At 68.2% G+C, this 56,641-nt stretch carries 51 protein-coding genes (2 of these 51 cut by a window edge); 36 read left to right on the plus strand and 15 right to left on the minus strand.

Annotation, left to right across the window (positions count from 1 at the left end):
• Both mgtA and HWX00_RS20905 read left to right on the plus strand, forming a co-directional pair.
• Positions 1-2,307, plus strand: partial view of a magnesium-translocating P-type ATPase gene (gene mgtA, locus HWX00_RS20900; protein WP_082744629.1) — the 3' portion only. The gene continues 459 nt to the left of window position 1, outside the view; the window shows 2,307 of its 2,766 coding nt (coding positions 460-2,766); its start codon lies off the left edge, out of view; its stop codon occupies positions 2,305-2,307.
• A gap of 97 nt (positions 2,308-2,404) precedes the next feature.
• Positions 2,405-3,148 carry a transporter gene (locus tag HWX00_RS20905; protein WP_034187910.1) on the plus strand — a complete coding sequence of 248 codons (744 nt, stop codon included), beginning with the start codon at positions 2,405-2,407 and terminating at the stop codon, positions 3,146-3,148.
• A 68-nt stretch (positions 3,149-3,216) separates the two neighbouring features.
• On the opposite strand, the gene HWX00_RS20910 is transcribed toward HWX00_RS20905, so the two are convergent.
• Complete coding sequence (locus HWX00_RS20910; RefSeq protein WP_124669898.1) at positions 3,217-3,501, minus strand: transcriptional regulator; 285 nt, start codon at positions 3,499-3,501, stop codon at positions 3,217-3,219.
• Positions 3,502-3,574: 73 nt separating this feature from the next.
• Complete coding sequence (locus HWX00_RS20915; RefSeq protein ID WP_049031348.1) at positions 3,575-4,450, minus strand: LysR family transcriptional regulator; 876 nt, start codon at positions 4,448-4,450, stop codon at positions 3,575-3,577.
• A 51-nt stretch (positions 4,451-4,501) separates the two neighbouring features.
• Here HWX00_RS20915 and HWX00_RS20920 point away from each other — a divergent pair, with 51 nt between their 5' ends.
• The 6 genes from HWX00_RS20920 to HWX00_RS20945 all read left to right on the plus strand — a co-directional run bounded on the left by HWX00_RS20920 (position 4,502) and on the right by HWX00_RS20945 (position 8,934).
• A complete protein-coding gene (locus HWX00_RS20920; RefSeq protein WP_226193970.1) occupies positions 4,502-4,780 on the plus strand; it encodes a hypothetical protein in 279 nt (92 codons plus the stop codon).
• Positions 4,781-4,963: 183 nt separating this feature from the next.
• Positions 4,964-6,046, plus strand: a complete 1,083-nt coding sequence (locus tag HWX00_RS20925; RefSeq protein ID WP_059556646.1) for a serine hydrolase — start codon at positions 4,964-4,966, stop codon at positions 6,044-6,046.
• A gap of 42 nt (positions 6,047-6,088) precedes the next feature.
• Positions 6,089-6,322: a DUF7661 family protein gene (locus HWX00_RS20930; protein WP_034187913.1), complete on the plus strand. Its 234-nt coding sequence runs from the start codon at positions 6,089-6,091 to the stop codon at positions 6,320-6,322.
• A gap of 85 nt (positions 6,323-6,407) precedes the next feature.
• Complete coding sequence (locus tag HWX00_RS20935) at positions 6,408-6,851, plus strand: MarR family winged helix-turn-helix transcriptional regulator (protein ID WP_034187914.1); 444 nt, start codon at positions 6,408-6,410, stop codon at positions 6,849-6,851.
• A 68-nt stretch (positions 6,852-6,919) separates the two neighbouring features.
• On the plus strand, positions 6,920-7,483 hold the full coding sequence (locus tag HWX00_RS20940) for an isochorismatase family protein (protein WP_069704652.1): 564 nt from the start codon (positions 6,920-6,922) through the stop codon (positions 7,481-7,483).
• Positions 7,480-8,934, plus strand: coding sequence for a DHA2 family efflux MFS transporter permease subunit (locus HWX00_RS20945; RefSeq protein WP_034187916.1), 1,455 nt, complete (start codon positions 7,480-7,482; stop codon positions 8,932-8,934). Before HWX00_RS20940 ends, HWX00_RS20945 begins: the two co-directional genes overlap by 4 nt.
• Positions 8,935-8,970: 36 nt before the next feature.
• On the opposite strand, the gene HWX00_RS20950 is transcribed toward HWX00_RS20945, so the two are convergent.
• Positions 8,971-9,624, minus strand: a complete 654-nt coding sequence (locus HWX00_RS20950; RefSeq protein WP_175028131.1) for a LysE family translocator — start codon at positions 9,622-9,624, stop codon at positions 8,971-8,973.
• A gap of 42 nt (positions 9,625-9,666) precedes the next feature.
• Here HWX00_RS20950 and HWX00_RS20955 point away from each other — a divergent pair, with 42 nt between their 5' ends.
• On the plus strand, positions 9,667-10,542 hold the full coding sequence (locus HWX00_RS20955) for a LysR family transcriptional regulator (protein ID WP_124669895.1): 876 nt from the start codon (positions 9,667-9,669) through the stop codon (positions 10,540-10,542).
• Positions 10,543-10,554: 12 nt separating this feature from the next.
• Here the strand turns inward: HWX00_RS20955 and HWX00_RS20960 are convergent, their stop codons facing one another.
• On the minus strand, positions 10,555-12,276 hold the full coding sequence (locus HWX00_RS20960; RefSeq protein WP_175028132.1) for a SulP family inorganic anion transporter: 1,722 nt from the start codon (positions 12,274-12,276) through the stop codon (positions 10,555-10,557).
• Here HWX00_RS20960 and HWX00_RS20965 point away from each other — a divergent pair.
• Positions 12,275-12,571: a hypothetical protein gene (locus HWX00_RS20965; RefSeq protein ID WP_154233741.1), complete on the plus strand. Its 297-nt coding sequence runs from the start codon at positions 12,275-12,277 to the stop codon at positions 12,569-12,571. The genes HWX00_RS20960 and HWX00_RS20965 overlap by 2 nt on opposite strands.
• Positions 12,572-12,772: 201 nt before the next feature.
• A complete protein-coding gene (locus HWX00_RS20970) occupies positions 12,773-13,984 on the plus strand; it encodes a mechanosensitive ion channel family protein (RefSeq protein WP_175028133.1) in 1,212 nt (403 codons plus the stop codon).
• Between the two features lie 48 nt (positions 13,985-14,032).
• On the opposite strand, the gene HWX00_RS20975 is transcribed toward HWX00_RS20970, so the two are convergent.
• Positions 14,033-15,454 carry an aminotransferase-like domain-containing protein gene (locus HWX00_RS20975; protein ID WP_034187921.1) on the minus strand — a complete coding sequence of 474 codons (1,422 nt, stop codon included), beginning with the start codon at positions 15,452-15,454 and terminating at the stop codon, positions 14,033-14,035.
• A gap of 155 nt (positions 15,455-15,609) precedes the next feature.
• Here HWX00_RS20975 and HWX00_RS20980 point away from each other — a divergent pair, with 155 nt between their 5' ends.
• Both HWX00_RS20980 and HWX00_RS20985 read left to right on the plus strand, forming a co-directional pair.
• Positions 15,610-17,934, plus strand: coding sequence for an FdhF/YdeP family oxidoreductase (locus tag HWX00_RS20980; RefSeq protein ID WP_175028134.1), 2,325 nt, complete (start codon positions 15,610-15,612; stop codon positions 17,932-17,934).
• Between the two features lie 12 nt (positions 17,935-17,946).
• A complete protein-coding gene (locus HWX00_RS20985) occupies positions 17,947-18,867 on the plus strand; it encodes a bestrophin family protein (RefSeq protein WP_059556653.1) in 921 nt (306 codons plus the stop codon).
• 5 nt (positions 18,868-18,872) lie between these two features.
• Here the strand turns inward: HWX00_RS20985 and HWX00_RS20990 are convergent, their stop codons facing one another.
• Positions 18,873-20,903 carry an FUSC family protein gene (locus HWX00_RS20990; protein WP_175868134.1) on the minus strand — a complete coding sequence of 677 codons (2,031 nt, stop codon included), beginning with the start codon at positions 20,901-20,903 and terminating at the stop codon, positions 18,873-18,875.
• Between the two features lie 146 nt (positions 20,904-21,049).
• Between HWX00_RS20990 and HWX00_RS20995 the strand changes: the two genes are divergently transcribed.
• From HWX00_RS20995 to HWX00_RS21020, 6 genes are all read left to right on the plus strand, one after another.
• Positions 21,050-21,952, plus strand: a complete 903-nt coding sequence (locus tag HWX00_RS20995; protein WP_175029413.1) for a LysR family transcriptional regulator — start codon at positions 21,050-21,052, stop codon at positions 21,950-21,952.
• Positions 21,953-22,351: 399 nt separating this feature from the next.
• Positions 22,352-23,911 (plus strand): DHA2 family efflux MFS transporter permease subunit, encoded by a 1,560-nt coding sequence (locus HWX00_RS21000; RefSeq protein WP_034187926.1) that lies wholly within the window; start codon positions 22,352-22,354, stop codon positions 23,909-23,911.
• Between the two features lie 180 nt (positions 23,912-24,091).
• Positions 24,092-24,421, plus strand: coding sequence for a hypothetical protein (locus tag HWX00_RS21005; protein ID WP_124670994.1), 330 nt, complete (start codon positions 24,092-24,094; stop codon positions 24,419-24,421).
• Positions 24,422-24,689: 268 nt separating this feature from the next.
• A complete protein-coding gene (locus HWX00_RS21010; RefSeq protein WP_034187928.1) occupies positions 24,690-25,022 on the plus strand; it encodes a sugar ABC transporter ATPase in 333 nt (110 codons plus the stop codon).
• A 124-nt stretch (positions 25,023-25,146) separates the two neighbouring features.
• On the plus strand, positions 25,147-26,736 hold the full coding sequence (locus HWX00_RS21015) for an ABC transporter substrate-binding protein (RefSeq protein WP_069704644.1): 1,590 nt from the start codon (positions 25,147-25,149) through the stop codon (positions 26,734-26,736).
• A gap of 197 nt (positions 26,737-26,933) precedes the next feature.
• Positions 26,934-28,187 (plus strand): hypothetical protein, encoded by a 1,254-nt coding sequence (locus tag HWX00_RS21020; protein WP_175027743.1) that lies wholly within the window; start codon positions 26,934-26,936, stop codon positions 28,185-28,187.
• A 15-nt stretch (positions 28,188-28,202) separates the two neighbouring features.
• Here the strand turns inward: HWX00_RS21020 and HWX00_RS21025 are convergent, their stop codons facing one another.
• Positions 28,203-29,510, minus strand: a complete 1,308-nt coding sequence (locus tag HWX00_RS21025; protein WP_059556658.1) for an Nramp family divalent metal transporter — start codon at positions 29,508-29,510, stop codon at positions 28,203-28,205.
• A gap of 111 nt (positions 29,511-29,621) precedes the next feature.
• Positions 29,622-30,878, minus strand: coding sequence for an oxalate decarboxylase family bicupin (locus HWX00_RS21030; protein WP_069704643.1), 1,257 nt, complete (start codon positions 30,876-30,878; stop codon positions 29,622-29,624).
• Positions 30,879-31,277: 399 nt separating this feature from the next.
• Here HWX00_RS21030 and sapR point away from each other — a divergent pair, with 399 nt between their 5' ends.
• The 9 genes from sapR to HWX00_RS21075 all read left to right on the plus strand — a co-directional run bounded on the left by sapR (position 31,278) and on the right by HWX00_RS21075 (position 39,234).
• Positions 31,278-32,177: a sap1 transcriptional regulator SapR gene (gene sapR, locus HWX00_RS21035; protein WP_069704642.1), complete on the plus strand. Its 900-nt coding sequence runs from the start codon at positions 31,278-31,280 to the stop codon at positions 32,175-32,177.
• A 17-nt stretch (positions 32,178-32,194) separates the two neighbouring features.
• Complete coding sequence (ddpX, locus tag HWX00_RS21040; protein WP_175027744.1) at positions 32,195-32,758, plus strand: D-alanyl-D-alanine dipeptidase; 564 nt, start codon at positions 32,195-32,197, stop codon at positions 32,756-32,758.
• Between the two features lie 61 nt (positions 32,759-32,819).
• Entirely contained in the window at positions 32,820-34,421 is a 1,602-nt protein-coding gene (locus HWX00_RS21045) for an ABC transporter substrate-binding protein (RefSeq protein WP_034187934.1), read from the plus strand.
• 10 nt (positions 34,422-34,431) lie between these two features.
• A complete protein-coding gene (locus tag HWX00_RS21050) occupies positions 34,432-35,502 on the plus strand; it encodes an ABC transporter permease (protein ID WP_034187935.1) in 1,071 nt (356 codons plus the stop codon).
• A gap of 66 nt (positions 35,503-35,568) precedes the next feature.
• Positions 35,569-36,483 (plus strand): nickel transporter permease, encoded by a 915-nt coding sequence (nikC, locus tag HWX00_RS21055; RefSeq protein ID WP_034187936.1) that lies wholly within the window; start codon positions 35,569-35,571, stop codon positions 36,481-36,483.
• A gap of 1 nt (position 36,484) precedes the next feature.
• Entirely contained in the window at positions 36,485-37,378 is an 894-nt protein-coding gene (locus HWX00_RS21060; RefSeq protein ID WP_069704638.1) for an ABC transporter ATP-binding protein, read from the plus strand.
• Positions 37,375-38,151, plus strand: a complete 777-nt coding sequence (locus HWX00_RS21065) for an ABC transporter ATP-binding protein (protein WP_034187938.1) — start codon at positions 37,375-37,377, stop codon at positions 38,149-38,151. The genes HWX00_RS21060 and HWX00_RS21065 overlap by 4 nt, the downstream gene beginning before the upstream one ends.
• A 129-nt stretch (positions 38,152-38,280) precedes the next feature.
• Positions 38,281-38,535, plus strand: a complete 255-nt coding sequence (locus HWX00_RS21070; RefSeq protein ID WP_034187939.1) for a GlsB/YeaQ/YmgE family stress response membrane protein — start codon at positions 38,281-38,283, stop codon at positions 38,533-38,535.
• Positions 38,536-38,898: 363 nt separating this feature from the next.
• A complete protein-coding gene (locus tag HWX00_RS21075; protein ID WP_034187940.1) occupies positions 38,899-39,234 on the plus strand; it encodes a type 1 fimbrial protein in 336 nt (111 codons plus the stop codon).
• A 22-nt stretch (positions 39,235-39,256) separates the two neighbouring features.
• Here HWX00_RS21075 and HWX00_RS21080 read toward each other — a convergent pair whose 3' ends face one another.
• The 3 genes from HWX00_RS21080 to HWX00_RS21090 form a co-directional block, all read right to left on the minus strand.
• A complete protein-coding gene (locus tag HWX00_RS21080) occupies positions 39,257-40,129 on the minus strand; it encodes a LysR substrate-binding domain-containing protein (RefSeq protein ID WP_034187999.1) in 873 nt (290 codons plus the stop codon).
• Between the two features lie 107 nt (positions 40,130-40,236).
• Positions 40,237-41,136 carry a class A beta-lactamase gene (gene bla, locus HWX00_RS21085; RefSeq protein WP_175027745.1) on the minus strand — a complete coding sequence of 300 codons (900 nt, stop codon included), beginning with the start codon at positions 41,134-41,136 and terminating at the stop codon, positions 40,237-40,239.
• A 210-nt stretch (positions 41,137-41,346) separates the two neighbouring features.
• Entirely contained in the window at positions 41,347-42,198 is an 852-nt protein-coding gene (locus HWX00_RS21090) for a peptidoglycan DD-metalloendopeptidase family protein (RefSeq protein ID WP_069704637.1), read from the minus strand.
• Between the two features lie 496 nt (positions 42,199-42,694).
• Here HWX00_RS21090 and HWX00_RS21095 point away from each other — a divergent pair, with 496 nt between their 5' ends.
• From HWX00_RS21095 to HWX00_RS21105, 3 genes are all read left to right on the plus strand, one after another.
• A complete protein-coding gene (locus HWX00_RS21095) occupies positions 42,695-43,591 on the plus strand; it encodes a LysR substrate-binding domain-containing protein (RefSeq protein WP_034187943.1) in 897 nt (298 codons plus the stop codon).
• Between the two features lie 35 nt (positions 43,592-43,626).
• Positions 43,627-44,013 carry an ester cyclase gene (locus HWX00_RS21100; protein ID WP_034188000.1) on the plus strand — a complete coding sequence of 129 codons (387 nt, stop codon included), beginning with the start codon at positions 43,627-43,629 and terminating at the stop codon, positions 44,011-44,013.
• A 498-nt stretch (positions 44,014-44,511) separates the two neighbouring features.
• On the plus strand, positions 44,512-46,683 hold the full coding sequence (locus HWX00_RS21105) for a hypothetical protein (RefSeq protein WP_175027746.1): 2,172 nt from the start codon (positions 44,512-44,514) through the stop codon (positions 46,681-46,683).
• A gap of 104 nt (positions 46,684-46,787) precedes the next feature.
• On the opposite strand, the gene HWX00_RS21110 is transcribed toward HWX00_RS21105, so the two are convergent.
• Both HWX00_RS21110 and HWX00_RS21115 read right to left on the minus strand, forming a co-directional pair.
• Positions 46,788-47,528, minus strand: coding sequence for a sulfite exporter TauE/SafE family protein (locus HWX00_RS21110; RefSeq protein WP_124608790.1), 741 nt, complete (start codon positions 47,526-47,528; stop codon positions 46,788-46,790).
• A 114-nt stretch (positions 47,529-47,642) separates the two neighbouring features.
• Complete coding sequence (locus tag HWX00_RS21115; RefSeq protein ID WP_059556668.1) at positions 47,643-48,644, minus strand: aldo/keto reductase; 1,002 nt, start codon at positions 48,642-48,644, stop codon at positions 47,643-47,645.
• A gap of 142 nt (positions 48,645-48,786) precedes the next feature.
• Between HWX00_RS21115 and HWX00_RS21120 the strand changes: the two genes are divergently transcribed.
• The gene (locus HWX00_RS21120; protein WP_034187947.1) at positions 48,787-49,698 is read left to right on the plus strand and encodes a LysR family transcriptional regulator; all 912 of its coding nucleotides are present in this window, start codon (positions 48,787-48,789) and stop codon (positions 49,696-49,698) included.
• Between the two features lie 37 nt (positions 49,699-49,735).
• On the opposite strand, the gene HWX00_RS21125 is transcribed toward HWX00_RS21120, so the two are convergent.
• Positions 49,736-50,890, minus strand: coding sequence for a porin (locus HWX00_RS21125; protein ID WP_034187948.1), 1,155 nt, complete (start codon positions 50,888-50,890; stop codon positions 49,736-49,738).
• A gap of 381 nt (positions 50,891-51,271) precedes the next feature.
• Here HWX00_RS21125 and HWX00_RS21130 point away from each other — a divergent pair, with 381 nt between their 5' ends.
• Positions 51,272-52,369, plus strand: a complete 1,098-nt coding sequence (locus HWX00_RS21130) for an OpgC domain-containing protein (protein WP_034188001.1) — start codon at positions 51,272-51,274, stop codon at positions 52,367-52,369.
• 61 nt (positions 52,370-52,430) lie between these two features.
• Positions 52,431-53,366, plus strand: a complete 936-nt coding sequence (locus tag HWX00_RS21135) for an alpha/beta hydrolase (protein WP_175027747.1) — start codon at positions 52,431-52,433, stop codon at positions 53,364-53,366.
• Positions 53,367-53,417: 51 nt separating this feature from the next.
• On the opposite strand, the gene HWX00_RS21140 is transcribed toward HWX00_RS21135, so the two are convergent.
• Positions 53,418-54,632, minus strand: a complete 1,215-nt coding sequence (locus tag HWX00_RS21140) for an FAD-dependent monooxygenase (RefSeq protein ID WP_175027748.1) — start codon at positions 54,630-54,632, stop codon at positions 53,418-53,420.
• 166 nt (positions 54,633-54,798) lie between these two features.
• Here HWX00_RS21140 and HWX00_RS21145 point away from each other — a divergent pair, with 166 nt between their 5' ends.
• Both HWX00_RS21145 and HWX00_RS21150 read left to right on the plus strand, forming a co-directional pair.
• Complete coding sequence (locus tag HWX00_RS21145; RefSeq protein WP_175027749.1) at positions 54,799-55,743, plus strand: LysR family transcriptional regulator; 945 nt, start codon at positions 54,799-54,801, stop codon at positions 55,741-55,743.
• Positions 55,744-55,883: 140 nt separating this feature from the next.
• A protein-coding gene (locus HWX00_RS21150; protein WP_175027750.1) for an SDR family oxidoreductase crosses the window boundary here: on the plus strand, positions 55,884-56,641 show its 5' portion. 1 nt of this gene lie beyond the right edge of the window; only the first 758 of its 759 coding nucleotides appear in the window; its start codon is at positions 55,884-55,886; only part of the stop codon is in view: it crosses the right edge, with 2 bases visible at positions 56,640-56,641.

Genomic DNA, 56,641 nt, shown 5'->3' on the forward strand with positions numbered 1-56,641 from the left:
ACGGCCACCGTGCAGCGCGCGATGACCGACACGTCCGAGCCGACCCGGCGCGAGGTGCCGATGCGCGAGGTCGTGACCGGCGACATCGTGCACCTGTCGGCCGGCGACATGATCCCCGCCGACGTCCGCCTGCTCGCATCGCGCGACCTGTTCATCAGCCAGGCCGTACTGACCGGCGAAGCGCTGCCCGTCGAGAAGTACGACACGCTCGGCGCGGTGGCCGGCAAGTCCGCGGGTACACCGGCCGCCGGCTCGGCGCCCGACGCGTCGGCGTCGCTGCTCGATCTCGAGAACGTCTGCTTCATGGGCACCAACGTCGTCAGCGGCACGGCGACGGCCGTCGTCGTCGCGACCGGAGAAGACACGTACTTCGGCTCGCTCGCGCGCAACGTCGTGAGCCACAAGCGCATCGAGACGAGCTTCGACCGCGGCGTCGCGAGCGTGAGCTGGCTGCTGATCAAGTTCATGTTCGTGATGGTGCCGATCGTGTTCATGATCAACGGGCTGACCAAGGGCGACTGGCTGAGCGCGCTCACGTTCGCGCTCGCCGTGGCCGTCGGCCTGACGCCCGAGATGCTGCCGATGATCGTCAGTGCGAACCTCGCGCGCGGCGCGGTGGCGATGGCACGCCGCAAGGTCGTGGTCAAGCGGCTGAATTCGGTGCAGAACTTCGGCGCGATGGACGTGCTGTGCACCGACAAGACCGGCACGCTCACGCAGGACAAGATCATCCTCGAACATCACCTCGACCTGTCCGGTCACAAGAACGAGGAAATCCTGCGGCTCGGCTGGCTGAACAGCTTTCACCAGAGCGGCCAGAAGAACCTGATCGACATCGCGGTCGTCGCGCGCGCCGACGAGATCGGCGAACGCGTGAAGCCGCAGGGCTACAAGAAGATCGACGAGCTGCCGTTCGACTTCGTGCGGCGCCGCCTGTCGGTCGTCGTCGAGGACCGGCACGGCACGCATCTGCTGATCTGCAAGGGTGCGGTCGAGGAAATGCTCGCCGTGTCGACCCACGTGCAGGACGAAGACGGCGTACGCCCGCTCGACTTCGTCGCGCGCAAGCGGCTGCTCGAACAGGCGACCGCCTACAACGAGGACGGCTTCCGCGTGCTCGTGCTCGCGACGCGTACGATTGCACGCGGCGACGAGCGCGCGCAGTATCGCACCGCCGACGAACACGATCTCGTCGTGCGCGGCTTCCTGACCTTCCTCGATCCGCCGAAGGAATCGGCCGCGCCGGCCCTCGCCGCGCTGCGCGAAAACGGCGTCGCGGTCAAGGTGCTGACGGGCGACAACCCGACCGTCACGATGAAGGTGTGCCGCCAGGTCGGCCTCGAACCCGGCAAGCCGATGCTCGGCACGGAAATCGAAGCGCTCGACGACGCGACGCTCGCGCAGGTCGTCGAACGCACGACCGTGTTCGCGAAGCTCACGCCGCTGCAGAAGGCGCGCATCGTCAAGGCGCTGCAGGCGAACGGCCACACGGTCGGCTTCCTTGGCGACGGCATCAACGATGCGCCCGCGCTGCGCGACGCCGACGTCGGCATCTCGGTCGACAGCGGCGCCGACATCGCGAAGGAAACCGCCGACATCATCCTGCTCGAAAAGAGCCTGATGGTGCTCGAGGAAGGCGTGATCAAGGGCCGCGAGACGTTCGGCAACATCCTGAAGTACCTGAACATGACCGCCAGCTCGAACTTCGGCAACGTGTTCTCGGTGCTCGTCGCCAGCGCGTTCCTGCCGTGGGAGCCGATGCTCGCGACCCAGCTGCTCGTGCTGAACCTGATCTACGACACGTCGCAGATGCTGCTGCCGTGGGACCGGATGGACCCCGAGTTCCTGAAGAAGCCGCGCAAGTGGGAAGCCGGCAACATCAGCCGCTTCATGCTGTGGGTCGGGCCGACCTCGTCGGTATTCGACATCACGACGTACGTCCTGATGTGGACCGTGTTCGGCGCGGGCGCGCTGTATCACCTGAACGGCGGTACGGGCGGCCAGGTCGTGATGAACTCCGGCTGGTTCATCGAGAGCCTCGTGTCGCAAACGCTCGTCGTGCACCTGCTGCGCACGCAGAAGATCCCGTTCCTGCAGAGCACGGCGTCGCTGCCGGTGCTGCTGTCGACCTTCACCGCGATCGCGATCGGCTGCTGGCTGCCGTTCTCGCCGTTCGCGGAAGCGATCGGCTTCATGCACCTGCCGGGCACCTACTGGCTGTGGCTCGCCGCGACGATGATCGGCTACATCCTGCTCGCGCAGATCGTCAAGACGATCTACGTGCGCCGCTACAAGCAGTGGTTCTGATCCGTTCAGGATCGGTACCGGTTCCGTCCGGATGACGACGTGCCGGCCCGCGCCACGCCGCGGGCCGGCACACTCACGACGCTCCACGGGTAATGTGATGAAAAGAATCCTTCCGCTCGCCGCCGCGAGCGCCCTCCTTGCGCCCCTCGAAGCCCATGCCGCCCATCCGCTCGTCAGCGACGACACGGGCACGCAGGGCAACGCGAACTGGCAGGTCGAGTTCAACGGCGAGGAAACCTCGAAACAGGAAGACAGCGGCCGCCACCAGTTGTGGAACGCGACGCTCACGCGCGGGTTCGGCGAACACGCCGACGTGTACGTCAACGCGCCGTACACGCATCTGCAAACACGCACCGACGAGAACGGCGCCGGCATCGGCGATGTCGAAATCGGCATGAAATGGCGCTTCTTCGAACGCGGGCCGCTGTCGCTCGCGCTGAAGCCGAAAGTGACGATGCCGACCGGCAACGACAGCCGCGGGCTCGGCACGGGCCGCGTCGGCACCGGTGCGACGTTGCTCGCGCAGGCCGACGTCGCGCGTGTCTCGCTGCTCGCGAACGCGGGCATCGCGTACCAGCCGAATCGCCAGGGCGACCTGACGTCGGCCTGGGCCGTGTCGGCCGCCGCGATCTACAAGGCGACCGACCGGCTGCAACTCGTGGCCGACATCGGCACGTCGCGCAACACGGAAACCACCGCCGGCGCGAATCCGGCATTCGTGCTCGCGGGCGCGATCTATTCGCCGACGCGCTGGCTCGATCTCGACATCGGCTACCGGCGCGGGCTGAACGATCAGACCTATCGTCATTCGGTGATGGGCGGCGTGACGGCGCGCTGGTAATACGCGGCATGGCGCCGCGCACGCGCGGGCAGCCATTCGACGGGCCGCATCGGCGGCCCGTTCTTCATTCACGGGCCGTCGTTCGCGCCGAACAGTTGCGCGCACACCGCGCGCCCTTCGTCGGTCAGCGCGGCGCTACCGGTGCCGTCCTCGTTCAACGTCGTGGCGCTCAGGCCCGCGGCGTCGAGCTGCGTCAGCACGCGGCGCAGCGTACTCATCGGCAGTTGCGTGCGCTTCGCGATCTTCGGCAGCGACCACGTCTTGCCGGCCGGATCGCTCGCGGCCTCGTGCAGCGTCGCGAGCGTCGCAACGAGCGCGGGATCGAGCGGGGATTCGTCGGATTCTGAAGTCATCGGTTCGGGTGCGTCGGCCGGCGCCGGGCCGGCCTTCATTCAGGAAAGGCGATCGCGGATACTATACGCCGCGTCACGCGCCCTTGAGCGCGGTGCGCATGAACGACACGAAACGCGTGGTGACGGGATCGTCGCGATCCGACAACCATGCGAGCCCCACGCGCCACTTCGCGTCCCGGCCGTCGAGCGGTATCACCGTCGCATCGCGCAGCAGATATCGCGCACTCGACGGGATGAACGCGACGCCGACGCCGGCCGCGACCGACGTCAGCACCGACTGCACGTCCTCCGCCTGCTGCATCACGTGCGGCACGAAGCGGCGCTCGACGCACCACCGGTCGATCTGGGCGGCCAGCCCGGGGCCGCGCGCACGCTGCAGTGCGATGAAGCCGATTTCGTTGAGCACGTCGAGGTCGGCCGGCACGCGTTTGAAGCCGAGATGCGGCGGCACCGCGAGCGCGAGCGCTTCGTCGACCACCTTGAACGACGACAATCCTTCGTCGGACGGCAAACGCAGAAACCCGACGTCGAGCTTGCCCGCGCGCAGCCGGCGCGTCTGCTCGGACGACGACAGGTCGCTCAGCGTGACGGCAATGCCCGGATTGCGCCGCCGGAACTCGGCGATGAGCTTCGGCACGAGCATCAGCACCGACAGGCAGATACCGAGCCGCAGATGCCCGCGCTGCCCGCTGGTCGCTTCCCTCGCGCGCGCAAGGATCTCGTCGGCGTCTCGCACGAGCGCCTGCGCATCGGGCAGGAAGCGTTCGCCGAACGGCGTCAGCTCCGCGCCGTGCCGGCCGCGCTCGAACAGCTTGCCGCCCAGGCTCGCCTCGAGCGCGCCGATCTGCTTGCTCAGCGCCGGCTGGCTCATGTGCAGCGCATCGGCCGCGCGGCTGAAATGGCACAGCTCGGTCACCGTCAGGAACGTGCGCAGCAGTTTCAGTTCCATTCTTGAAAGGAATCAGATCGATTGAAATATTCATTTTACTGATTGAACGCGGTGACGTTCAATACGGACATGCCCTTCCCGGAATTCACCGTCATGTCTTTCGATCAAGCCGTTGATTGTGTGGCCGAGCCGTCATGCGACGGTGCGGACGCAAACGAACACGCTGCCGCAACCGATGCGCGCGCACCGAAACGTCGTGCCGAACGCGCCGACGGCCGCACCCGGCGTTTCCGCTTCGGCGATGCGATCGAAGACCCGCCGCCGCGCACCATGACGGGCTCGATCGCGATCAGTTTCGCGGTCGTGTCGCGACGGAACTGGCCGCGCTGAACGGCTTTCACCCCGCGCGCCGCGCCGACGAGCGGCACGAAAACGATCGGAATCCGCCCACATCACGCGTCATTGCGACTCGTCCCCTCTCATCGCCACGCGATCGACCGTATAATTTCCCGCACCCGCCGACCGCCCACGCATTCCGCGCAGCCGCATTGCGCGTGAAAAGGAGACTTTCGCTTGACCGGCCTCATCGCGCGCCTGCCTCGCGCCCGGACCTCCCTGATCCTCGCCCTCTCGTTCCTGCTGCTCGCGTTCGCCGCGAAGGCGTCCGCGCAGCACGTGCAGCCGCATCGCACCGCACACGCCCAGGCGCACGCGCACTCGAAGGCCGTCAAGAAGAAGCCTCACCGCACGAAAAAGGCCGTCAAGCACCGTCGCCCGCGCGTCAAGCATCAAGCCGTCAAGCGTCACGCCGCACCCGCGCCGCAACAGCGGCGCGCGCAGCGCACGACCGCGGTGCGGCCGCGCCCGGCCGCAAAACCCAGGCTGCTCGCCAGTTGCGGCTACACGCCGCGCGCGGTCAGGGCGCTGCATTCACGCGCGGCCTACGTGCTCGACGTCGACTCCGGCACACCGCTGCTGGCGCGCAACGCGCGCGCCGTGCGGCCGATCGCGTCGATCTCGAAGCTGATGACGGCCGTCGTCGCGCGTGACGCCGATCGCCCGCTGAACGGCGTGCTGCGCGTCACCGCGCACGATCGCGACACGATCAAGTTCACCGGCTCGCGCCTGCAGGTCGGCTCGGCACTGTCGCGCCGCGACATGTTCCATATCGCGCTGATGTCGTCGGAGAACCGCGCGGCCGCCGCGCTGAGCCGCGACTATCCGGGCGGGCGCGCCGCGTTCGTCAACGCGATGAACCGCGAAGCGCGCCGGCTCGGCATGCGCCATACGCACTTCCGCGAGCCGACCGGGTTGTCGCCGCACAACGTGTCGACGGCGGAAGATCTCGCTCGGCTCGTCGGCGCGGCCGCACGGGATCCGCTGATCCGCTATTTCTCGACGGACACGTCGACCACCGTGCGCCCCGGCGACGGCGAACTCGTGTACGTGAATTCCGACCCGCTCGTCCGCTACCGCCGCCTGCCGATCCGGCTGCAGAAAACCGGCTTCATCAACGAATCCGGGCACGGGGTCGTGATGCGCATGCGCGTGAAGGGCCGCCGCGAAACGGTCGTGCTGCTCGGCGCGCCGACACGGGCCGGCGTCTCGAGCGACGCGCTCAAGATCCACCGCTGGCTGTCCTGCTCGATCCAGTAAGCGCGCGGGCAGCCGGCGCGCCCAACCGACGGGAGCGACGCCATGCAGGACGAATACCGCTTCAACGCCTTCGGACGGCTGCTCGCCGTCGTACGCAAGAATGACTGCTGGGCCGTGTTCGATCTCGGCGCCGAAGGCAAGCGGCGCCCCGCCGGCCTGCATGTCCCGTCCGCCCTCGGCGCGGACGAACTCGCGCAATACCTCGGCGACCTGCTGCACGAGAGCGCGACCCCGAAATACAACGAAGTCGTCCCGATCGCGCCGCGCGACGCGTAATCGCGCGCCGGGGCGCGCAGTCGTCTCGCGGATAATTGAACAGTTAAACTTGCAAGTTTTCCTGTCGTATTCTAAGATTCGCCGCATGAACCCGCCACGCAAACCCGGCGCTTCCGCCGAAACCGTCGCCGCCGACCTGACCCTCGCGGTCGGCCAGCTCATCCGCCGTCTGCGCTCCGGGATCGAATCCGATGGGCTCGGCATGTCCCAGACGAGCGCGCTCGCGCGGCTCGAACGGCACGGGCCGATGACGACCGCCGATCTCGCGCGCGCCGAGGCGATGAAGCCGCAGTCGATGAAGGCGATTCTCGCGAGCCTGGAGGAAGACGCGCTCGTCGAGCGCGAACCGCATCCGACCGACGGCCGCCAGATCCTGTTCAAGCTGACCGCGGCCGGCCTCGACGCCCGGCGCAAGCGCAACGCCGCGAAACACAAGTGGCTCGGCGCCGCGATCGAGAAGCTCGAGCCCGCGGACATCGACACGCTCGCCGCCGCGATCCCGCTGATCCGCCGCCTCGGCGAGCAATGAATCCCGCCGGCGCGCCGCGCGGCATCCGCGCGTCCGGTGTTCCCCGCCCTTTCCCACGGAGCCCCATCATGAGCGCAACCCGCCTCGACACGAACACGGCACTGGTCGTCATCGACCTGCAGAAAGGCATCGTCGCCCTGCCCACGGCGCACCCGGTCGCCCCGGTGATCGCACACGCGCGCACGCTGCTCGACGCATTCCGCAGCCGCGGCCTGCCGGTCGTGCTCGTCAACGTCGCCGGCGGTGCGCCGGGACGCACGCAGCAGCCGGCGCGACGGGACGCGCTGCCCGCCGACTGGACCGAGCTCGTGCCCGAGCTGAACCGGCAACCCGGCGACCATGTCGTGACGAAGAAGACCTGGGGCGCATTCACCGGCACGGATCTCGACGCGCACCTGAAGGCCGCCGGCGTCACGCAGATCGTGCTGACCGGCGTCGCGACGAGCATCGGCGTCGAATCGACCGCGCGGCAGGCCCACGAACTCGGCTACAACGTGACGCTCGCGGTCGATGCGATGACCGACCTCAACGCGGACGCACACGTGAACAGCATCGAGCGCCTGTTCCCGCGCCTCGGCGAGACCGGCACGACGCAGGACATCGTCGCGCTGCTCGACCGGCGCGGCGCGTGAGCGACGAACGCGCGCAGCCGGCGCCGGGCCTCGCGGCGGGCCGGCTCGATCCGTCGATCTGGAAGGTCAGCGCGGTCGCGACGCTCGGTTCGCTGCTGTCGCAGCTCGATGCGACGATCGTCAACGTGTCGCTGTCGAACCTCGCGACCGATCTGCATGCCGGCCTGTCGACGATCCAGTGGGTGACGAGCGGCTACCTGCTCGCGCTGACGCTGGTGCTGCCGCTGAACGGCTGGCTCGTCGACCGCATCGGCGCGAAAGCGCTGTACCTGTGGTGTTTCTCGGCGTTCACGCTCACGTCGGCGCTGTGCGGGCTCGCGTGGTCCGCGCCGTCGCTGATCGCATTCCGCGTGCTGCAAGGCGTCAGCGGCGGGCTGCTCGCGCCGATGGCGCAGATGATGATCGCGCGCGTCGCCGGGCAGCAGATGGCGCGCGTGATCGGCTACGCGGCGGTGCCCGTGCTGCTTGCGCCGATCCTCGGGCCGGTCGTGGCCGGCGCGATCCTGCAGCACGCGTCGTGGCGCTGGCTGTTTCTCGTGAACCTGCCCGTCGGCGTGCTCGCACTCGCCCTGGCCGTGCGATTCCTGCCGGGCGACCACGACGATGTCCAGCCGCGCGCACTCGACTGGATCGGCCTCGCGTTGCTGTCGCCGGGCCTCGTGCTGTTCCTGTACGGCGCCGAACGAATCGGCTCGGCACCCGGCATCGCCGCGCTCGCGTGCTCGGCGCTGCTGCTCGCCGCGTTCCTGCGCTTCGAGCGCCGCCAGGGCGAGCACGCGCTGATCGATCTCGCGCTGTTTCGCTCGCGCGTGTTCGGCGCGGCGGCCGGCACGCAGTTCCTGTCGAACGGCGCGATGTACGCGGGCCAGATGCTGATTCCCGTGTTCCTGATCCAGGCGTGCGGCCGCTCGCCGGGCGAGATGGGGTGGCTGCTCGCGCCGCTCGGGCTCGGCATGCTCGTCACCTATCCGTCGATGGGCGCGCTGACGGGCCGGTTCGGCGTGCGCCGGCTGGCCGCCGCCGGCGCGTTGCTCGCGCTGGCGGCGACGCTGCCGTTCGTGTTCCTCGCGCTGACCGGCTACGATCCGCTGGTGCTCGTTCCCGCGCTGTTCCTGCGCGGCATGGGCCAGAGCGCGATCGGCGCGCCGTCGATCTCGGCCGCGTATGCATCGGTCGAACGCCGCAACCTGCCGATGGCGACCACCTCGCTCAATATCGTGCAGCGCCTCGGCGGCCCGACGTTCACGACGATCTGCACGCTGTTCCTCGCGTGGCGGCTGCAGGCCGAATCGATGTCGCCCGGTGGCACGCCGGCCGTCGCGTATGCATGGGCGTTTGGCCTGCTGTGCGCGCTGCATGCGGCGAGCTTCGTCACGACGCTGCGGCTGCCGTTGAGGTCGAGCGCTGCCGGGGGCCAGCCTGCCGGCGCCGCGCGGGCCGGCTCGCGTTGAACCCGGGGCGCGTCGCGCGACAGGCGCGGCGGCCCGCTACGGCAGCCACATCGGCACGATCGACATCACGAGCAGCAGCCCCAGTCCCGCATTCAGGCAACGCCACTGCCGCTCGGTGCGCAACACGCGTGCGAACAGCAGCCCGGCGAAACACCATAACGACAACGACGCCATCGCGGCCACGCCGAATGCCAGCCCGAGCAGCACGCCAAGCCGGGCCGGGCCGGACGCGAGCGCGGCAAACGACGCGGCCGCGCCGAGCGTCATCGCCCAGCCTTTCGGGTTGTGCCACAGCATCCACACCCCGCTGACGAACCCTTGCGGCCGGTGCACGGCGGCGTCGAGCCGCGGCTTGCCGCCGCGCCCGATGCGGACGGCCAGCCACACGAGGTACAGCGAACCGGCTGCTTTCATCGCAAGCTGCAACGTCGGCAGCGCGAGCAGCACACTGCCGAGCCCGGCCGCCGCCGCGGCCGCCATCGACGCCAGGCCGGCCGCGATCCCGGCCATCAGCGGCAGCGATCGCCGGTAGCCGAAATGGGCGCCCGACGCGGTCGCGAGCGTCGTCGCGCCGCCCGGCGTCACGGTGGACACGATCACGAACAGCATCAGCGCCAGGTAGTCGTGAAGCGGCACGGCGGCTCCCGGTTGTCGTCGTCGAAGCCCCGTTTTTACCCGCGATCCCTCCATTACGACAGCGAAAGCTTTTTATGCCAGCCATTAGCGTACATAATGCGACGCATGGCACGCAATCTCGACATCGCGCTGTTGCGCGCATTCGTCTCGGTCGCCGATCATCGCAGCATGACGGCGGCCGGCCACGCGCTGCACCTGACGCAAGGCGCGATCAGCCAGCAGGTCGCGCGGCTCGAGGCGCTGTCCGGCCCGTTGTTCGTCCGCGAGCATCGCAACCTGCTGCTCACGGCGGCCGGCGAGCGGCTGCTCGAACAGGCGCGCCGGCTGCTCGCCGTACACGATGCGCTGCTCACCGACATGACGGCGGGCGCCGTGGAAGGTGCGGTCCGTCTCGGTGCGCCGCAGGACCTGGTCGGCACCTGTCTCGCGCCGATCCTGAAAAACTATGCACAGGCGCATCCGCAGGTCGCGCTCACGCTCGTGTGCGCGGCGTCGCCGGAACTGCGCCGGGGGCTCACGCGGGGCGACCTCGACGTCGCGCTGATCGAGGCGCCGGTCGGGTCGTCGCGCGGCGAGTGCATTGCCGTCGACCGGCTGGTCTGGGTCGGCGCGAAAGGCGGCACCGCGCACCGCAACACGCCGCTGCCGGTGTCGATGGTCGCGCAGACCTGCGCGTTCCGCCCGACCGTGCTCGACGCGCTGCGCGGCTGCGATCGCGCCTGGCGCACCGTGTTCGAGAACGGCAGCTTCGATGCCACGGCCGCGACCGTGCGCTCCGATCTCGCCGTGACCGTCTGGCTCGCGTCCACCGTCCCGACCGACCTCGATATCCTGCCGGCTGGCAGCGGCCTGCCCGCGCTGCCGAACTTCTCGATCGACCTGCATGTGCCGCGCGGCCAGCGCACCCCGGCCGCGACGGAACTGGCCCGCTATCTGCGCAACGGGTTCGCGCGCTTGCGCGCGGCCGCCTAGCGCCCGTTCGCGCTACACCGTGCCCGGCTCCTGCGGCGCCGGCGGCGTCGTGCCCGCCGCCTCCAGCGCCTGATGCAGCGTCGCGAAGATGCACGATGCGCCGACGACGTCGGTGATCCCGTGGCGATCCATGTCCGCGCGCAGGTAGCGGTTCACCCGCCCGAACAGCACGCCGATCCCGCGCGCGTGCAACGTCTTGACGAGATCGGTCAGCGTGCGCGCGGCCGAATAGTCGACATCGGTGATCGCCCCCGCATCGATCACGAACCAGCGCGGCGGCACCGGCGCCGTGTCGACGAGTTCGATGATTTCGCCGGCGAACAGATGGTCGTTCGCGAAGAACAGGTCGGAACCGAACCGGTAGACGATCAGCCCCGGCGCCGTCATCGCACCGCGCCGCGTGGGCACCGGCAGCCAGCGCCCGTTGCCCGCGACAGGCTCGAGCACCATCGTATGCGGCTGGTAGCTGTGGCGCACGTGCCGCATCAGCGACAGCGCGACGGCCAGCAGGATGCCGTGCTCGACACCGACGGTCACGACGGCCGTGGCCGTCACGAGCGCGAGCGTGAATTCGCCGGGGCTTTCCTGGCGGATCGCCGCGAGGCTGCGCACGTTGATCAGCCCGAGCGCGATCGTGAACACGATGCCGGCCAGCACCGCATGCGGGAGGTACTGCAGGAACGTGCTGAAGAACAGCAGCACGACGGCCACCACGGCGGCGAACGCGAGATGGCCGATCTGGCTGCGCACGCCCGCGCCATCCGCCATTGCCGTCTGCGTCGGGCTGCCGTTGACGACGAACGCGCCGCCTACCGCCGCCGCCGCGTTCGCGGCCGCGAGGCCGAGGATATCGGCGTTGGTGTCGACGTCTTCGCCGTACTGCTGCGCGAACACCCGCGCGGCGGCCGCGCTCTGCGCGATGATCATCACGAAACACGAGGCGGCGACCGGCACGAGATCGAGGAACTGCTGCCACGTGACGGACGGCCAGCGCAGCGACGGCAACCCGCCCGCGACGGGCCCGAGCACCGCAACGCCCTGCGCGGCGAAGTCGAACGCCGCGCTCGCCGCGATGCTCCCCACGACGACGATCATCGGCATCGGCACGCGCGGCGCGAACCGCTTGCACGCGAGGATCGCGACGACCACGAGCGCCGCGAGCGCGAGCGTCGGCCGGTTCGCGTGGACGAGATGCGTGACGACGTAGTCGAGTTGCGCAAGGCTGCGCGACGCCGGGTACGGCACCGACAACCCGAGCATGTCGCCGAGCATCGCGATCGACACCTGCACGCCGACGCCGGCGAGAAAGCCGACCAGCACCGTGCGCGACAGGAAATCGGCGAGAAAACCGAGCTTGAAGATGCGCGCGAGCAGCAGCATCGCGCCGGTCAGCAGCGCGACCATGCCGGCCAGTGCCGCATATTCCGCGCTGCCGGCAGGTGCCATCGACGACAGCCGGCTCGCGAAGATCGTCGCGGTCGCGGAGTCGGCGGCGACGACAAGATGGCGCGACGCACCGAAGCACGCGAATGCAATGAGCGGCAGGAACACCGTGTAGAGGCCCGTGACGGCCGGCATCCCGGCGATGCGCGCGTAGCCGAGCACCTGCGGGATGTCCATCGAGGCGAGCGAGAGGCCCGCGAACACGTCGCGGATGGCGCCTGCCCGGCGGATCGGGAGCAGGCCTTTCAACAGCCGCACGCCCGACGGGCGGTTTTCGTTGGAATCTTGCATGCGTGAAATGCGTGAGGTCGAAGAAGTGGCGAGGATCGCGAAGCCGTTCGCGCATCGTGCCCCGGGCGGGCCTTGCCTGGCAAGTGCGCGAACGCGGCGCGCGGCGCTCACCGTTGACGCACCGCTCGCACGCCGGCGCGTGCGGCATGCCGGCAACACCCGCGACGCTCGCATGATTGCATGGATCGCCGACCATGCGCGTCGACGCGCGAAGGCCCGCCACGCCGGGTTCGAGCCGATCGCAGCCGTGCGTGCGAGGCATCCGGCAACAGACTCGCGCACCGGCTTGCGGTGACGCGGATTCACCGCCCGCCCTCACTTCGATGCGAAGGACACCTGCACAATGGTGAGCGTATTCGGGAGCCGTTCGACCCGCCGTCACCCCACGCGTCCGGAACCCGATGGCACAATCACGGTCCCTTTCATGTGCCCTTCACCGGGCGCGCGCCGCGTCGCGGCGCCGATTCAACGCACAAGAAGGTCCCTGTTTTCCGCCATGACACTGAACGAATCCTGGTTGACGCCGCTCGTCGGCATCCTCATTCTGCTTGCCACCGCCGGCGCGATCACCGCCGCCGTCCATTTCCTGCTGTTTCGCGTGGTCGCGCGCCTCGCGCGGCTGTCCGCCACGCGCATCGACGACGCGCTGTTCGAGTTCGGCGCCTTCAAATGGCTGAACCGCATCGTCCCGTTCGTCGTGGTCAAGCTCGGGCTCGGCGCGGTGCCCGGCATTCCGGAGCGCGTCACGCAGGTCGCCGACAAGGTGCTGTTCGCGCTGATCGTGTTCCTCGTGACGATGACCATCAGCGCGACGCTGTCCGCGCTCGAGCACACCCACCGCACGCACCAGCGCGACCAGCCGCGCCTGTCGCTGAAAGGCGCGATGCAACTCGTCAAGCTCGTGATGTTCATCACCGCCGCGCTCGTCGTGATCGGCGATGCGACCGGCAAGCAGATCGGCCTGCTGCTGTCCGGCATCGGCGCGATGTCGGCGGTGCTGATGCTGATCTTCAAGGACACGCTGCTCGGCCTCGTCGCCGGCGTGCAGCTGTCGTCGAACGACATGCTGCGGATCGGCGACTGGATCACGATGCCGTCGGCCGGTGCGGACGGCACCGTCATCGACATCACGCTGAACACCGTCAAGGTCGCGAACTTCGATCACACGATCATCACGGTGCCGACGTGGAAGCTGATCACCGAGAGCTACCAGAACTGGCGCGGGATGACCGAAGCGGGCGGCCGCCGCATCAAGCGCGCGCTGTTCGTCGACGCGACGAGCGTGCGTTTTCTATCGAACGACGAGATCGAACGGCTCGAACGCCTGACGCTGCTGAGGGAGTATCTCGAGGACAAGGTCGACGCGATCGAGCAATGGAACGGCACGCTCGGCGCGGCCGGCGACTGCCCGGCGAACCGCCGCCAGCTGACGAATCTGGGCACGTTCCGCGCGTACGTCGCGAACTACCTGAAGGGTCATCCGCGCATCCGCCGCGACATGACCTGCATGGCGCGGCAGTTGCCGCTCACCGCCGAAGGCATTCCGCTCGAACTGTACTGCTTCACCGATACGACGACGTGGGTCGACTACGAGGCCATCCAGGCCGACCTGTTCGATCACCTGATCGCGGTGCTGCCGGAGTTCGGGCTGCGCGTGTACCAGCATCCGTCGGGTTTCGACATGCGGCAGATGGTCCGCGCGGCGTAAGCCGGCGCGCGGGCGCCGCGGACGGGTCGATGCGCGACGCGGCCGCGCCTATCGCGCCGCGCACTCCGATGCGAGCCGCCCGAGCACCTTCAAGGCGTCCTCGATCTGGCGCGACCACGGATAGCTGTAGTTGAGCCGGATGAAATGCCGGTAGTCGGTGCCCGCCGAGAACATGTGGCCGGGGCCGACCGTGATCCGCTGCGCGAGCGCGAGCGTGTACAGCTTCATCGCATCGACCTGCCGCGGCAGCTCGACCCACAGCACATACCCGCCCTGCGGCTGCGACAGCCGTGTGCCTTCCGGGAAGAACCGGCGCACCATCGCGCTCATCAGGCTCGCCTGCTGCGCGTACAGCTTGCGCATGCGCCGCAGGTGGAAATCGTAGCCGTCGTATTTCAGGTACTCGGCGATCGCGAGCTGCTCGATCGCGGGCGTCGCGAGCGTGTTGAGGAATTTCAGCTTCTCGACCTGGTCGCGATAGCGGCCCGGCATCGCCCAGCCGATCCGGTAACGCGGCGACAGGCTCTTCGTGAACGACGCGCAATGCAGCACGAGGCCGTCACGGTCGAACGATTTCAGCGCGCTCGGGGTCGTGTCACCGAAATGCAGCTCGTGATACACGTCGCTCTCGATCGCCGGCACGCCGTGCTTCGCGAGCAGTTCGACGAGCGCGCGCTTGCGCGCATCGGGCATCTGGAAGCCGAGCGGATTCTGGAAATTCGGCATCACCATGCACGCGGCGATGCGCTCGCGCTCGAGGACCCGTTCGAGCGCGTCAAGATCGATGCCGTCGCCCGGGTGCGTCGCGACTTCCAGCGCGCGCATGCCCATCCGCTCGATCGCGTGCAGCATCGCGTAGAACGTCGGCGACTCCACCGCGATCGTGTCGCCCGGCTTCGCGACGGCCTGCAGGCACAGGTTGATCGCTTCGGTCGCGCCGATCGTCATCACGATCTCGCCCGGCTCGACGGCGACCCCGCGTTCCGCGTAGCGCCGCGCGATCTGGCGGATCAGTTCCTGGTTGCCCGGCGGCAGGTCGTCGATCACGCCCCAGCGCGTGCGGCGTCGCCCGATCGTCTGCGCATAGCGTGCGAGACGCTGCACCGGAAACTGCGACGCGTCGGGATACGGCGAACCGAGCGGCACCGCGTCGTCGCGCGCGATCGAGCGCAGCGTCGACAGCACGAGCCGGCTCACGTCCACCGCCGACGGCTCGGCCGTCGGCGCCGACGTATGCAGCTCGGCCTCGGCCGGCGCCGCCGCGCGTGCCCGCACGAAGTAGCCCGACTGCGGCCGGCTTTCGATCAGGCCGCGGCTTTCCAGCACGAGGTAGGCGCGCAGCACGGTCGTCACGCTGAGCTGCTGCTGCCGGCTCGCCTGCCGCACCGACGGAATCCGTTCGCCCGGCCGGTACACGCCACGCTCGATCTGCGCCTGGAGATCGTCGGCCAGTTGTTCGTAACGCTTCACGCGCCTCCCTTTCAACTTCCCTTCAACAACACAGTTGCGATCCGCACCGTGCGAATGGCCGAAACTGTACTCTTTTTTGAAGCGAACAGGTGTACACACAGCGGCACGGGTGCCGCGCGTACTCTGCACCCATCGACCCCGACACCCGCTGCACCATGAAAAAGAAATCCGCCACCGCGCGCATCGAACCGTACACTCACCCGGCCGCCGGCTGGGGTGCGCTGAAAGCCGTCACGATCAACCTGATCAAGGAAAAGGTCGCAGGCGGCAACTACCGTACGCTGCTGCGCCAGAACCAGCCGGACGGCTTCGACTGCCCCGGCTGCGCGTGGCCCGACCGCCAGCACGCATCGACGTTCGAATTCTGCGAGAACGGCGTGAAGGCGGTGGCCGCCGAGGCGACGAGCAAGCGCGTGACGCCCGAATTCTTCGCCGCGCACACGGTCACCGAGTTGCTCGAACAGTCGGATTTCGAACTCGAACAGCACGGCCGCCTCACCGACCCGATGGTGTACGACGCGCAAACCGACCGCTACGTGCCGATCGCGTGGGACGACGCGTTCGACCTGATCGCGCGCCACCTGCGCGCGCTGCCCGACCCGAACCAGGCCGCGTTCTACACGTCCGGCCGCGCGAGCAACGAAGCGGCGTTCCTGTACCAGTTGCTGGTGCGGCTGTACGGCACGAACAACTTCCCCGACTGCTCGAACATGTGCCACGAGGCGACGAGCCGCGGGCTGCCGGCCTCGGTCGGCGTCGGCAAGGGCACCGTCACGCTCGACGATTTCGAGCACGCGGACATGCTGCTGATCTTCGGCCAGAACCCCGCGACCAACCACCCCCGGATGATGGGCGAGCTGCGCGAATGCGCGAAGCGCGGCGCGACGATCGTGTCGATCAACCCGCTCAAGGAGCGCGGCCTCGAACGCTTCGCCGATCCGCAAAGCCCGATCGAGATGCTGACGATGTCGGGCACCCGGATCGCATCGACGTTCATCCAGCCGACGATCGGCGGCGATTTCGCGCTGATCAAGGGGATGGCGAAGCGGGTGCTCGAACTCGACGACGCCGCGCGCGCCGCCGGTGCGCCGCGCGTCGTCGACACCGCGTTCATCGTCGAGCACACGGCCGGTTTCGACGCCTTCGCCGACGACCTGCGCAACGAAAGCTGGTCCGCGCTGACCGCCGAAAGCGGCGTGCCGTACGAGCAGATCGACAGCCTCGCGCAACGCTATGCGCGCAGCGAACGCGTGATCGCGACGTGGGGCATGGGCATCACGCAGCACAAGCATTCGGTCGCGACCGTGCAGATGCTGACGAACCTGATGCTGATGCGCGGCAACATCGGCCGCCCCGGCGCCGGCCTGTGCCCGGTGCGCGGCCACTCGAACGTGCAGGGCAACCGCACGGTCGGCATCGAGGAAAAGCCGTCGCAGGCGTTCCTCGACCGCCTCGGCCACGTGTTCGACTTCGAACCGCCGCGCCACCACGGCTACGACGTCGTCGAGACGATCGAGGGGATGCTCGAAGGCCGCGTGAAGGTGCTGATCGGCCTCGGCGGCAACTTCGCGATGGCGACGCCCGATACGCCGCGCACGTGGGAAGGCATGCGACGCTGCGACCTGTCGGTGCACATCACGACGAAGCTGAACCGCAGCCACCTGATCCACGGCCGCGACGCGCTGATCCTGCCGACGCTCGGCCGCACCGAAATCGACCTGCAGGACAACGTCGCGCAAGGCGTGACGGTCGAGGATTCGATGAGCATGGTCCACGTGTCGTACGGGATGAACAAACCGGCGTCGCCGAACCTGATGTCGGAGCCCGCGATCGTCGCGCACATCGGCCATGCGCTGTTCGGCAGCGGCAAGATCGACTGGCTCGCGTACAAGGACGATTACGCGAAGATCCGCGATGCGATCGAGGCGACGCTCGACGGCTTCTACGACTACAACACGCGCATCGCGCGGCCGGGCGGCTTCCACCTGCGCGTCGCGTCGCGCGATCGCGAGTGGCTCACGCCGACGGGCAAGGCGAACTTCATCGCGCACGCGTTGCCGACCGACACGCCGATCCAGCGCGCCCGCGAGCTGCACGGCGAACGGCTGATGACGCTGATGACGACCCGTTCGCACGACCAGTACAACACGACCGTCTACGGGCTCGACGACCGCTATCGCGGCGTGTTCGGCCAGCGCCGCGTGGTGTTCGTCAACCGCGACGATCTCGCGATGCTCGGCCTGAAGGCCGGCGAATGGGTCGACATGGAAACCGTGTGGCACGACGGGATCGAGCGGCGCGCGGACGGCTTCCTGCTCGTCGAGTACGACATCCCGCGCGGCTGCATCGGCGCGTATTACCCGGAAACCAACCCGCTCGTGCCGCTCGACAGCGTCGGCGACGTGTGCAACACGCCGACGTCGAAGTCGGTGCCCGTGCTGCTGCATCGCGCGGCCGCGCCGGCCTCGATCGCCGCCTGACGGAGCGCGACGATGATCGTTCGTCCGCGCGAGCACTGGCTGCGGATGCTGCTCGTGTGGAACGGCTCGGTGCTGCCCACCATCCTGCCGCAGCTCGTGCTGACGCTCGCGATCAGCCTCGTCGCGGTGTGGGGCGGCGGCCGCGTGCTCGGCGAGAAGGTGCCGCTGAACCCGACGCCATTCACGCTGATCGGGCTCACGCTGGCGATCTTCGCGGGGTTTCGCAATAACGCGAGCTACGAACGCTACCGCGAGGGCCGGCAACTGTGGGGCGGCGTCCTGACCGCCGCGCGCACGCTGGTCTCGCAGGCGCTCTGCTACGGTGCGGTCGACCGCGACGACGCATCGCGGCGCGCCTTCGTGCGGCAGGTCGTCGCCTTCGTCTATGCGCTCAAGCATCAACTGCGCGGCACCGATCCGGCCGCCGACCTGCGCGGGCTGCTCGACGAGGCCACTCATGCGCGTGTCGCCGGCTCCCGGTTCCGCCCGATCGTCATCGTGCACGCGCTGCGCGAAGCGTTCGCCGCACGCGCCGACGCGGGCCGCCTCGCCGATACGCGCCTGTGGATGCTCGACGCGCGCCTCGACGATCTCGTCGCGATGGTGAGCGGCTGCGAACGGATCGCGTCGACGCCGATCCCGTTTTCCTACGACGTGCTGCTGCACCGGACCATCTACGCGTACTGCGTGCTGCTGCCGTTCGGCCTCGTCGACTCGATCGGCGCGGCGACACCGTTCGTCACCGTGTTCGTCGCCTATACGCTGATCGCGCTCGACGCGATCGCGCATGCGATCGCCGAGCCGTTCGGCGACGGGCCGAACCATCTCGCGCTCGATGCGATGACGCGCCAGATCGAACGCACGCTGCTCGAACTGAACCGCGAGCCGCTGCCGGCCGAAGTGACGCCCGGCCGCGCATACCGCCTCACCTGAACCGCTCAGTCGCCGAGGCCGCGCAGGAAACGGCCGTGCTCGGCGGCTGCGTCGGCGATCCGCCGCACCAGCACGACACCGCGCAGCATCGCCTGCGCGGCATCGCCTGCGCGACCGGCCGCGCGCCGCCGCAGCACGCGCGCCGCCGCGTCGCAGGTCCGGTCGAGCCGCGCGAATTCCGCCCGCGCGACGCGGCCGCGCACCACGGCCGCCGCGCGGCGCACGGTCGGCTCGCGCGAGGCCAGTGCGGCGAGCGACAGCAGGCTGTCGCCGATTCCCCAGATCGCGAGCAGGTCGCGCATGTCGCGCTCGATCAGCGTCTGCGGCAGGCTGCCCGCGAAACCGAGTTCGCGCGCGAGACGGTCGGCCGTCCGGCTCAGCCACACGCTCTCCGACCAGGCACGCGGGTCGCGTGCGATGCCGGCCAGGTCGCGGCGCACCGCACGATGCAGCCGCCGCCGGCTCGTGCCGGGATCGCCGGGAAACACCAGCGCGAAGATCAGCGCGCCGAACGCGATGCCGAGCATGGTGGCGAGCGCGCTGTTCAGGAACGCGGCATCGCCGATGCGCGCGGTATTGTCCGGCGACGTGAAATTCCAGAAGAAGATCGCGAATGCGCTGCCCATCGCGGCCGTGCGCGGATGACGCATCGCGACGCCGTTGGCGACCAGGAACACGCCGAGGATGGTCGCGAGCATCTCGAAGCCCGACACCGCGGGCAACAGGACGAAGTTGCAGACGACGCCGGCGGCCGCCGCGCATGCCGTGCCTTTCAGGAAACCGACGGCCGCGCGCACCGAGTTCGGCCGCGTCGAGAACAGCGCGCCGACCACGGCCGTGATCGCGACGAAGCCGGCGCCCGACGGCCACGCCGTGACGATCCAGATCGCCGATGCGGCCAGCACCGCGATGAACGCGCGGATCCCGTTGTGCCACGCGAGCACCGGATCGTGGTGAAAGGCATAGCGCACGCGCGAAGGCGGCGGCTCCGGCCGGTCGAGCAGCGCCCGGCTCGCGAACGCGCGCTCGAACCCGGCGAGCAGCGCCGCCAGCCGGTCGAGCGTGAGCAGGCGCGACGTGTCCGGGCCGCGCTGCGCGGCGGCCGCCGCGTGCAGTGCGTCGTCCACGCGCGCGCGCAGCGCCGCGATCGCGTGCCCCGGGGTGTCCGATGCAGCGACGCCGTCCAGCACGCGCGCGACTTCGTCGATCAGCGGATCCGGCGCGTCGCCGGCGCGCGCCGCATGCTCGCGGATCGCCTGCCCGGCGGCCTGCGCGGTGAGCACGCCCAGCGCCGCCGCGCGCAGATGGCCGATCGCGTTGCGCACCGGCGGCGCGCCGGCCGCGGCATACTCGGCCGCCGTGTCGAGTTCGAGCGCATCCGCGAACAGGCGGTGCACGGCCGCCCCGTTCGGCTCACGGCGCAGCGCGCCCGCGCCGAGCGTCACCGCGCGGTCGAGATAGCGCGCGAGCCGCGTGCGGACATCGTTCAGCGGCGCGCCCGGCGCAAACACCGTTTCGAACAGCGCGCCGCACAGGATGCCGACGACCACATACAGGAATCGCGCCACCGCGATGTCGAACGCATGCAGCGGCGCGGACACCGCATCCATCGCGATGATCGCGGCCGTATAGCCGGCGAGCACCGCCGCATATGCGCGGAAATTCCGCTGGAACGTCGCGACGCCCGCGCACAGCCCGATCCACGCGGCGAGCGCCGGCAGGAACAGCTCGGGCGTCTGCGCGAACGCACCGGTCAGCGCGAGCGCGACGGCCGCGCCGATCGCGGTGCCGAGAATCCGGTACTGGCTCTTCGACAGCCCCATCCCGCGGCTGCCCTGCGCGACGATCCACACGGTCGACGCGGCCCATTTCGGATCGTCGAGATTCATCCGGAACGCGATATAGAGTGCGAGCAACGACGCGGCGGTATTGCGCAGCGCGAACGCGAGCGCGCCGGGCGGCAACGTCGGGCGCGCGTCGCGCAGCGCGGCCCGGACGGCCGCGAACGGCGGCACGCTGGGGAAAGCGAATTTCATCCGGCGAGCATACGATCGCGCGCGGGCCGCCACTACGGGGCGGCGGCGGGATGCGTTATTGCACCGGGCAGGATAATCGGCACGATCCGCTGCGATCCGGCGCGCGACGGTAAGATGCGCGCAGGCCGAACCCTGAAACGCCCCGTATGGACCTCGAAAGCATCCGGATATTCTTGCGCGTGGTGGAACGCGGCAGCTTCACCGCCGCCGCCACGCAACTCGACATGCCGCTCAGCCGCGTGAGCCGCAAGGTCAGGCAGCTCGAGGACGATCTCGGCGTCCAGCTGCTGTACCGCACGACGCGCCGCGTGTCCGTCACCGAAGCGGGGCGCGACTATTACGAACGCTGCCTGCGCGCCGAGGAAATCCTGCTCGACGCGGACCGCCAGGCGCGGGCGCTGCGCACCGAGCCCGAGGGCACGCTGCGCGTGCTGGTGCCCTACGCGATCGGCCTGCTGGAACTGGAGCCGGCGCTCGCCGAGTTTCGCCGGCGCTACCCGCTGGTGCAGCTCGTGCTGATCTACGACAACAGCGCGCTCGACCTCGTCGAGCACGGCTTCGACGTCGCGCTGCGCACGGGCGTGCTGACCGATTCCGGCTATGTCGCGCGCTCGCTCGGCTGGTCGCACGCGAAACTCGCGGCCAGCCCGCACTATCTCGACCGTGCCGGCCGGCCGCAGACACCACAGGACCTCGCCGATCACGACATCCTGTTCGTCGGCCGCGACACGCCCGGCCTGACGCTGCGGCTCACCAACGCGGCCGGCGACGTGGCCGATGTGCCGGTGCAGCCCGTGCTGATCTCGAACGAATCGGTCACGGTGCTGCGCCAGGCCGCGAGCGGCGGCGGCATCGCGTTGATCTCCACGCACTTCACCACGCGGCGGCTCGCGAACAACGAACTCGAAATCGTGCTGCCCGACTGGCACCGCACCGACGACGTCGAACTGCACGCGCTGTATCCGAAGCGCGCGACGCTCGACAGCAAGGTGCGCGCATTCGTCGAATTCCTGACGGAAGTCTTCACCGCGTGGCGCGCGTCGCCGTAACCGGCATCGCGCGACCGGCCATCGAGGCGGGCCGGCTGCATTATTGCGGCGCACGAAAGGAATTAATGAGCGCGCGAGCGTTGATCGCCGTTCGCCGCATCGTTAGCCTGTGCCCATGAAAAATCGCCACACACGCTACGGCAGCCACGCGAGCGCTGCCCGCCGCCGCGTCACGCGCGTCGCGCCTTCCTGACCGGCCTGCCCGCGCCCCGAAGCCCGTCATGGCTTCGCCGATCCGATCGAACGCCTGAACCGCACGCCGCGCGCGGACGGCCCCGTTTGCCGGGCCGCCCGCGCGTGGTGCATCGCGCCGTCCGCTTCGCGGCCCGCCCGCGCACGCGGCGCGCGCGCGGCCGACGGCGCGCGCCGCCCGGCCACCTTTCATCACGCAGGAACACCATGTCATCTCCGTCACCCCAGGCGCCGCTGTCGGGCGGCAAGCTCGCGATCGGCACGATCGCGGTATCGCTCGCCATGTTCATGAACGTGCTCGACTCGTCGATCGCGAACGTCGCGATCCCGACGATCTCGGGCGACCTCGGCGTCTCGGTCGACGAAGGCACGTGGGTGATCACGATCTTCGCGGCCGCGAACGCGGTGTCGATTCCGCTGACCGGCTGGCTCACGCAGCGCTTCGGCCAGGTGCGCCTGTTCGTCACGTCGATCCTGCTGTTCGTGTTCGCGTCGTGGCTGTGCGGGATCGCGCCGAACCTGCCGACGCTGCTCGCCGCACGGATCCTGCAGGGCGCGGTCGCGGGGCCGCTCGCGCCGCTGTCGCAGGCGCTGCTGCTTGGCGCCTGGCCGCGGCAGAAATCGTCGAGCGCGCTCGCGCTGTGGTCGATGACCGCGCTCGTCGGCCCGATCGCGGGGCCGTCGCTCGGCGGCTGGATCACGTACGACTACAACTGGTCGTGGATCTTCTACATCAACATTCCGGTCGGCTTCTTCGCGGCGGCCGTCACGTGGATCGTGTTCCGCGACCGCGAATCGGCCACGCGCCGCCTGCCGATCGATACGGTCGGCCTGCTGCTGCTCGTGCTGTGGGTCGCGTCGCTGCAGATCATGCTCGACAAGGGCAAGGATCTCGACTGGTTCAACTCGCCCGTCGTCGTCGCGCTCGGCATCGTCGCGCTGATCGGCTTTGCGTTCTTCCTCGTGTGGGAGCTGTACGAGGCCAACCCGATCGTGGACTTGCGGCTGTTCACGCAGCGCAACTTCGCGGGCGGCACGATCGCGATCTCGGTCGCGTACGGGATGTTCTTCGGCACGCTCGTGCTGCTGCCGCAATGGATGCAGGGTTATCTCGGCTACCGCGCGGTCGATTCGGGGCTCGCGACCGCGCCGCTCGGGCTGTTCGCGATCCTGCTCACGCCGGTCATGGGACGCCTGCTGCCGCGCACCGACCCGCGTTATATCGCGACGCTCGCGTTCGTCGGCTTCGCGGTCGTGTTCATGATGCGCACGACGTTCTACACCGACGTGTCGCGCTGGGACCTCGTGCTGCCGACGCTGCTGCAAGGCATTCCGATGGCGATGTTCTTCGTGCCGCTGACGTCGATCATCCTGTCCGGGCTGCCGCCCGAAAAGATCCCGGCCGCGGCCGGCCTGTCGAATTTCGGCCGCACGTTCTGCGGCGCGGTGGGCACGTCGCTGATCAGCAACGCGTGGAACGACCGCACGATCCTGCATCACGTGCGGCTCACCGAACAGGCGAGCGTCACCAACCCGGTCTTCACGCAACAGGTCGACACGACACGCTCGCTGCTGCACCTGAGCCCCGATTCGGCGCTCGCGTTCTTCAACGCATCGGTCGATTCGCAGGCGGCCGTGATGGGGTTGAACGACATCTTCTACGTGTCGGCGATCATCTTCATCGCGATCATCCCGCTCATCTGGATCACGAAACCGGCGCGCTCGGGCGGCGGCGATGCCGATGCGGCGGCGGCCGGCGCGCATTGATCCGCGGCCGTTGCGGCCGACCCTCGCGCCACGCACGCCGGGGCCGGCCAGCTCCCCCTGCGACGTAATAAAGACTTGCAATCGATACAGGCGGAAACGTCAACAGCCGGCGCCCGTACCGCGTTTTTTCGTCATGCGCCGCTCCTCCAGAGGGACGGCGCAACGACAGGAGAAAACACGATGCGAGCCCTGACCCGCCAAATCGCGATTGCCGCCGCCCTGATGTCGGTCCTGACCGGCACCGCGTTCGCCGAGACGCCGTGGCAACAGGCGCATCCGCGCCGCGAAGCGGTCAACCGGCGCCTCGCGAACCAGCATCGCCGCATCCATCACGAAGTGACGGAAGGCGAGATGTCGCACGCCCGGGCCGCGCGCCTGCACCGTGACGACCGCAAGATCCGCCGGGAAGAGCGGGACATGGCCGCGCAGGATCACGGCCACATCACGAAGAGCGAAAAGCACGTGCTGAACCAGCAGGACAATGCGGTCGGCAACAAGATCGGCCAATAACAGCGACAACACCGGCAAGCGCCCATTCGCCATCACCTGAAACGCCCGCTGCCGCGATGCGGCAGCGGGTGCTTGTTCGATCGGCTGGTTGTATCGAATCGTTTCAACGCGCGAACGGCGTCAGATGCTGCGGGTATACTCCGTCGTCAGCCGCCTGTCGCATCGTCGTCCGTCAAAAACGGCCCGATTCCGGGCGGTTTCGTCGCGAAGCTTCGCGTTTCGCCTACCCCGCGCCCCAGCCTCGATACGAGACACCCGACGACCGACCATGAAACGATTCCTGCTGCTCCTTCCCGCCGCCCTGCTCGCCGCCTGCGGTTCCGCGCCCTCGTCCGACTCGGCCTCGTCGGGTGCCGCACCGATGATCTACGTGTCGTCGCAACGTCCGGCCTACGCCATCGCGAACTGCCTCGACAGCCGCCTGTCGGGCACCGAGCAATCGCAGCACAACGGCGTGACCGATATCGCCGTCGGCTCGAATTCCTACTTCGTCACGCTGACGCCGTCGGGCAACGGCTCGGTCGTCAAGGTCGTGCGCGGCTCGGGCAACGAACCGGCCGAGGAAGCCATGCGCTTCGCGATCGCGCGCTGCGCGATCTGACGCCCCCCGCGCCGGGCACCCGCCCGGCCGACTGCCGCGCGCCGCACCGCGCGCGCCGAATATTTTCATCCGGACGGCCGTCGATGAGAGAATCGCACCACGATTCCCTCTCGATGGAGCCCGCATGAAGCACCTGCTGTCCCGGCTGTTCGTCAGCGCCGCGCTCGTCGCGCTTGTTCCGGCGCTGCCGGCGCAGGCTGCCACGCCGCCCGGCATCTTCGTCGTCGCCACGCAACTCGGCGAATTCACGACCCTCGACCCGAGCGGGATCTACGAGCTGGTGCCGTCCGAATACGTGGCGAACACCTACGAGCGGCTGGTGCGGGTCGACCTGAAGGATCCGACGCGCTTCGACGGACAGATCGCGCAATCGTGGACGGTCGGCGCAGACGGCACGACCTACACGTTCAAGCTGCGCCCCGGCCTCACGTTCCATTCCGGCAACCCCGTCACCGCCGACGACGTCGCATGGTCGCTGCAGCGCACCATCCTGCTCGACAAGGGGCCGGCCGGCGTGCTCGCCGATCTCGGCCTCACGAAGGCGAACGTGATGCAGAAGGTGCGCGTGGTCGATCCGCAGACCGTCGTGCTCGAAACCGACCGCAAGTACGCGCCGAGCTTCGTGCTCAACGTGCTCAGCGCGTGCCCGGCCTCGGTGTTCGACAAGAAGCTGCTGCTGTCGCACCAGCAGGGCAACGATTTCGGCAGCGCCTGGCTGCGGACCAACGATGCGGGCTCGGGCCCGTACCAGCTCGTCAAGTGGACGCCGAACGAGAGCATCGTGCTGCAGCGTTTCGAGAAATACCGCACGCCGTACCCGATGAAGCGCGTCGTGCTCCGCCACGTGCCCGAAGCGTCCGCGCAGCGGCTGCTGCTGGAGAACGGCGACGCCGACGCCGCGCGCAACCTGAGCCCCGACAGCCTCGCCGCGCTGTCGAAGGCCGGCAAGATCAAGGTCGCGTCGTGGCCGGTATCCGCGCTGCTGTACCTGAGCCTGAACACGAAGAACCCGAACCTCGCGAAACCCGAGGTGCAGCAGGCGATGAAATGGCTCGTCGACTACGACGGCATCCAGCGCAACATCGTCAGCACGACCTACAAGGTGCATCAGACCTTCCTGCCCGAAGGCTTCCTCGGCACGTCGAACGCGCGGCCGTACAAGCAGGACGTCGCGAAGGCGAAGGCGCTGCTCGCGAAGGCCGGCTTGCCGAACGGCTTCGACGTGACGATGGACATGCCGAACGACTATCCGTACCTCGAGATCGCGCAGGCGCTGCAGGCGAACTTCGCGCAGGGCGGCATCCGCGTGAAGCTGATCCCCGGCGATGCGAAGCAGGCGATCGGCAAGTACCGCGCGCGCCAGCACGACATCTTCATCGGCGAATGGTCGCCCGACTACATGGACCCGAACAGCAACGCGCGCGGCTTCGCATGGAATCCGGACAACTCGGATCAATCGCCGACGAAGATGCTCGCGTGGCGCAACAGCTGGGATATTCCGCAACTGACGAAAGACACCGAGGCCGCGCTCGTCGAGCCGTCGCCCGCGAAGCGCGCGCAGCGCTACGAAGCACTGCAGAAGGCCGTGCTCGCGAACTCGCCGTTCATCATCATGTTCGAGAAGGTCGTGCAGGTCGCGACGCGCCCCGGTGCGACCGGGCCGGAAATCGGGCCGATCAACGACCTCGTGTCATACCGCACTCTCGCGAAATAATCGCGGCGGCTCGCGCGCCCGGCCCTGCCGGCGCGCGGGTAATCGCCATGGGCCGCGGCGCCGGCGCTATGTCGCGCGGCGGCGCCGATCTACAATGACCGGGGCCGGCGGCGCCCGGCGGTGATCCACGTCACCGGATTCGCGTCACCAACCAGGACAGGATGCGCACGCCCGAGTGCGCACAACGGGAACCGAACATGCATCCGAGCGAGCACGCGGTCTGCGTAGCGATCAACGACAACAACCGCGCGTGGTACGAAATGCTCGTGCCGTTCCTGCTGTCGCTCCGGCAGACCGGCTACGACGGACGGATCGCGGTGATCGGCTACGGGCTGTCCGAGCGCAAGCGGCAGATCCTCGCGAGCCAGTCGGTCGACGTCATCGACGCGTCGGATGCGTATGCGCTGCCGGTCGGCCGCTTCATCGAGGCGGCCGGGTATTGCGCGCGCAACCCGCAGATCCGCAAGCTCGCGCTCTACGATGCCGACATCTGGTTCTGTGCGCCGCAATTCGACCTGTTCTCGCGGATCGGCGACGACCGGATTCACGTGTGCCCCGACCCGCTGTTCTGCACGTTCGTCGTCACGCCGCTGATCGGCGAGCGGCGCGACCATCACTGGCGTCTCGTCGTCGACGCGGTCACCGCCCGCCACGGCGGTGCGCTGCAGGCCGGGCTCGTGGCCGGGACCGCCGACGCATGGGCACGCTATGCCGCTCACCTGCGCGACTGCCTCGCGCGCGTCGGCACCGATTTCCAGGCGTGCTTCGGGATCGACACGACGTTCCTGCATCCGTGGAGCGCCCAGGGCGAAACGGCGCTGCTCGACCCGGTCCAGAACTTCGTCAGCAAGTACGGCATTCACGAATCGTTCGACGCGGGCAGCGGTACGACGACGCTCCGTTACCAGGACGAACCGATCCGCGCGCTGCACATGACCGGCGACATCCGCTTCCTCGACCGGTGGCGCTACTACGCGAACCACACCGACGCCGCGCTGCGCGACGGCGCGCCGTTCGCGCTGTCGGACGGCACCCCGGTGCCCTCCGGCGCGGTCGCCGCACGCATCGCCGCGGCGGACTACGTGCGATCGGCCGGGCTGACCGTTTCGTCCGCCGCGATCGAGGGCAGCGCGGGCGCCTACCTGCAGGCAATCGACGAACCGGGCGGCACGATGCTCGTCGGCAGCGGCAACCACGAAGTCGTGTTCACCGCGACCCGCGACATCGCGCGCCTGAACGTCTACGTCACGCACCCGTCCGGTTCGCCGTCGCCGCTGCGGTGCGAAGTGCTGGTCGACGGGCAGGCGCAGCGCAAAGGCACCGAGCTGATGGCGCATTTCTGGTATCAGGTCGCCGCCGGCACCGTCGTCACGCTACGCGCGACGAGCCTCGGCGGCCAGCAGTGCAACGCGATCTGGCGGCTGCGCGAGGCGCCGGACATGCAGCAGTAGCCGCCCCGCCGCCGCTCAGTTGAACACCGCCCACACCAGGTACGCATTCAACCCGACGATCACGACCGTCGCCGCGCCGGCGACGATCCGCAGCGGCATCCGCATCGCATAAGCGCCCATCACGTCCTCGCGCGCCGACAGCATCAACAGCGCGATCATCGGTATCGGCAACACGAAACTGAGCACGACCTGACTCGCGACCATCGCGCGCGTGACGTCGCAGCCGAGTGCGACCACCGCGAACGCGGGCGCGATCGTCACCGCGCGGCGCACCCACACCGGCAGGCGGCGATGGATGAAGCCCTGCATCACGACCTGCCCGGCCATCGTGCCGACCACCGAACTCGATACGCCCGACGTCAGCAGCGCGACGAGGAACAGCACGCCGGCGGCCGGCCCGAGCACCGGGATCAGCGTGTGATACGCGTCGCCGATGTCGGTCATGCCCGGCGCATTCGCATGGAACGCCGACGACGCCATCATCACCATCGCGAGATTCACGAACCCGGCGAGCCCGAGGGCGACGACGACCTCGCGGTTCGAAAAACGCACGAGCCGCCGCCGTTCCACGTCGTCGCGCGGCGCGGCGCGATCCTGCGTCAGGCCCGAATGCAGATACAGCGTGTGCGGCATGATCGTCGCGCCGATGATCCCGACCGCGATCGTCAGCGCCGCGTGATCCGGAATCTGCGGGACGACCAGATGAAACGCCGCGGCATGCCAGTCCTGCGGCGCGATCAGCAGTTCGCCGAGATAACACGCGCCGATCACGCCGACCAGCGCCGCGATCGCGGCTTCCAGCGGCCGGAAGCCGCGCTTCTCGAGTGCGAGGATCGCGCAGGTCGCCAGCGCCGTCGCGATCATCCCGGCGAACAGCGACAGGTGGCACAGCAGCCCGAATGCGAGCGCGCCACCGAGGAATTCGGCGAGATCGGTCGCCATCGCGGCGATTTCCGACGCGATCCACATGCCCAGCACGACCGGCGCGGGGAAACGGTCGCGGCACAGCTCGGCGAGGTTGCGGCCGGTCACGATGCCGAGTTTCGCGGACATCGCCTGGAACAGCATCGCGATCGCGTTCGCGGCCAGCACGACCCACAGCAGCCGGTAGCCGTACGCGGCGCCGGCCTGGATGTTGGTCGCGAAGTTGCCGGGGTCCATGTAGCCGATCGACGCGATCACGGCCGGGCCGACGAACGGCAGCAGCGCGGCGATACCGGTGCGACGGCCTTCCAGCGCGGCGCGCGCCGCGCCGTCGATGCGTTCGGGAGACGCGCCCGGCAGCGCGAAGCCGCCGGCGGTTTTGCTCGTAACGGGAATCATGGTGAGGTTCCGTTCGGATAGGGGCTTACGTGGAAGTGGAAGTGGAAGTGGAAGCGGAAGCGGACGCCACGGCCGGCCTGCCGCCCGCCGGCCGCGGCGGCGCCGGCCGCTTTACAGCGGCACGACGTCGGGACGGTTGCGCGGAAACCGCGCGATCACGTCGGGCGCGACGTTCAGGTGCGCTTCGACGAGCTTCGGCGGCGTATGCGCGAGCCAGTCGGACAACGACACCTCCGCATACCGGTCGGTCTTGAAGATCTCCAGGAACACGAGATCGGTCTTGCCGGTGTTCTGCACGTAGTGCCCGAGGCTCTTCTTCACGTAGCCCACGTCGCCCGCGCGGAAGTCGGCTGTCTGCGCCTTCGGCCCCGTGTCGAACACGGTCATCCGCGCCTCGCCCTGCAGGTAGTACTGCCATTCGTCCGCGTTCGGATGCCAGTGCAACTCGCGCATGCCGCCCGGATGGACCGTGACGAGCGCCGCCGCGACCGTCGTCGAGATGTTGAAGTTGGTGCTGTCCGCGATCCGCACTTCGCCGCCGCGCGTCTTCTTGACGGGTTTCATGTCGCCGAGCGAGAAGATGAACGGATGCGGCGGCGCGCCGGCCGACGAGGCCGATGCGCGCTGCGCGTCCGCGAGCGGGCCCGGTTCGTCGCCCTGGAAGATCCACAGGTTGTCGAGCGGAATGTTCCTGAACGCGTCGGCCGGCACGCCGAAGTTGAGCGCGAGCACGTCCGGCGGCGTATGCGCGACCCAGTCGGTCAGCAGCAGCGTATTGAATTCCGATGCGCGGCCGTTATCGAACGCGAGCAGGAATTCGGCGCCGTCGGTGCCGAGGCCCTGCAGCGAATGCGGCAGGCCCGGCGGGAAATACCAGAGATCGCCGGTCTTGACGTCCTGCACCGACGGCCGCCCGAGTTCGTCGAGCACGGTGATCCGGCAGCGGCCGTCAAGCATGATTGCCCACTCGGCCTGCTGGTGCCAGTGCATCTCGCGAATGCCGCCGCGCGTGAGGCGCATATTGACGCCGGAAATGGTTTCGGAAATCGCAAAATCGTCCTGCGTGACCTCGCGCGCCCACCCGCCGTTTTGAATGCGTTTATGGGCATTATTGAAAGACGCCCAGAATAACGGCATCCCGTTGATATCGGTGGCAGGCGGATCCTGAAAAGACGGGAATTGATTCGCCAATGCGGGATTTTGTGGCCCCGGGTCGGTCAATCCCTGTGTGTTGCGCGCGTTGATCGCCCCTTCCGGCGGACTGTCCGGATTGCCGAACGACGCGGCTTTGGCCGTTACGGCAAGGCCTGCGGCGGCAATGGCGCCAGCCGTATTCGCCAGCATCTTGCGTCGAGAAAGATTCGTCATGATTGCCTCTTCATTATTTCGATTGAGCGAATTTCCATTACGGAATACATGCCGTTTTCTGATTATCGAAAATCGAACATCCCGTCACGCAAGTTAAATCCAAATCGACGCAAAACTTAAATGAATTATTGACCTGAATTAATGATTTAATGTGATTCGCTTTAATTTTGTAATGATCGCGATACCGCGGGACACGACTGGCGGAACGGCTCACCGCGACATTCAAGGCGAACGATCCGCCAATCGATCGGCGATTCAGGGGTTGAGCCGTGCGAACGCCGGTTCGTCGCGCACCTATCACCCATCCTCACACCATAGTTTTTATCCGCTGGCGCGAATGATTTTGGCTTTGTCAGATAGATGACATTCGATCACCAAACGACAACGATCTAACAGCCGATGACTTGCGCGTTCGCCCGTACCGTCGAATCCCGCTACGCGGAGCTGACACCGACCGCCAAGCGCATCGCGAGCTACATGCTCGCGAACCTCGACCGTCTGGGGCTCGAGACTGCCGACCAGATCGCGCAGCAGGCCGGCACCAGCGGCATCTCGGTCGGGCGCTTCCTGCGCAGCGTGGGCTACCGCAATCTCGACGACCTGAAGCGCGAGCTGCGCGGCGGCAGCGATCGTCCGTGGATGATCACCGACCGGCTCGACGAATACCGCCGCACGGTGGGCACGCACTCGGTCGACGGCGATGTCGGCGGCAACGACGGCGCCCGCCGCGGCGAACGCGCGCTCGCGTTGTCGCTCGAACGCGAGCTCGATGCGATCCGCCACGTGTACCGGCTCGCCGAAGGCCCGGTGTTCGCGCAGGTCGCCGACCGGATCGCACAGGCCGACGCGGTGTTCATCCTCGGCATCCAGTCGACGCGCGGCATCAGCAACGCCTTCAGCAGCTACCTCGAATACTTGCGCCCGCGCGTGTTCTATTCCGATGGCCAGTCGGGCTCGTACGTCGATTCGCTGAACTCCGAATTCGAGCGGCCGTACTGCATCGTTACCGATACGCGTGCGTATTCGCGCGGCGCGCGCCGCTATTGCCAGGCGGCCGCCGAGCGCGGGCAGCCGTTCGCGCTGGTCACCGACCTGTCGTGCCCGTGGGCGCGCGACTGGCCGTCCGACCTGCTGCAGGTGAAGACCGATGTCGGCCAGTTCTGGGATTCGCTCGCGCCGCTCACCTGCCTGTTCAACCTGCTGATCACGGCCGTGGTCGACCGCCTCGGCCCCGCGATCGACCGCCGCGTCGAACGCAACCGCGAACTGCAGCGCACGTTCGACCAATTCGAATCCTGAGCGAGACCGCCCTGCCGATGAACGATCACCGCCTCGTCGAAATCACGCCCGCCACGCATCGCGTCGACATCGATCTCGTCTACGCGACCGACCGCAACCTGACCGGCAAGCCGATCTACCGCCAAGCGCACTGCCTGCTGCTGGCGCCGGCCGAGGCCGCGTTGCGGCGGGCGGTCGACATCGCGGCGCAAGCCGGCTTCACGCTGCGCATCTACGACGCGTACCGGCCGCCGCAGGCGCAGCAGGTCCTGTGGGATTTCCTGCCCGACCCGAACTTCATCGCCGATCTCGGCCGCGGCTCGAATCACAGCCGCGGCACCGCACTCGACCTGACGCTCGTCGCCGCGAACGGCGAGCCGCTCGACATGGGTACCGGTTTCGACGAGATGGTCGCCGCGTCGGGTCACTTCCACGCCGGGCTGCCTGAAGCCGTGCAACGCAACCGCCTGCTGCTGCTCGGCGTGATGCACGCGGCCGGCTTCGCGCACATCGACAGCGAATGGTGGCACTACGAACTGCCCGGCTCGCACGCGCTGCCGCAGATCGACGACGCGGCAAGCGGCCCGTGGCGCCTGATGTAACGACGATGCACGTCCCCCTCACCGTTCACGTTCAACGACTTCAACGACAGATGGAGCGCCCATGAAATTCCCGACATCCCGACTCGTCGCGGCGCTGGCCGCCGCGGCCGTTCTCGCCGCCGTTCCGCTTTGCGCCGCGCATGCGGAAACACCGAAGGACATGTTCGTGATGGCCACGCTGCTCGACGAATTCACGACGCTCGACCCGGGCGAGATCTACGAACTGGTGCCGGAGGAATACGTCGCGAATACCTATGACCGGCTCGTGCGCGTCGACCTGCGCGATCCGTCGAAATTCAACGGCGACGTCGCGCAGTCGTGGACGGTGAGCACCGACGGCCTGACCTATACGTTCAAGCTGCGCCCGGGCCTCAAGTTCCACTCGGGCAATCCGCTGACGGCCGACGACGTCGCCTGGTCGATCCAGCGCGCGGTGCTGCTCGACAAGGGCCCGGCCGCCGTGCTGACCGGCATCGGCCTGACGAAGGCGAACGTCGGCGCGAACGTGAAGAAGCTCGACGACCAGACGATTGCCGTCACCACCGACCGCAAGTACGCGCCGACGTTCGTGCTGAACGTGCTCGGCTCGTGGCCCGCGTCGGTGCTGGACAAGAAGCTGCTGCTGTCGCATCAGCAAGGCAACGACTTCGGCAATGCGTGGCTGAAGACCAACGAAGCCGGCTCCGGCGCGTACAGGCTGGTCAAGTGGACGGCCGGCGACAGCCTCGTGCTGCAGCGCTTCGACGGCTACCGGTTGCCGCTCGCGATGAAACGCATCGTGCTGCGCCACGTGCCCGAGGCCGCGAGCCAGCGCCTGCTGCTCGAAAACGGCGACGTCGACGCGGCGCGCGACCTGAGCCCCGACGATCTGGCGTCGGTCGTGAAATCGGGCAAGGCGAAGGTATCGGCTTCGCCGCAGGCGACGCTGTTGTATCTCGGCCTGAACACGAAGAACCCGACGCTCGCGAAGCCCGACGTGCAGGAAGCGCTGAAATGGCTCGTCGACTATGCGGGCATCCAGGGCAACGTCGTGAAGACGACCTACAAGGTGCACCAGACCTTCCTGCCCGAAGGCTTCCTCGGCACGTTGAACGCGAACCCCTACAAGCTCGACGTCGCGAAGGCGAAGGCGCTGCTCGCGAAGGCCGGCGTGCCCGACGGCTTTTCGGTGACGATGGACGTGCGCAACGACTATCCGTACACGGAAATCGCGCAGGCGGTGCAGGCGAACTTCGCGCAGGCGGGCATCAAGGTGCAGTTGATCCCCGGCGACAACAAGCAGACGCTCGCGAAATACCGCGCGCGCCAGCACGACATCTACATCGGCGAATGGTCGGCCGACTACATCGATCCGCACAGCAACGCGCAGGGTTTCGCGTGGAATCCGGACAACTCCGACAAGTCGAGCTATAAAATGCTGGCCTGGCGCAACAGCTGGGACATCCCGCAACTGACGAAGGAGACCGACACCGCGCTCGCCGAGCCGACCGCCGCGAAACGCGCGCAGCGGTATCAGGCGATGCAGAAGGAAGTGCTCGCGCACTCGCCGTTCGTGATCATGTTCGAGAAAGTCGCGCAGGTCGCGACACGGCCCGGCGTGAGCGGGCTCGAGGTCGGGCCGATCAACGATCTCGTGTCGTACCGCAACCTGAAGAAGCAATAAGATTCGCCGCATGTCGACTCCCGCCTCCTCACTCGAAGCACTGCGCACGCTGCCCGCGCGTCGCCCGGCCGTGCGCTGGGCGCTGCGCGTGCTGCGCTGGGCGCTCACGCTCGCCGTCACGTTCGCGGGGCTGCTCGCGCTGACGTTCGTGATCGGCCGCAAGGTGCCGATCGATCCCGTGCTCGCGATCCTCGGCGATCGCGCGTCGGCCGACGCATACGCGGCCGAACGCATCGCGCTCGGGCTCGACAAGCCGCTCGCCACGCAATTCATGATTTACGTGCGCGACGTGCTGCACGGCAATCTCGGCGTGTCGCTGCTGACCGCGAACCCGGTGCTCGACGACATCCGGCGCGTGTTCCCGGCCACGCTCGAACTCGCGACGATCGCCACGCTGATCGGCATCGCGATCGGCGTGCCGCTCGGTGTCGCGGCCGCCGTGAAGCACAACCGGCCGATCGATCACATCGCGCGCTTCGTCGGGCTGATCGGCAATTCGGTGCCCGTGTTCTGGCTCGGGCTGATGGGGCTGCTGCTGTTCTACGCACGGCTGCACTGGGTCGGCGGGCCCGGCCGGCTCGACCCCGTGTACGACGGGATGGTCGACCCGCGCACGGGCAGCCTGCTGATCGACGCCGCGCTCGCCGGCGAGTGGGACGTGTTCCGCAACGCGGTGTCGCACATCGCGCTGCCGGCCGCGATCCTCGGCTACTACTCGGTCGCGTATCTCAGCCGCATGACGCGCTCGTTCATGCTCGACCAGTTGAGCCAGGAATACATCGTCACCGCGCGCGCGAAGGGCTTGTCGGAACGGCGCGTGATCTGGCGGCATGCGTTCGGCAACATCGCGGTGCCGCTGCTGACCGTGATCGCGCTTACGTACAGCAACCTGCTCGAAGGCTCGGTGCTGACCGAGATCGTGTTCGCGTGGCCGGGGCTCGGTTCGTACTTGACCGGCGCGCTGTTGAACGCCGACATGAACGCGGTGCTCGGCGCGACGCTCGTGATCGGCGCGATGTTCATCACCGTCAACCTGCTGACCGACGCGCTCTACCGCGTGTTCGATCCGCGTGCGCGCTGAGGGCTACGCCGACATGACCGCTTTCCCCCCGCTTCTTTCATCGCCGATGCCGAAGGTCGTCCAATCATGAACACCGAGCGCCTCACGCCGCGCGCGTGGCTGCTGTCCGATGCGCCCGCGTCGCGCTCGCAGGCCGCACTCGGCCTCGCGTACCGACGCTGGCGCCGGTTCGCCACCAATCCGCTCAACCTGTTCGGGCTCGCGATCCTCGTCGCGCTGATCGTCGTCGCGATCATCGGCCCGCTGATCATGCCGCACGACCCACTGCGCCAGGTGCTGTCCGACCGGCTGCTGCCGCCCGGCTCGCCGTCGCACTGGTTCGGCACCGACCAGCTCGGCCGCGACATCCTTTCGCGGCTGATCGCCGGCTCGCGCCTCACGCTCGGCATCGCGCTGCTCGTCGTCGTGATCGTGGTGCCGATCGGCCTCCTGATCGGCACCACGGCCGGCTATTGCGGCGGCTTCGTCGACAGCGTGCTGATGCGCATCACCGACATCGCGCTCGCGTTCCCGAAGATCGTGCTCGCACTCGCGTTCGCGGCCGCGCTCGGGCCCGGCGTGATCAACGCGGTCGTCGCGATCTCGATCACCGCGTGGCCCGCGTATGCGCGGCTCGCGCGCGCGGAGACGATCCGCATCGCGCAAGCCGACTACATCCACGCCGCGCGGCTGCAGGGCGCGTCGGGCCCGCGCATCCTGCTGCGCTACATCATGCCGCTGTGCATGTCGTCGGTGATCGTGCGCGCGACGCTCGACATGGCCGGCATCATCCTGACCGTCGCGGGCCTCGGCTTTCTCGGCCTGGGCGCGCAACCGCCGAGCCCCGAATGGGGCTTCATGGTCGCATCGGGCCGCAACGTGCTGCTCGACGCGTGGTGGGTCGCGACGCTGCCCGGCATCGCGATCCTGCTCGTGAGCCTCGCGTTCAACCTGCTCGGCGACGGGCTGCGCGACGTCTTCGATCCCCGCCATGGAGCATGACATGCCGACGAATACCGCCCCCGCGCCCGCCCCACTCTGCGAGATCGACGGGCTGAAGATCGGCTTTCGCGGCCACGACGGCGTCGTCACCGACGCCGTGCGCGACCTGTCGCTGACGCTCGCGCCCGGCGAACGGCTCGGCATCGTCGGCGAATCGGGCTCCGGCAAGTCGCTGACGGGCCGCGCGCTGCTCGGCCTGCTGCCCGACGCCGCCCGCTGGTCGGCGCGCACGATGCGCTTCGCGGGCCACGACCTGCTCGCGATGTCGCCGCGCGAGCGCCGGCGGCTGTGCGGCAGCCAGATGGGCATGATCCTGCAGGACCCGAAGTATTCGCTGAACCCGGTGATGACAGTCGCGAAGCAGATGGGCGAAGCGTTTCGTCTGCACGAGCCCGGGCTGCGCGGCCGCGCGCTGCGCGACCGGATCGTCGACGCGCTCTCCGCCGTGCAGATCCGCGACCCGGCGCGCGTCGCCGATGCGTATCCGCATGAATTGTCGGGCGGCATGGGCCAGCGCGTGATGATCGCGATGATGGTGTCGACCGGCCCGCGCCTGCTGATCGCCGACGAACCGACGTCCGCGCTCGACGTCGCGGTGTCGATGCAGGTGCTCGCGGTGCTCGACGCGATGATCGCGCGCCACGGCACGGGCCTGATGTTCATCAGCCACGACCTGCCGCTCGTGATGTCGTTCTGCGACCGCGTCGCGGTGATGTATGCGGGCCGCGTGGTCGAGACCTGCGCCGCGCGCGACCTGCGCGACGCCTCGCATCCCTACACGCGCGGGCTGCTCGCGGCGACCCCGCCGCTCGCGAACCCGCCCGACGAACTGCCCGTGCTGCGCCGCGATCCGGCGTGGCTCGAGCCCGCCGGCCGACAGGAGGCAGCACGATGATCGACGTCGATCACGCATCGATCCGTTTCCCGACCCGCACGGGTCACGTCGACGCCGTGCGCGACGCGAGCTTCGCGGTGCGCGACGGCGAAGTGTTCGGGCTCGTCGGCGAATCGGGTTCCGGCAAGTCGACGCTGTTGCGTGCGCTGACGGGCCTGGTGCCGCTCGCGTCCGGCAGCCTGTCGATCGACGGACGGCCGGTCGGCGGCACGCCCGATCGCGCGTTCCGCCGCCACGTGCAGATGGTGTTCCAGGATCCGTACGCGTCGCTGCATCCGCGCTTCACGGTCGACCAGACGTTGCGCGAGCCGCTGTCGATCCATGCGATCGGCGACGCCGATGCGCGCATCGCCCGCGCGCTGTCCGAGGTCGGCCTCGGCCCCGCGTTCCGTTTTCGCTATCCGCACCAGTTGTCGGGCGGCCAGCGGCAGCGCGTCGCGATCGCGCGTGCGTTGATCGTCGAACCGCGCGTGCTGCTGCTCGACGAACCGACGTCCGCACTCGACGTGTCGGTGCAGGCAGAAATCCTGAACCTGCTGCGCCGCCTGCATCGCGAACGCCAGCTGACGATGATCCTCGTGAGCCACAACCTCGCGGTGATCGGCTTCCTGTGCCAGCGCGTCGCGGTCATGCAGCACGGCGAGATCGTCGAACAGCTCCGTGTCGAGGACGTGCGGGCAGGACAGGTCGCACGCGACTACACGCGCACGCTGCTGAACGCGACCGAAGGCTACCGCCGTCTCGACCCGGTGGTTGCAACACCGGCGAACTGACATCCGCGCGACGCGCCGGCGTGCGATACTCGGCACGCCACGCGCCGGCTGGCCGTTGCATGGAACCCTTGCGCGCCACGCGGGTCCATTTCCTTTCATCAACAGCTCAATCGCAATAGGGAGGCGTTCATGCTGCAATTCATCGAAACCCTGGTCGTCGGGCTCATCGTCGGCCTCCTCGCCCGCGCGCTCAAGCCCGGCGACGACAAGATGGGTATCCTGATGACCGTCGTGCTCGGCGTCGTCGGCTCGCTGATCGCCGGCTACGTCGGCCGCGCCGCCGGCTGGTATGCGCCGGGCCAGGGCGCCGGCTGGATCGCGTCCATCATCGGCGCGATCGTGCTGCTCGTGGTCGTCGGCGCGATCCGCAAGCGCACGGGCTGAACACCGCGCTCGCGTCGTGTCAATGCAAAACGGCCGCTCGTCAGAGCGGCCGTTTTGCTTGTGGCGAGCCGGAGACCGGGTAACTACCGACTCGTTGGCTTCGCAACGATTCAACGGCACGCTCCCCCATCCGCCGCTGGTCTTCCAGCGAGCGTACGCGACCGGCGAATCCCCGACTTGCGGGCGCGCAAATTTGAGATAAATTGATTGAAGGAATAACGCGCGGTTTGCTTATTCCCTTTATTTCCATTTTTCGATTCAAGAGGTCCGATGGTTTTGCCGTTTACGCATACAGCATCGCAGCGTTGACGGACTGCCACCCGAGCGGCCCCGCTGCGACGCGCTTCCTCTCTGGAGCCTGTCATGAAGCATCGCCTGTTCGCCGCCTCGTTCGTCCTGGCTGGCTCGCTTCTGGCCACGTCCTCGTCCTTTGCCGGCGGCACGTCCGGCATCATTCATTTCTCCGGCATGATCGTCGAGCCGCCCTGCTCGTTCGCGCTCGATACGGCCGATGTCGCCCACGCACACGTGCGCCCCGACTGCCCGCGTCCGGCAAGCGGACAAGTCGCGTTCGTCGACGCGGCCAGCCTGCGCACGATCAAGACCACGACCTTTACGCAGGCCTCGCGCGCAATCGTTTTACCTGAGCGTACGGGCAGCAATCATGCGCCGATGATCGCCGTCGTGACCTACCAGTAAAACCCGCCGCCGTGGCCGCCCGTCAGTCGCGATGACGCGCGATCCAGTCGCTGAACGCGCGGATCTTCTGCTGGCTGCCGATGGTTTCGGGATACACGAAGAAGTAGCGCGCGCCGGTTTCGAGCACGATGTCGAACGGCCGTTCGAGCCGGCGCGCGCTGACGTCGTCGTCGACGAGCGTCACGTCGCCGATCGCGACGCCGAAACCCTGCATCGCCGCGTTCGTCGCGAGATCGAGCGTGTCGAACGTCGGCCCGCGCGCGGGATCGACGCCGCGCTCGCCCGCATGGTCGAGCCACGCACGCCAGTCACGATGGTCGCGCGTCGGATGGAGCAGCGTATGGCGCGCGAGATCGCCGACCGTATCGAGCGGCGACGCCTGCCGCAATTCGGGCGCGCAGACGGGCGTCAGCCGTTCGTCGAACAGCGGCAGCGCGAACACGCCGGGGCCCGGCGACGTGCCGTAGACGACCGCCGCATCGAACGGCTCGGTCGAGAAATCGACGACGTGCTGCCACGCGGTCGTGATCTGCACATGGAGATCGGGGTGCTCGCCCTGGAAGCGCATGATGCGCGGCAGCATCCAGCGCATCACGCAGGTCGGCACCTTCAGCGCGAGATCGGTGCGCTGCCGCGTGAGCTTCATCGAGATGTCCTCGATCCGCGCGAAGCTCTCGTTGACGACCGGCAGCAGCTGCTCGCCCTCCGCCGTCAGCGTGAGCCCCTTCGCATGCCGCTTGAACAGCGGAAAGCCGTAGTGCGCCTCGAGCGTCTGGATCTGCCGGCTCACCGCGCCCTGCGTGATGCACAGCTGCTCGGCCGCGCGCGTGAAGCTGCGGTGGCGAGCCACCGTCGAGAAGATCTGCAACGCGTGCAGGGGCGGAAGTCGGCGCATGGCGAACGGGAAACGGAAATACGGCGCGAAAGGGCCGCGCGCCGACACCGGCGCGCACAGACCGACACGATAAGCCAAACGTGCGCGTTGCGCGAGACGCCGGACGGTCAGGCCGTCGCGGTCAACGCACCCGCCGCGATGCGCGCCGCCGACGCGACGACGTCCGCGCGGGCCGCCGCGTCGGCCCGCTGCTGCGTGAACGACACGGCCATCACGATCGGCGCGCGCGACGGCGGCCACAGCACCGCGACATCGGTCGTCGTGCCGTAGCCGCCCGTACCGGCCTTGTCCGCGACGCGCCAGCCCGGCGGCACGCCCGCCGCGATGCCGGTCGCGCCGCGCGAGCCACCGGCCATCCATTCCGTCAGCTGCGTACGCTGCGGCTCGTGCAGCGTATCGCCGAGCAGCAATCGCTGCAGCGTGTCGACCATCGCGACCGGCGTCGACGTGTCGCGTTCGTCGCCGGGCGCGGCCCGGTTCAGTTCGGGCTCCCAGTGGTCGAGGCGGAACGTCGTGTCGCCGCTCTCGCGCGCGAACGACGTGACGGCCTGCGGGCCGCCGAGCACGCCCATCAGCAGGTTCCCCGCCCCCTTGTCGCCGGCCTGCAGCATCGCCTCGCACAGCTGCGCGATCGTCATGCCCGTGTCGACGCGGCTTTCGGTAATCGGCGAGCCCGACACGACTTCATAACGACGATACAGGATGCGGCGCGGCAGCAGCGACGCATCGAGCGACCCGCGCGCGAGCATCGCGGCGGCCGCCATGACCGCGTAGGTGCCGCACAGCGGGAAGCGTTCGCGCGCGTGATGGGCGATACGCACGCCATTCGACGTATCGAGCGCGGCGACGCCGAGCCGGCCGTTCGAGGCTTTTTCGAGCGCGGCCAGTTCGGCCTGCGCGGTATGGGCGCGCCCCTGGTCGGCAACCGGCGCGGACGTGCACGCGGCGACGAACGGTGCGGCAACGGCGGCAAGCAACAGCGAGCGGCGTGTCGGAGAATGTTCCATGAATGCGGTGTGTTCTGTCGGAAACGGTGGCACGAAGCAACGCGGGCGCGCTTCGACGAAGCGCGCCGGTTCACGCCGACGGCCGGCCCGCGACGGCATTCGCCGCGCATCCCCGAATGACGCCCGTCGGCCCCGCCATGCGCGGGACGCGCATGAACAGCCCCTAGCGTAGCAGCGAGCGCCGCCACGTTCCAGCAAAACGGCCCCGCGTCACCCTTGCGACGAAGGCAGGTACGGCATCGGATTCACCGGCTTGCCGTCGCGCCGCACCTCGAACAGCAGCGCGACGCGCGAGTTGTCGAGGTCGCCCATCTCGGCGATCGCGTCACCCTGGCGCACGATGTCGCCCGTCTTCACGAGCAGCTTGCGGTTGTGCGCATAGGCGGTCAGGAAATCGGCGTTGTGCTGGACGATGATCAGGCTGCCGTAATCGTTCAGGCCGGTGCCCGCATACATCACGCGGCCGTCGGCCGCGGCGCGCACCGGGTCGCCCGGTCGGCCGGCGATCTGGATGCCGCGGTTCTGCCCCGGCCGGAACCCGTCGACGATCTTGCCGTTGGCGGGCCACTTGAGCGCGACCCCGCCCGCATGCCGTTTCGTTTCCTTGACGACCTGCCGGTCGCTCGCGTTCGACGCGGCGCTCTGCGACGTTGCCTGACTTCCCGCGGCCCCATTGGCCGCCGCGGTTTGCGTGCCGGCCGCGCCGGCCGGCGGCAACGGCTGCTGTTTGACGATGCGCAGTACCTGCCCCATGCGCAGCCTGCCGTGCGCGGCCAGTTTGTTCCAGGTGCGCAGGTCGGCAACGCTGCAGTCGTTCGCGGACGCGATGCCCGTCAGCGTGTCGCCGCGCTTCACGACGTACTTTTGCGCGACGAGAATCGGCGCCGGCGGCAGCGCGGCGGACGTGGCCGCCGACGGAGCGGAAGCCGGCTGGTTCGACGTGGGGCCCGCGAGCGTGTCGCTCGGCGGGACGGACTGCGTACTTGCACAACCGGCCATGACGAGCGCGGCTGCCAGGCCCGGCAGCCACGCCGCGTTGCGGTAAATCTCGCGCGTTTTCATGGACGATCCGACTCCGGTTTGACAATCTTTCAAGCATCTCAAAAACGGAACGGCCGACGTGTAACCGGATGCAAACAATGATGACAAACGATCACGAACCGGATGCCGGCCGGCATTCGATACCGGTAATACGGTCCGATTCGGAAAAACTTGATGTCTTTTTGCAGGAAAGCGGAAGAATTTTCGTTTCAAAAAACTATGAAGGATCAATCTCGATAGGCGCTCGATTCAACGCAACCATCCGACGAATTCGGCACAGGCCCACGCGATGCCGATGCACAGGAACAACAGATGCAGCGCGATCTTGAACGACACGCCCCATGACGAATCGATCTGCATGACAGGCTCCCCGGTTGATGTGCAGCCATGATCGGCCATCGATCGCGCCCCGGAAATGCGGAACCGTCGAAGCGGGCCTCAGGCTGCGCCTGAGACCGGCGCGGCGGTTCCTGCTAACTTATCGGCCATTCGACAACGTCCTCACGCCCCGCCCATCATGCGCTTCGACCTGACCGACCTGCGGCTCTTCCTGAACATCTGCGAAGCCGGCACGATCACGAGCGGCGCGGAGCGCACGCACATCACGCTGCAGGCCGCGAGCGAGCGGATCCGCGGCATGGAGGACGAGCTCGGCGTGCCGCTGCTGCACCGGACCAAGTCGGGCGCGCAGGCGACCGACGCGGGCCGCGCGCTCGAACACCATGCGCGCACCGTGTTGCAGCAGATCGACCACATGCGCGGCGAACTGCAGCAATACGGCCAGGGGCTGCGCGGCCATATCCGGCTGCTGTGCAACACGGCATCGTTGAGCGAATACCTGCCCGACGCGCTGGCCGATTATCTGCCGCATCACCCGAAGCTGTCGGTCAGCGTCGAGGAGCGCTCGAGCCAGGAGATCGTGCATGCGATCCGCAACAAGACGGCCGAGGTCGGCATCGTCGCCGATTCGGTCGGGCTCGGCGGGCTCGAACAGAAGCCGTTCCGCGAGGACTGGCTGATCGTCGTCGTGCCGGCCGCGCATCCGCTCGCGTCGCACGAGAAGGTCGCGTTCGACGCGATCGCCGGCGAGGATTTCATCGGCCTCACCGACGGCAGCGCGTTGCAGGTGCATCTCGCCGACCAGGCGCGCGCGCTCGGCAAGCGGATCCGTTATCGCGTGCAGTTGAAGAGCTTCGATGCGATCTGCCGCGTGATCGCGAGCGGCGTGGGCATCGGCATCGTGTCGCGTCATGCGGCCGAGCGCGCGATGCAGACGATGGACGTGCGGCTCGTCGAATTGTCCGATCCGTGGAGCCACCGGAAACTGACGCTCTGCGCGCGCTCGTTCGACGCGCTGCCGAAGTACACGCGCGAATTCGTCGCATTCTTGTCCGGCGAGGCGGCGTCGCGGTGACGCATGCGGTCTCGTCGATACTCGGAGCCATGACCATGACCGACACCGATCTCGCCACCCGCTATCGCGCCTATATCGACTGCCTGAACCGGCAGGACTGGCAGGCGCTCGGCGAATACGTGGCCGACGACGTGATCCACAACGACCGCCCGCTCGGCCTCGCCGGTTACCGCGCGATGCTCGAACGGGACTACCGCGACATTCCCGATCTCCGCTTCGAGATCCGGCTGCTCGCGTGCGAGCCGCCGCGCGTCGCGTGCCGGCTGCGTTTCGCCTGTTCGCCGCAAGGAACGTTCATGGGGCTGGCCGTCGACGGCCGCAAGGTCACGTTCGCCGAGAACGTGTTCTACGAGTTTCATGACGGCAAGATCCGCCAGGTCTGGTCGGTGATCGACAAGGCCGCGATCGAGGCACAGCTTTAACCCCGTCGCGGCAGCCGCTGCCGGTCGGGATCGGCGATCCGATTTCCCGCCTGATGCACTTCGGCCCTTCTGGATAACGTTTTCTCTCATGACTGGCCGAGAGCGTGCCGTCGTTCAGCCCTGCCGTTTGCCACGCCACCGCCCGCACCCAGGATGAAACGCGCTCGCCCATCGGCAATATCTTGCGTGATTTTCGCGAAATTCTGATTCGCGCACCTGTCCGATCATTCCCACCATCCGGGTTTTCACCGGCGCCTCCGACGTGAAAGTTCATTGACATCGCACCGCGCGATGCCTAAATTTGGAAAACGTTTTCCAATTCATCGGCGCGACGTCGGCCACGGTCCGCGCAGGGGAAACGCTTGCCCGCTCGAGTTGTGATTCAGGCCGTCCGCCTTCAGGGATCAGGGTTGCAAGGCGACGGTCAGGTACGGGCATCGAGCGCGGCAACGGCCACACCCGCCCGTCCTTCATCACTATTCAAAAACTGGAGACACAATGCATCCGCGCAGCAGATTCGCGCTCGGCGCCGCGCTCAGCGCCCTTTCCGTCGTGTTCGTCAGCGCGTGCGGCGGCAACGACGTGACCGATACGCCGCCGTCATCGCCGCCCCCGTCCACGTCCACGCCCCCCGCGCTCGCGGCGAACTCGCTGCAGGCGCTCGTCTACGGCGCGCCCGACACCAGCGTGCCGGCCGGCACGAACGTGCCGGTCACGATGATGGGCCAGATGCGCGCGCTGTTCGACCTGATCCGGAAATCGCCCGACTTCACGCAGGTCGTGATGGATCTCGGCGACGGCACGCCCGTCCACGTGCTCGACACGAACACCGGCGACAAATTCCTGCCCGGCAAGCTCGCGCTCGGCCTGTCGTACATCCTGATCGACATGAAGTCGAAGAACGACCCGCAGTATGCGAGCTACCTCGCGACCTACCAGACGATCACGACCGCGATGATGGCGCAGTCGGGCGGCAACTACACGTACGCGAACACGTCGTGGGGCGAGTACTACTATCTCGTCGCGCTGAACAACCTGAAGGCGCACGGGATGCTCAACGAAGTCTTCAGCGACGCGATGCTCGCGACACTGCAGCAGCGCCTCACCTTCTGCGACATGTTCGGCCCCGATGCGAGCGGCAAGACCAGTACGTGCCCGGCCGCCGGCACGCCGATCGACATCGCGTCGCTCAACACCGCGCAGAATTACTATGCGGTGTCCTACGGCATTGCCGGGCTGCGCCAGAAACTCGGCTGGAGCAGCCCGTCGTTCGCGTCGAAGACGGATCCGTCCGTCGCGGCGATGGGCGCGCGCGATGCGCTGCTGTACACGCTGACGAACCACATCCGCAACGATTCTTCCGGCGGCTTCTCCGATGAAGCGTCGAACACGCACACGACCTACTACGACGAGGCGCGCTTCGACCGCTACAGCACGCTGCTGATCGGCGAAGTGGTCGAGCGCACGTTCGAGATGGACAACGTGGCGAATCTCACGCCCGAACTGAAGGGCTATCTGCGCAAGTCGGTCGACCTGATCCTGCCGCAGCTGAACGCCAGCGGCCAGGGCTTCAACTACGGCCGCTCGATCGGCCCGTACGGCGATTCCGCGTTCATGGAAGTGCTGACGGCCGCCGCCAACGCCGGCGTGCTGACCGACCAGGAGAAGCGCGTCGCGTACACGTTCATCTACCAGGCCGCGCATCGTTTCGACACGTACTGGTATGACCCGTCGCTGCCGACACCGTCGGTGAACATGTGGGTCAAAGGCCGCGGCACTGACGCGTATCGCGGTAAGCCGCGCGTGATGGGCGAGAACTTCAGCCTGCTGCACCAGTACCTGTACGTGAACGCGTGGTGGAACAAGCTCGGTTTCGGCGGCAAGGCGCCGATGGCCGATGCGGACTACGGCGCATGGCTCGACGCGCTGCCGCGCTATACGCTGACCTGGTACAACCAGCCAACCGACGCCGCGCATCCGTACAGCGCCGCGCTGCTCACCGTGCGCGACGGCCGGCGCGTGATCAACCTGAACCTGAGCCAGGCGCCCGACTACAACTCGTACACGCCGTACTACCCGGTACCGTTCTCGGACAAGCTGATCTACGGCACGACCGACCTCGGCTACGCGCTGCTGGTGCCGCAGGTGACGTACAACGCGAAGACGTACATTCCCGTCACGTACTACAAGAACCTGAACGTGCAGCAAGCCAACGGCCAGGTGATCGTGTCGTTCGATACGACGAAGTTCCGCCTCGCATCGAAGAACGCCGCCTACACGACGGATCTCGACCTGCAGGTGCATACGGTGCTGACGTTCGCGCACGGCACGATCTCGCGCAGCGATACGCTCAGCTCGGGTACGCTCACGGGCAACCTCGCGGTCGAGACGGACTTCACGTCGTTCGCGGATTTCGCATCGACGCAAGCCAACGGCGATGGCGTGTCGGTGACGTACGCCAACAGCGCCGCGACCGGTTATGCGGCGTCGGGGTTCGACACCTGCGCGCTGTCCGCCTTCGACACGGCGAACGGCACGACGAACCCGCTGTCGACGACACCGATCGGCCAGCTGCACTCGAACTTCGCGTGCACGACGAAGCCGTTCGCACTCGGCGCGGGCACGACGCGCACGTTCGGGTGGTCGCTGAAGTACGCCGACCCGGCCTGAACCGTGTGATTCGCGCCACGTGAACGCGCCCGAAGCCGGCCGCTTGAGCCGGCTTCGGGCACTTCAGCAAGGAGCAGCGCCCACGCGCGGCGCGTGGTACCCGTTCACAGCCACCCCGCAACGGCCATATACGCGCCGAGCGCGATCAGCCCGACGAAGAAGCAGCGCTTGAACGCCGTTTCGCTCATCACGCGTCGCGCATACTGCCCGCCGGCCATCCCCGCCAGGGCCGGCACGAGCGCGAGTGCCGACACGCCGAGGTCGACCGCCTGCAACGCACCCGATACGCGCAACTGCAGGCCGAGCGCGATCGTCGATGCGGTAAACGACAGCCCGAGCGCCTGGATCAGGTCGTCCTTCGACAACCGCAGCGCCTGCAGATACGGCACGGCCGGCACGACGAACACGCCGGTTGCCGCCGTCACGACACCCGTCAGGTAACCGACCACGGCGGACAGCCATTTCTCGCGGCGTCCCGGCGCGGGCAGCCGCGCGGCGGCCAGCCCCCACACCCCGTACAGGATCAGCACGACACCGAGCGCCGCGTGCGTCCACGTGCTGCCGGCCGCGAGCGCGGGCAGCCCGCCCGTCAGCGTGCCGATCGTGAGGCCAGCGAGCAGCGGCCACAGCCGGCGCAGCAGCGGCCCGAACGACGGGCCGAGGCCCAACTGCCACACGTTGGTGATGAACGACGGCACGAGCAGCAGGCTCGCCGCGGCCGACGGCGGCATCGCGAGCGTCAGCAGCCCCATCGCGATCGTCGGCAGCCCGAGCCCGATCATGCCCTTGACCGCGCCGGCCAGCAGGAACACCAGCACGATGATTGTCAGCGTATGAATTTGCATGGAGGCGGTTCCATCCGGTCGAGTACGGCGCCGATGGTGCCGCTCCGCCACGCAGCCCGCCATCTGGTTTTGCCTGAGGCTGGCTAGGCCCCGCCGGACGGGCCGGCCCCTGGCTCACCCCCGTCCGTGCTCGCTGTCGAGGTGGGCCATCTGGGCGGCGGGATAACGCTCGCCGGCAGCCGACCCGGCGGGTACCGCCGCTTCGATGCGGTCGACATCATTGACCGTTAGTTGCATTCTTGTCGCCAGCAAACCGTCCTGCAGCTGCGTGCGCTTGCGCGCACCGACCAGCGGCACGATGTCGGTGCCGCGCGACAGCGCCCATGCGATCGCGACCTGCGCCGGATTGCTGCCCTTCTCGTCGGCGATCGCACGCAGCGCGTCGACGAGCGCGAGGTTGTGTACGAGGTTGTCGCCCTGGAAGCGCGGGCTCGCCGCGCGGAAGTCGCGCTCGCCCTGCCGTGCCGCGCTCCAGCGCCCGCCGAGCAGCCCGCGCGACAGCACGCCGTAGGCCGTCACGCCGATGCCGAGCGCGCGACAGGCCGGCAGGATGTCGGCTTCGATGCCGCGCGACAGCAGCGAATACTCGATCTGCAGGTCGGCAATCGGCGCGACGGCCGCCGCGCGGCGGATCGTGTCGACGCCGGCTTCGGACAGCCCGATATGGCGCACGTACCCGGCTTTCACGAGATCGGCGATCGCGCCGACCGTGTCCTCGATCGGCACGGCCGGATCGACGCGCGCGGGCCGGTAGATGTCGATGTAGTCGGTGCCGAGCCGCTTCAGCGAATACGCGACGAAGTTCCGGATCGCGACGGGCCGTGCGTCGTAGCCGGCAAACCCGCCGGCCGGATCGCGCAGCGCGCCGAATTTCACGCTGATCAGCACTTGGTCGCGCGCGCGGCCGCGCAACGCGTCGCGGATCAGCATCTCGTTGTCGCCCATCCCGTAGAAATCGCCGGTGTCGAGCATCGTGATGCCGTTGTCGAGCGCCGCGTGCAGCGTGGCGATGCTCTCGTCGCGGTCGGCCGGCCCGTACAAGTCCGACATACCCATGCAGCCGAGTGCGATCGCCGATACCTGCGGGCCCGTGCGGCCCAGTTGACGCGTGTCCATGTCCGTTTCCTCCGAAGGGTGAGTGGATGGAACGGATTCTGGGCGCACGACGCCGCGCGATAAACGCGAAACGCGCCACCAAACCATTCGACGCTGATTAACAATGGAGCCTGTTCTCCTCCCCGCCCAGGCTTCCGCCCGCATGGACCATCTGCAAGCAATGCGCATCTTCGCGCGCGTCGCCCATCTCGGCAGCTTCACGAAAGCGGCCGAGCAGTTGCACCTGCCGCGCCCGACCGTCAGCAACGCCGTCCAGTATCTCGAAAAGCACCTGAAGATCCGCCTGCTGCAACGCACGACGCGGCGCGTCGCGCTGACGGCCGAAGGCGCGACCTACTACGAACGCTGCGTGCAGCTGCTCGCCGATCTCGACGATGCGGAAACGCTGTTCGAGGACGCCGGCGCGTCGCCGCGCGGCGTGATCCGCGTCGACCTGCCCGAACGCTTCGCGCTGAACCAGGTGATTCCGGCGCTGCCGGATTTCCACGCGCGCTACCCCGACCTGCGCGTCGTGATCGGCACGACCGACCGTTTCGTCGATCTCGTCGCCGACGGCATCGACTGCGCGGTACGCGTCGGTGTGCTGTCCGACACGTCGCTCGTCGCGCGGCGCATCGGCGAGCTGGCGCAGATCAACTGCGCGTCGCCCGCGTATCTGGCGCGCCACGGCACGCCGCGCTCGCCGGACGAGTTGCCGGACCACGTCGCGGTCGGCTATTTCTCGAGCCGGACGGGCCGCGAGCTGGACTGGGAATACGCGGACATGGATTCGGGCGAGATGCACGCGGTGAAGATGCACAGCGTCGTGTCGGTCAACAGTTCGCAGGCGTATCTCGCCTGCTGCCTCGCGGGCCTCGGGCTGATCCAGGCGCCGCGCGAGGGGCTCGCGCCGCTGCTCGCCGACGGCTCGCTGGTCGAAGTGCTGCCGGAATGGCGTGCCGGGCCGCTGCCCGTGTCGGTGGTGTTCCCGTACGGCCGGCACCTGGCGCCGCGCGTGCGGATCTTCGTGGACTGGCTTGCCGACACGCTCGGCGGCACCCACCTGGCGGACTGACGCGGGCCGACGCCGGGGCGCCGGCCCCGCCCGCCGATCAGAACTTGTGGCGAATCGCGGCGCGCACCGCGAACTGGTTCGACGACGCCGACGGGCCGTCGGTCCCGACGACGTAGCCGCCATCGGCCGCCGTGCCGGTCTTGTCGCCGGCCACCTTCTGCCACGCGCCCTGCAGGTACACGTCGGTCCGCTTCGACAGGCTGTAGTCGGCCATCAGGCCGACCGTGTGGTACTTCGGCTTGAACGAGCCGGCGGCCGCATCGAACTTCCCGTCGGTGTACACGTACTGCGCACCGAGATAGAAATCGGGCGTGAGCTGGTACTTGCCGTTGATCTCGATGTTCTGGAACTTGGTCGCGGTCAGCCCGAGGCCGGCGAACGTCGAGGCCGGCAGGTAGACGGTCGACACCGGGTTCTTCACGTCCGTCTTCGTGTAGACGACGCCGACCGTCGCCGGGCCGAACGTGTAGTTCACGCCGCCGCCGAAGATGCGCAGGCGGTCGGCGACGAAGTTCGCGTCGTCGGCCGCGATCGCGCCCGCGTTGCCGATGCCCGGATTGTTCGCCTGCAGATAGGCGGCCGCGACCTGCAGCCCGGCCAGCGAATACTGCGCGCCGATGCTGTACTGGCGGTTGTTCGAGAAGCCCGTGCTGTTGCTGAAGCTGTACGTGCCGCCCAACGTCAGGCCGTTCCAGTCGGGACTCGCGTACTTGACCGTGTTGTTGACGCGGAACGAGTTGTCCGTGTTGTCGTTGTCGAACGGGTGCGAGAACAGCGTGCCGCCCCAGTTGCCGTTCGCGGTCAGCGGCGCGAGATAGTCGACGACGGCGTCGTACTGACGGCCGAAGGTAAGCGTGCCGAAGCGCGACTGGCTCAGCCCGACGAACGCCTGGCGGCCGAACATGCGGCCGCCCTGGCCGAGCCGGCCGTTGTTGACGTCAAATCCGTTTTCCAGCGTGAAGATCGCCTTCAGCCCGCCGCCGAGATCCTCGCTGCCCTTCAGCCCCCAGCGGCTGCCCTGCGCGTAGCCGCTCGCGAGCTGGTAATTCGTCTTTCCGACCCCATTGACGTTGACGTTGTTCGTGTAATTGATGCCTTCATCGATCAGGCCGTACAGCGTCACGCTGTTCTGGGCAAAGGCCGGCGCGGCGAATGCAGCGAGCGCGGCGGCAAAAATGGCGTGCTTCTTCATGACGTATCTCCGGAGCCGGGGGCCGGGCGGGCCGAGCGCCCGGCGAATGTTTGGTCTGTTGTATGTGTGGCCCGCAGGGCGGACGACGCGGTGTGCGGCCGCGTGAGGATAAAATGGTGTCACGTCGGAAACCGTCCGTCCATCGGGGGGGCGTCGCCGTGCGCAAAGCGTTGCGCTCGTCCAACTGCCCGGTTGCGCCGACCGCCTGACCGGGCTTATCGGCAGCGGCAGGCGGGCCCGCCATCCGCGTAAACCCGGTGGGTGTCGCATCGGTGGCACAATGCGCATCCGTTCGCCATTTCTTCACGAAGTCATGCTTCACCCCGACTCATGCGCGGCCCGTGCCGGCCGCGCCCGCGGCGCGCGCCGCGCGGCGGTCCGATGACCGCGCCTGCCCGGGCCGGCCGCTACGCCGAACTCGATTTCTTCCGCGGCCTCGTGCTGCTCGTCATCGTCGTCGACCATATCGGCGGCAGCATCCTGTCGCGCGTGACGCTGCATGCGTACGCGCTGTGCGACGCGGCCGAGGTGTTCGTGTTTCTCGGCGGCTTCGCGACCGCCATTGCCTACAACTCGCTCGCCGAACGGCACGACGAGGCCGCCGCGCGCCAGCGCTTCATCCGGCGCGCGTTCGAGATCTATCGCGCGTTCCTCGTGACGGCCGGGCTGATGCTGCTGATCACCGCCGCGCTGAACGCGTTCGCGATCGACGGCCCGAACATGCCGACCAACGACCTCGACGGCCTGCTGCACAAGCCGCTCGCCGCGCTGCGCGACATCCTGCTGTTCCGCCGCCAGCCGTACCTCGCGTCGGTGCTGCCGATGTATGCGTTCTTCGCGCTGCTCGTCCCGCTCACCCTGCCGCTGGCGCGCACGCAGCCGTGGCTGCTGCTCGCGTTCAGCGGGTCGCTCTGGTACGCGGCGCCGCACGTCGCACGCTTCTTGCCGACCGTCGAAGGCGTGCCGTGGGACTTCAACCCGTTCGCGTGGCAGTTCCTGTTCGTGCTCGGCGTGATCGCGCGCTGCCAGCCCGTCTACCAGACACTCGCTCCCCGCCCGCAGGGCTGGCTGCTGACGGCCGGCTCGCTCGCGATCGTCGCGGCCGGCGCGTACTACCGGCTGCGCATCGAGCCGTTCCCGACCGATCCGTCGATCAAGCAGAACCTCGGCGCGCTGCGGCTCGTGAACTTTCTCGCGATCGCATGGCTCGCCGCGAAGCTCGTGCACCTCGGCTGGATGAAGAAGGTCGCGCACGCGATGCCGTGGATCGGCACGATCGGCCGGCAGGGGCTGCTGTGCTTCGTCGCGGGCACCGGCATCTCGCTCGCCGTCGATTCGCTGCTCTACCAGGCGACCGAAGGTTATCTGAACGTGCCGCTCGGCCTGGCCGCCGACGCCGTCGCGATGGGCCTGCTGTATCTCGTCGCCAAACTCTACGGGCCGCTCGTCGCGCGGCTGCCGTTCCGTTCGCGGCGATGACGCGCCGCGCCGTCACGCGCCGCTGCTACGATAGCCGGCGCCTCTCCTGAAACGCTTCGCCATGCGCCGACTCGCCCTTCCGTTCGCCATCGCCCTGATCGCCGGCTCCATCGCCACCGCCGGTGCCACGCCGGCCGCGCCGCCGGTCTCGCCCGTGCCGCCGCCCCCGGCCGTCCAGACCGCCACGACACCGTCGAGCGCCCAGGAACCGCCGGTCAACCCGGGCAGCAGCGTCGTGCTGCGCACGTTCCGGTCGGCGTCGCTGAAGCGCGACTGGTCATACACCGTCTACCTGCCGCCCGGCTACAACCCGGAAGGCGCGCGCTACCCGGTGATGTACCTGCTGCACGGCAATGCCGGCAACGCGAACGACTGGGTCACGCAAGGCCGCCTGCAGGCCACCGCCGACACGCTGATCGAGCGCCGCGAGATTCCGCCCGTCGTGATCGTGATGCCGCAGGGCGGCACCGACTGGTACGTCGACCGCAAGGAGAAGATGCAGAGCGCGTTCCTCAACGACCTGCTGCCGGAGGTCGAGGCGCACTTCGCGGTGTCGAACCAGCGTGCGGGCCGCGCGATCGGCGGCGTGTCGATGGGCGGCTTCGGCGCGTTGCGCTTCTCGCTGCTCGAGCCGGGCCTGTTCTGCGGCGTGATGCTGCTGAGCCCCGCGATCTATGCGAACGAGCCGCCGCTCAATTCCGCCGCGCGCTACGTCGGCGTGTTCGGCGACCGGCAGTTCGATTCACGCGTGTGGCACGAGCTGAACTACCCGGCGCTGCTGCGCGGCTATTTCGCGCGCAGCTGGCGCGTGCCGATGTTCATCGCGGCCGGCGACGACGACCTGACGATCCAGGCGGAATCGAGCGTGCTGTACACGCACCTGCGCCGCGCGCAGAATCCGGCCGAGCTGCGCATCGTCGACGGCGGGCACACGTGGGACGTGTGGCGCGGGGTGCTCGGGCAGGGGTTGAAGTACGCGCTGGAGTGCGTGAAGTGACGACCGGCCGATAACCGGCGAACGCAACACCTGTCGCGTCCGCCATCGGGCTCAAAGCCAGGTACCGCCCTGCCGCTCGCTCGGCTCATCGTCGAGCGCGTCGAAGTCGTGAATCCAGTCGAGGTGCTGCAGCACGCGATCGCGGTCGGCCAGACGCGCGTTGCGCGCCTGCGCGGCCGGCCCGTCGGGCAGGTGCAGCACGTCGGCCGCGGAGATCGATGCGTATTGCACCTTGCGCGTGCGGCCGCGACGCAACCGCTCGTAGGCTTCCTGCGCCTCGCGCCACTTCCCAGGCCCGGCCTTCGCGAGCTGTGCCGCCAGCACCACCGCATCCTCGATCGACTGGTTCGCGCCCTGCCCGTGGTGCGGCACCAGCGCATGCGCGGCATCGCCGATCAGCGTCACGCGCCCGCGGCTCCAGCGGCCGAGCGGCGGACGGTGGAACAGCCCCCAGCGCTGGCTGATCGGCACCGCGGTGATCATCTGCACCACGGCCGGGTGCCAGTCGCCGAACACGCGCAGTTGCTCTCCCTCCTGAGCCGGCATGACCCAGTCGCGCGACGGCCACAGCGACGGATGCCGCTCGACCAGCAGGAAGTTCTGGTCGCCGTTGTCGCCGATCGGATAGTGCAGCAGATGCCCGTGCGGCCCGACCCAGAACTGGATCGTGTCGGGATCGGGCAGCAGGTCCATGCGTGCGGCCGGCACCACGCCGCGAAAACCCGAGCAGCCCGAATACAGCGCATCGTCGTAGCCGAGCATCCAGCGCCGCGTGATCGAACGCACGCCGTCCGCGCCGATCACGAGATCGGCGTCGACGCGCGTGCCGTTGTCGAACGACAGCGTCACGCGATCGGGATGCTGCGCGAGATCGACCAGACGATGGCCGAGATGGATGCAGTCGGGACCGACCGCGTTCGACAGCACCGCCTGCAGATCCGCGCGATGCACGCCCCAGTACGCGCCGCCGAATTGCCGGCGGTAGTCGGGCTCGCCGCGATGATGGCCGATCACCGCGCCGCTGCGCCCGTCGCGATACACGAGCCCCGGGATGTCCGCGCACACCGCATCGAAGGCCGCGCGCAAGCCCATGCGTTCGTAGAAGCGCGTCGCATTGGCCGACAGCGCGACGGCCGCGCCGACTTCGCGCAATTCATGGGTCTGCTCGTAGAGCTGCGCGTCGATGCCGTGCTCGCGCAATGCGAGCGCGAGCGTCAGGCCGCCGATGCCGGCGCCGACGATCGCAATCTTCAGATTCGTCTGCATGATGAAGGTGTCTCCGATATTTCCGTGTGGGGCCCGCGCCTTGCGCAGCGGCCATGTCGAGTGCATGGGCCGTATCGGTATTTTCAGGAGTGGACTTTCATCCCGCAATAAAATGAAATGAATCTGCTTCATCACGGAATGCAATGAACCGGGCACCGCGAAACCCATGGAACTGAGCGAGATCGACCTCAACCTGCTGCTGCTTTTCCAGCGGCTGATGCAGGAGCGGCGCGTGTCGAGCGTCGCCGAACAGATGAACATGAGCCAGCCGGGCGTCAGCAACGCGCTCGCGAAGCTGCGCCGCCGGCTGGGCGATCCGTTGTTCGTGCGCGGGCCGGGCGGCGTCGTGCCGACGCCGTTCGCGCTACGCCTGGCCGAACCCGTGTCGCATGCGCTGGCGACGCTGCACGCCGCGCTGAATCCCGAGACCGGTTTCGATCCGCTGCGCGCCACGCGCACGCTGACGATCGGCATGACCGATATCGGCGAAGTCGTGTTCCTGCCCGCGCTGCTCGAACACCTCGCGCGCGCGGCGCCGGGCATCGCGCTCAATACCGTGCGCAACACGAGCGTCAACCTCGGCGGCGAAATGGCCGACGGCCGCGTCGATCTCGCGATCGGCCTGCTCCCGCAGCTCAAGGGCGGGTTCTATCAGCGCCGGTTGTTCGATCAGCGCTACGTGTGCCTGTTCAGGCGCGACCATCCGCTCGAGGAAGCGGCGCTGACGGTCGACGCATGGCGCGACGCCGAACATCTGGTCGTGGTGTCGGCCGGCACCGGTCACGGGCAGGTGGACGAATGGCTGCAGCGGCGCCGCGTGAAGCGCCGGGTAAGGCTGACGGTGCCGCATTTCATGAGCGTGGGCTACATCCTGCAGCGCACCGACCTGATCGCGACGGTGCCCGAGCATCTCGCGCAGCAGCTCGCCGCGCCGTTCTCGCTCGGCTGGCGCGCGCTGCCCGTCGCGCTGCCCGGCACGCCGATCCACATGCTGTGGCACACGCGCGTCAATCAGGATGAAGGCAACCGCTGGCTGCGCGACGTCGTGGTCGACCTGTTCGCGGAGACGGGCGCACGAGCACGGAAGGCCGCGACTGGCCGGAAGAAATGATCGCCTTCGCCGCGTGGTCGGACACGAGTGCCGATATCGCTCGAATCCGTGCGCCGCGCATTTCGACTACATTGCCGAAGGGCTGACGACATCGAACCTCGCCCGCCTCGTTCCTCACTCAACCCGCAGGAAATCAAGCCATGTCTGTCTCGAAGAAATTCGCCGCCGTTACGGGCGCCGGCTCCGGCATCGGTCGGGCAGCAGCAATCGCGCTCGCGCAGGCCGGCTTCACCGTCGCGCTGCTCGGGCGCACGGAGGCCTCGTTGCGAGAAACGCAGGACACCATCCGCGCCGCCAGCGGCGACGCGCACGCGTTTCCCGCCGACGTCACCGACGAGGCGTCGGTCGACCGCGCGTTCGCGCAGATCGCGCAGCAATTCGGCCGGCTCGACGTCCTGTTCAACAATGCCGGACGCAACGCCCCGGTCGTGTCGCTCGACGAATACGACCTCGACGTGTGGAACAGCGTCGTCGCGACGAACCTGACCGGCGTCTTTCTGTGCGCACGGGCCGCGTGGCGCGTGATGAAAGCGCAGACGCCGCAAGGCGGCCGGATCATCAACAACGGCTCGATCTCGGCGCACGCGCCGCGCCCCGATACGATCGCGTACACGGCCACCAAGCATGCGGTGACCGGGATCACCAAATCGCTGGCGCTGGACGGCCGCCGGTACAACATCGCATGCGGCCAGATCGACATCGGCAACGCGGCGACCTCGCTCACGGAACGGATGACGCAAGGCGTCCCGCAAGCGGACGGCAGCCTCGCGCCCGAGGCGCGGATGGACGTCGCGCATGTCGCGAACGCAGTCGTCCAGATGGCGAACCTGCCGCTCGACACGAACATCCTGAACATGACGATCATGGCGACCGCGATGCCGTTCGTGGGGCGCGGATA

Origin of the sequence: Burkholderia seminalis DSM 23518, assembly GCF_902832885.1 — a bacterium.
In the GTDB taxonomy this organism is placed as follows: Bacteria; Pseudomonadota; Gammaproteobacteria; order Burkholderiales; family Burkholderiaceae; genus Burkholderia; species Burkholderia seminalis.

Excerpts from the sequence above, each read along its gene's own strand:
- HWX00_RS21110 (WP_124608790.1), bottom strand. The coding sequence starts at position 47,528 with ATGCAAATTCATACGCTGACAATCATCGTGCTGGTGTTCCTGCTGGCC.
- ddpX (WP_175027744.1), top strand. The coding sequence starts at position 32,195 with ATGAACGATCACCGCCTCGTCGAAATCACGCCCGCCACGCATCGCGTC.
- HWX00_RS21025 (WP_059556658.1), bottom strand. The coding sequence starts at position 29,510 with ATGATTCCCGTTACGAGCAAAACCGCCGGCGGCTTCGCGCTGCCGGGC.
- HWX00_RS21135 (WP_175027747.1), top strand. The coding sequence starts at position 52,431 with ATGCGCCGACTCGCCCTTCCGTTCGCCATCGCCCTGATCGCCGGCTCC.
- nikC (WP_034187936.1), top strand. The coding sequence starts at position 35,569 with ATGAACACCGAGCGCCTCACGCCGCGCGCGTGGCTGCTGTCCGATGCG.
- HWX00_RS21050 (WP_034187935.1), top strand. The coding sequence starts at position 34,432 with ATGTCGACTCCCGCCTCCTCACTCGAAGCACTGCGCACGCTGCCCGCG.
- HWX00_RS21100 (WP_034188000.1), top strand. The coding sequence starts at position 43,627 with ATGACCGACACCGATCTCGCCACCCGCTATCGCGCCTATATCGACTGC.
- HWX00_RS20960 (WP_175028132.1), bottom strand. The coding sequence starts at position 12,276 with ATGCAAGATTCCAACGAAAACCGCCCGTCGGGCGTGCGGCTGTTGAAA.
- HWX00_RS21125 (WP_034187948.1), bottom strand. The coding sequence starts at position 50,890 with ATGAAGAAGCACGCCATTTTTGCCGCCGCGCTCGCTGCATTCGCCGCG.
- HWX00_RS21075 (WP_034187940.1), top strand. The coding sequence starts at position 38,899 with ATGAAGCATCGCCTGTTCGCCGCCTCGTTCGTCCTGGCTGGCTCGCTT.
- HWX00_RS21070 (WP_034187939.1), top strand. The coding sequence starts at position 38,281 with ATGCTGCAATTCATCGAAACCCTGGTCGTCGGGCTCATCGTCGGCCTC.
- HWX00_RS20995 (WP_175029413.1), top strand. The coding sequence starts at position 21,050 with ATGGACCTCGAAAGCATCCGGATATTCTTGCGCGTGGTGGAACGCGGC.
- HWX00_RS21060 (WP_069704638.1), top strand. The coding sequence starts at position 36,485 with ATGCCGACGAATACCGCCCCCGCGCCCGCCCCACTCTGCGAGATCGAC.
- HWX00_RS20935 (WP_034187914.1), top strand. The coding sequence starts at position 6,408 with ATGAACCCGCCACGCAAACCCGGCGCTTCCGCCGAAACCGTCGCCGCC.
- HWX00_RS20965 (WP_154233741.1), top strand. The coding sequence starts at position 12,275 with ATGCGTGAAATGCGTGAGGTCGAAGAAGTGGCGAGGATCGCGAAGCCG.
- HWX00_RS20950 (WP_175028131.1), bottom strand. The coding sequence starts at position 9,624 with ATGGAGGGATCGCGGGTAAAAACGGGGCTTCGACGACGACAACCGGGA.
- HWX00_RS21080 (WP_034187999.1), bottom strand. The coding sequence starts at position 40,129 with ATGCGCCGACTTCCGCCCCTGCACGCGTTGCAGATCTTCTCGACGGTG.
- HWX00_RS21120 (WP_034187947.1), top strand. The coding sequence starts at position 48,787 with ATGGACCATCTGCAAGCAATGCGCATCTTCGCGCGCGTCGCCCATCTC.
- HWX00_RS20980 (WP_175028134.1), top strand. The coding sequence starts at position 15,610 with ATGAAAAAGAAATCCGCCACCGCGCGCATCGAACCGTACACTCACCCG.
- HWX00_RS21015 (WP_069704644.1), top strand. The coding sequence starts at position 25,147 with ATGAAGCACCTGCTGTCCCGGCTGTTCGTCAGCGCCGCGCTCGTCGCG.
- HWX00_RS20930 (WP_034187913.1), top strand. The coding sequence starts at position 6,089 with ATGCAGGACGAATACCGCTTCAACGCCTTCGGACGGCTGCTCGCCGTC.
- sapR (WP_069704642.1), top strand. The coding sequence starts at position 31,278 with ATGACTTGCGCGTTCGCCCGTACCGTCGAATCCCGCTACGCGGAGCTG.
- HWX00_RS21105 (WP_175027746.1), top strand. The coding sequence starts at position 44,512 with ATGCATCCGCGCAGCAGATTCGCGCTCGGCGCCGCGCTCAGCGCCCTT.
- HWX00_RS21130 (WP_034188001.1), top strand. The coding sequence starts at position 51,272 with ATGACCGCGCCTGCCCGGGCCGGCCGCTACGCCGAACTCGATTTCTTC.
- HWX00_RS21010 (WP_034187928.1), top strand. The coding sequence starts at position 24,690 with ATGAAACGATTCCTGCTGCTCCTTCCCGCCGCCCTGCTCGCCGCCTGC.
- HWX00_RS21045 (WP_034187934.1), top strand. The coding sequence starts at position 32,820 with ATGAAATTCCCGACATCCCGACTCGTCGCGGCGCTGGCCGCCGCGGCC.
- HWX00_RS21145 (WP_175027749.1), top strand. The coding sequence starts at position 54,799 with ATGGAACTGAGCGAGATCGACCTCAACCTGCTGCTGCTTTTCCAGCGG.
- HWX00_RS20910 (WP_124669898.1), bottom strand. The coding sequence starts at position 3,501 with ATGACTTCAGAATCCGACGAATCCCCGCTCGATCCCGCGCTCGTTGCG.
- HWX00_RS20970 (WP_175028133.1), top strand. The coding sequence starts at position 12,773 with ATGACACTGAACGAATCCTGGTTGACGCCGCTCGTCGGCATCCTCATT.
- HWX00_RS20940 (WP_069704652.1), top strand. The coding sequence starts at position 6,920 with ATGAGCGCAACCCGCCTCGACACGAACACGGCACTGGTCGTCATCGAC.
- HWX00_RS21115 (WP_059556668.1), bottom strand. The coding sequence starts at position 48,644 with ATGGACACGCGTCAACTGGGCCGCACGGGCCCGCAGGTATCGGCGATC.
- HWX00_RS20955 (WP_124669895.1), top strand. The coding sequence starts at position 9,667 with ATGCGACGCATGGCACGCAATCTCGACATCGCGCTGTTGCGCGCATTC.
- HWX00_RS21000 (WP_034187926.1), top strand. The coding sequence starts at position 22,352 with ATGTCATCTCCGTCACCCCAGGCGCCGCTGTCGGGCGGCAAGCTCGCG.
- HWX00_RS20905 (WP_034187910.1), top strand. The coding sequence starts at position 2,405 with ATGAAAAGAATCCTTCCGCTCGCCGCCGCGAGCGCCCTCCTTGCGCCC.
- HWX00_RS20985 (WP_059556653.1), top strand. The coding sequence starts at position 17,947 with ATGATCGTTCGTCCGCGCGAGCACTGGCTGCGGATGCTGCTCGTGTGG.
- HWX00_RS21095 (WP_034187943.1), top strand. The coding sequence starts at position 42,695 with ATGCGCTTCGACCTGACCGACCTGCGGCTCTTCCTGAACATCTGCGAA.
- HWX00_RS21090 (WP_069704637.1), bottom strand. The coding sequence starts at position 42,198 with ATGAAAACGCGCGAGATTTACCGCAACGCGGCGTGGCTGCCGGGCCTG.
- HWX00_RS21030 (WP_069704643.1), bottom strand. The coding sequence starts at position 30,878 with ATGACGAATCTTTCTCGACGCAAGATGCTGGCGAATACGGCTGGCGCC.
- HWX00_RS21140 (WP_175027748.1), bottom strand. The coding sequence starts at position 54,632 with ATGCAGACGAATCTGAAGATTGCGATCGTCGGCGCCGGCATCGGCGGC.
- HWX00_RS21065 (WP_034187938.1), top strand. The coding sequence starts at position 37,375 with ATGATCGACGTCGATCACGCATCGATCCGTTTCCCGACCCGCACGGGT.
- HWX00_RS21005 (WP_124670994.1), top strand. The coding sequence starts at position 24,092 with ATGCGAGCCCTGACCCGCCAAATCGCGATTGCCGCCGCCCTGATGTCG.
- bla (WP_175027745.1), bottom strand. The coding sequence starts at position 41,136 with ATGGAACATTCTCCGACACGCCGCTCGCTGTTGCTTGCCGCCGTTGCC.
- HWX00_RS21020 (WP_175027743.1), top strand. The coding sequence starts at position 26,934 with ATGCATCCGAGCGAGCACGCGGTCTGCGTAGCGATCAACGACAACAAC.
- HWX00_RS20915 (WP_049031348.1), bottom strand. The coding sequence starts at position 4,450 with ATGGAACTGAAACTGCTGCGCACGTTCCTGACGGTGACCGAGCTGTGC.
- HWX00_RS20990 (WP_175868134.1), bottom strand. The coding sequence starts at position 20,903 with ATGAAATTCGCTTTCCCCAGCGTGCCGCCGTTCGCGGCCGTCCGGGCC.